Source organism: Sphingopyxis witflariensis (genome assembly GCF_002205635.1).
Lineage (GTDB): Bacteria > Pseudomonadota > Alphaproteobacteria > Sphingomonadales > Sphingomonadaceae > Sphingopyxis > Sphingopyxis witflariensis.
Genome location: NZ_NISJ01000002.1, coordinates 342,031 through 399,317, shown reverse-complemented (window position 1 = coordinate 399,317; position 57,287 = coordinate 342,031). Strand labels below are relative to the sequence as shown.

50 protein-coding genes (2 of these 50 only partly in view) are annotated in these 57,287 nt (G+C 64.0%); 28 read left to right on the top strand and 22 right to left on the bottom strand.

The window, feature by feature from the left end:
• Positions 1–550, top strand: the 3' portion of a protein-coding gene (gene mmsB, locus CDQ91_RS05860) for a 3-hydroxyisobutyrate dehydrogenase (protein WP_088471768.1). Its footprint begins 326 nt before the window's first position; 550 of the gene's 876 nt are visible here — the last part of the coding sequence; its start codon lies off the left edge, out of view; its stop codon occupies positions 548–550.
• 107 nt (positions 551–657) lie between these two features.
• Here mmsB and CDQ91_RS05855 read toward each other — a convergent pair whose 3' ends face one another.
• From CDQ91_RS05855 to CDQ91_RS05810, 10 genes are all read right to left on the bottom strand, one after another.
• Positions 658–876 carry a hypothetical protein gene (locus CDQ91_RS05855; protein WP_237245835.1) on the bottom strand — a complete coding sequence of 73 codons (219 nt, stop codon included), beginning with the start codon at positions 874–876 and terminating at the stop codon, positions 658–660.
• A 153-nt stretch (positions 877–1,029) separates the two neighbouring features.
• Positions 1,030–3,063, bottom strand: coding sequence for a 3-hydroxyacyl-CoA dehydrogenase NAD-binding domain-containing protein (locus CDQ91_RS05850; RefSeq protein ID WP_088471766.1), 2,034 nt, complete (start codon positions 3,061–3,063; stop codon positions 1,030–1,032).
• Between the two features lie 17 nt (positions 3,064–3,080).
• Positions 3,081–4,283, bottom strand: a complete 1,203-nt coding sequence (locus CDQ91_RS05845; RefSeq protein WP_088471765.1) for a serine hydrolase domain-containing protein — start codon at positions 4,281–4,283, stop codon at positions 3,081–3,083.
• 1 nt (position 4,284) lies between these two features.
• On the bottom strand, positions 4,285–5,088 hold the full coding sequence (locus CDQ91_RS05840) for an SDR family NAD(P)-dependent oxidoreductase (RefSeq protein ID WP_088471764.1): 804 nt from the start codon (positions 5,086–5,088) through the stop codon (positions 4,285–4,287).
• On the bottom strand, positions 5,088–5,864 hold the full coding sequence (locus CDQ91_RS05835) for an SDR family NAD(P)-dependent oxidoreductase (protein WP_088471763.1): 777 nt from the start codon (positions 5,862–5,864) through the stop codon (positions 5,088–5,090). The genes CDQ91_RS05840 and CDQ91_RS05835 overlap by 1 nt, the downstream gene beginning before the upstream one ends.
• Positions 5,861–6,928, bottom strand: coding sequence for a phosphotransferase family protein (locus tag CDQ91_RS05830; RefSeq protein WP_088471762.1), 1,068 nt, complete (start codon positions 6,926–6,928; stop codon positions 5,861–5,863). Before CDQ91_RS05830 ends, CDQ91_RS05835 begins: the two co-directional genes overlap by 4 nt.
• The gene (locus CDQ91_RS05825; RefSeq protein WP_088471761.1) at positions 6,925–8,016 is read right to left on the bottom strand and encodes a Zn-dependent alcohol dehydrogenase; all 1,092 of its coding nucleotides are present in this window, start codon (positions 8,014–8,016) and stop codon (positions 6,925–6,927) included. Before CDQ91_RS05825 ends, CDQ91_RS05830 begins: the two co-directional genes overlap by 4 nt.
• Before the next feature lie 47 nt (positions 8,017–8,063).
• Entirely contained in the window at positions 8,064–9,353 is a 1,290-nt protein-coding gene (locus CDQ91_RS05820; protein WP_088471760.1) for an acyl-CoA dehydrogenase family protein, read from the bottom strand.
• A gap of 111 nt (positions 9,354–9,464) precedes the next feature.
• Positions 9,465–10,925, bottom strand: a complete 1,461-nt coding sequence (locus CDQ91_RS05815; RefSeq protein ID WP_088471759.1) for an MFS transporter — start codon at positions 10,923–10,925, stop codon at positions 9,465–9,467.
• A complete protein-coding gene (locus tag CDQ91_RS05810; protein WP_088471758.1) occupies positions 10,922–11,779 on the bottom strand; it encodes an SDR family NAD(P)-dependent oxidoreductase in 858 nt (285 codons plus the stop codon). The genes CDQ91_RS05815 and CDQ91_RS05810 overlap by 4 nt, the downstream gene beginning before the upstream one ends.
• Before the next feature lie 169 nt (positions 11,780–11,948).
• Between CDQ91_RS05810 and CDQ91_RS05805 the strand changes: the two genes are divergently transcribed.
• The 4 genes from CDQ91_RS05805 to CDQ91_RS05790 all read left to right on the top strand — a co-directional run bounded on the left by CDQ91_RS05805 (position 11,949) and on the right by CDQ91_RS05790 (position 15,898).
• Positions 11,949–13,130: an acyl-CoA dehydrogenase family protein gene (locus tag CDQ91_RS05805; RefSeq protein WP_088471757.1), complete on the top strand. Its 1,182-nt coding sequence runs from the start codon at positions 11,949–11,951 to the stop codon at positions 13,128–13,130.
• 3 nt (positions 13,131–13,133) lie between these two features.
• Positions 13,134–14,252 (top strand): acyl-CoA dehydrogenase family protein, encoded by a 1,119-nt coding sequence (locus CDQ91_RS05800; RefSeq protein ID WP_088471756.1) that lies wholly within the window; start codon positions 13,134–13,136, stop codon positions 14,250–14,252.
• A 150-nt stretch (positions 14,253–14,402) separates the two neighbouring features.
• A complete protein-coding gene (locus tag CDQ91_RS05795) occupies positions 14,403–15,206 on the top strand; it encodes an SDR family oxidoreductase (protein ID WP_088471755.1) in 804 nt (267 codons plus the stop codon).
• Positions 15,207–15,382: 176 nt separating this feature from the next.
• The gene (locus CDQ91_RS05790; protein ID WP_088471754.1) at positions 15,383–15,898 is read left to right on the top strand and encodes a hypothetical protein; all 516 of its coding nucleotides are present in this window, start codon (positions 15,383–15,385) and stop codon (positions 15,896–15,898) included.
• Between the two features lie 136 nt (positions 15,899–16,034).
• On the opposite strand, the gene ppc is transcribed toward CDQ91_RS05790, so the two are convergent.
• From ppc to CDQ91_RS05775, 3 genes are all read right to left on the bottom strand, one after another.
• Positions 16,035–18,713: a phosphoenolpyruvate carboxylase gene (gene ppc, locus CDQ91_RS05785; protein ID WP_088471753.1), complete on the bottom strand. Its 2,679-nt coding sequence runs from the start codon at positions 18,711–18,713 to the stop codon at positions 16,035–16,037.
• An 85-nt stretch (positions 18,714–18,798) separates the two neighbouring features.
• Entirely contained in the window at positions 18,799–19,221 is a 423-nt protein-coding gene (locus CDQ91_RS05780) for a YbaY family lipoprotein (protein ID WP_088471752.1), read from the bottom strand.
• A gap of 78 nt (positions 19,222–19,299) precedes the next feature.
• Complete coding sequence (locus CDQ91_RS05775) at positions 19,300–19,866, bottom strand: HNH endonuclease (RefSeq protein WP_088471751.1); 567 nt, start codon at positions 19,864–19,866, stop codon at positions 19,300–19,302.
• Positions 19,867–20,060: 194 nt separating this feature from the next.
• Here CDQ91_RS05775 and gluQRS point away from each other — a divergent pair, with 194 nt between their 5' ends.
• The 8 genes from gluQRS (at position 20,061) to CDQ91_RS05735 (ending at position 27,149) form a co-directional block, all read left to right on the top strand.
• Positions 20,061–20,915 carry a tRNA glutamyl-Q(34) synthetase GluQRS gene (gluQRS, locus tag CDQ91_RS05770; protein WP_088471750.1) on the top strand — a complete coding sequence of 285 codons (855 nt, stop codon included), beginning with the start codon at positions 20,061–20,063 and terminating at the stop codon, positions 20,913–20,915.
• Between the two features lie 9 nt (positions 20,916–20,924).
• A complete protein-coding gene (locus tag CDQ91_RS05765) occupies positions 20,925–21,152 on the top strand; it encodes an HIG1 domain-containing protein (RefSeq protein WP_088471749.1) in 228 nt (75 codons plus the stop codon).
• Positions 21,153–21,165: 13 nt separating this feature from the next.
• The gene (locus tag CDQ91_RS05760) at positions 21,166–21,747 is read left to right on the top strand and encodes a cob(I)yrinic acid a,c-diamide adenosyltransferase (protein ID WP_088471748.1); all 582 of its coding nucleotides are present in this window, start codon (positions 21,166–21,168) and stop codon (positions 21,745–21,747) included.
• A gap of 408 nt (positions 21,748–22,155) precedes the next feature.
• Positions 22,156–23,463, top strand: coding sequence for an ergothioneine biosynthesis protein EgtB (gene egtB, locus CDQ91_RS05755; protein WP_088471747.1), 1,308 nt, complete (start codon positions 22,156–22,158; stop codon positions 23,461–23,463).
• A gap of 2 nt (positions 23,464–23,465) precedes the next feature.
• Positions 23,466–24,452: an L-histidine N(alpha)-methyltransferase gene (egtD, locus tag CDQ91_RS05750; protein WP_088471746.1), complete on the top strand. Its 987-nt coding sequence runs from the start codon at positions 23,466–23,468 to the stop codon at positions 24,450–24,452.
• Between the two features lie 55 nt (positions 24,453–24,507).
• Positions 24,508–25,374 (top strand): 3-hydroxyacyl-CoA dehydrogenase NAD-binding domain-containing protein, encoded by an 867-nt coding sequence (locus CDQ91_RS05745; RefSeq protein WP_088471745.1) that lies wholly within the window; start codon positions 24,508–24,510, stop codon positions 25,372–25,374.
• 112 nt (positions 25,375–25,486) lie between these two features.
• Complete coding sequence (locus CDQ91_RS05740) at positions 25,487–25,975, top strand: hypothetical protein (protein ID WP_088471744.1); 489 nt, start codon at positions 25,487–25,489, stop codon at positions 25,973–25,975.
• Positions 25,976–26,006: 31 nt separating this feature from the next.
• On the top strand, positions 26,007–27,149 hold the full coding sequence (locus CDQ91_RS05735; RefSeq protein ID WP_088471743.1) for an epoxide hydrolase family protein: 1,143 nt from the start codon (positions 26,007–26,009) through the stop codon (positions 27,147–27,149).
• 34 nt (positions 27,150–27,183) lie between these two features.
• Here the strand turns inward: CDQ91_RS05735 and CDQ91_RS05730 are convergent, their stop codons facing one another.
• The 3 genes from CDQ91_RS05730 to CDQ91_RS05720 all read right to left on the bottom strand — a co-directional run bounded on the left by CDQ91_RS05730 (position 27,184) and on the right by CDQ91_RS05720 (position 29,589).
• Positions 27,184–27,504, bottom strand: coding sequence for an MliC family protein (locus CDQ91_RS05730; protein WP_088471742.1), 321 nt, complete (start codon positions 27,502–27,504; stop codon positions 27,184–27,186).
• A 12-nt stretch (positions 27,505–27,516) separates the two neighbouring features.
• Positions 27,517–28,137, bottom strand: a complete 621-nt coding sequence (locus CDQ91_RS05725) for a beta/gamma crystallin-related protein (RefSeq protein ID WP_237245834.1) — start codon at positions 28,135–28,137, stop codon at positions 27,517–27,519.
• 123 nt (positions 28,138–28,260) lie between these two features.
• Positions 28,261–29,589, bottom strand: coding sequence for a NupC/NupG family nucleoside CNT transporter (locus CDQ91_RS05720; protein WP_088471741.1), 1,329 nt, complete (start codon positions 29,587–29,589; stop codon positions 28,261–28,263).
• Between the two features lie 265 nt (positions 29,590–29,854).
• Between CDQ91_RS05720 and CDQ91_RS05715 the strand changes: the two genes are divergently transcribed.
• From CDQ91_RS05715 to CDQ91_RS05685, 7 genes are read left to right on the top strand one after another with little or no spacing between them, the layout of a single operon-like run.
• On the top strand, positions 29,855–31,864 hold the full coding sequence (locus tag CDQ91_RS05715) for an alpha/beta hydrolase family protein (RefSeq protein WP_088471740.1): 2,010 nt from the start codon (positions 29,855–29,857) through the stop codon (positions 31,862–31,864).
• Entirely contained in the window at positions 31,861–32,538 is a 678-nt protein-coding gene (locus CDQ91_RS05710) for a queuosine precursor transporter (RefSeq protein ID WP_088471739.1), read from the top strand. Before CDQ91_RS05715 ends, CDQ91_RS05710 begins: the two co-directional genes overlap by 4 nt.
• On the top strand, positions 32,535–33,443 hold the full coding sequence (gene argB, locus CDQ91_RS05705) for an acetylglutamate kinase (RefSeq protein ID WP_419722545.1): 909 nt from the start codon (positions 32,535–32,537) through the stop codon (positions 33,441–33,443). The genes CDQ91_RS05710 and argB overlap by 4 nt, the downstream gene beginning before the upstream one ends.
• 45 nt (positions 33,444–33,488) lie before the next feature.
• On the top strand, positions 33,489–33,788 hold the full coding sequence (locus CDQ91_RS05700) for a YggT family protein (protein WP_088471930.1): 300 nt from the start codon (positions 33,489–33,491) through the stop codon (positions 33,786–33,788).
• A gap of 4 nt (positions 33,789–33,792) precedes the next feature.
• Positions 33,793–34,704, top strand: coding sequence for a bifunctional methylenetetrahydrofolate dehydrogenase/methenyltetrahydrofolate cyclohydrolase FolD (gene folD / locus CDQ91_RS05695; protein ID WP_088471738.1), 912 nt, complete (start codon positions 33,793–33,795; stop codon positions 34,702–34,704).
• A 2-nt stretch (positions 34,705–34,706) separates the two neighbouring features.
• Complete coding sequence (locus CDQ91_RS05690) at positions 34,707–35,378, top strand: hypothetical protein (RefSeq protein WP_088471929.1); 672 nt, start codon at positions 34,707–34,709, stop codon at positions 35,376–35,378.
• Positions 35,375–36,004: a MarC family protein gene (locus CDQ91_RS05685; RefSeq protein ID WP_088471737.1), complete on the top strand. Its 630-nt coding sequence runs from the start codon at positions 35,375–35,377 to the stop codon at positions 36,002–36,004. Before CDQ91_RS05690 ends, CDQ91_RS05685 begins: the two co-directional genes overlap by 4 nt.
• 56 nt (positions 36,005–36,060) lie before the next feature.
• On the opposite strand, the gene CDQ91_RS05680 is transcribed toward CDQ91_RS05685, so the two are convergent.
• Positions 36,061–36,750: a YiaD family glycine zipper/OmpA-like lipoprotein gene (locus tag CDQ91_RS05680; RefSeq protein WP_088471928.1), complete on the bottom strand. Its 690-nt coding sequence runs from the start codon at positions 36,748–36,750 to the stop codon at positions 36,061–36,063.
• 217 nt (positions 36,751–36,967) lie between these two features.
• On the opposite strand from CDQ91_RS05680, the gene CDQ91_RS05675 reads away from it, so the two are divergent.
• Both CDQ91_RS05675 and CDQ91_RS05670 read left to right on the top strand, forming a co-directional pair.
• Positions 36,968–38,290 carry a hemolysin family protein gene (locus CDQ91_RS05675; protein ID WP_088471736.1) on the top strand — a complete coding sequence of 441 codons (1,323 nt, stop codon included), beginning with the start codon at positions 36,968–36,970 and terminating at the stop codon, positions 38,288–38,290.
• 271 nt (positions 38,291–38,561) lie between these two features.
• Complete coding sequence (locus CDQ91_RS05670; protein WP_144036698.1) at positions 38,562–38,897, top strand: hypothetical protein; 336 nt, start codon at positions 38,562–38,564, stop codon at positions 38,895–38,897.
• A gap of 186 nt (positions 38,898–39,083) precedes the next feature.
• Here the strand turns inward: CDQ91_RS05670 and CDQ91_RS05665 are convergent, their stop codons facing one another.
• Both CDQ91_RS05665 and purD read right to left on the bottom strand, forming a co-directional pair.
• Positions 39,084–39,866: a hypothetical protein gene (locus tag CDQ91_RS05665; protein ID WP_088471734.1), complete on the bottom strand. Its 783-nt coding sequence runs from the start codon at positions 39,864–39,866 to the stop codon at positions 39,084–39,086.
• 63 nt (positions 39,867–39,929) lie between these two features.
• Entirely contained in the window at positions 39,930–41,207 is a 1,278-nt protein-coding gene (gene purD, locus CDQ91_RS05660; protein WP_088471733.1) for a phosphoribosylamine--glycine ligase, read from the bottom strand.
• On the opposite strand from purD, the gene xseA reads away from it, so the two are divergent.
• The 4 genes from xseA to CDQ91_RS05640 all read left to right on the top strand — a co-directional run bounded on the left by xseA (position 41,206) and on the right by CDQ91_RS05640 (position 47,180).
• Complete coding sequence (gene xseA, locus CDQ91_RS05655) at positions 41,206–42,630, top strand: exodeoxyribonuclease VII large subunit (protein WP_088471732.1); 1,425 nt, start codon at positions 41,206–41,208, stop codon at positions 42,628–42,630. The genes purD and xseA overlap by 2 nt on opposite strands.
• Before the next feature lie 75 nt (positions 42,631–42,705).
• Positions 42,706–42,918 carry a DUF2093 domain-containing protein gene (locus CDQ91_RS05650; RefSeq protein WP_088471731.1) on the top strand — a complete coding sequence of 71 codons (213 nt, stop codon included), beginning with the start codon at positions 42,706–42,708 and terminating at the stop codon, positions 42,916–42,918.
• Positions 42,915–43,796 (top strand): M23 family metallopeptidase, encoded by an 882-nt coding sequence (locus CDQ91_RS05645; RefSeq protein WP_088471730.1) that lies wholly within the window; start codon positions 42,915–42,917, stop codon positions 43,794–43,796. The genes CDQ91_RS05650 and CDQ91_RS05645 overlap by 4 nt, the downstream gene beginning before the upstream one ends.
• A 267-nt stretch (positions 43,797–44,063) precedes the next feature.
• Positions 44,064–47,180, top strand: a complete 3,117-nt coding sequence (locus CDQ91_RS05640; protein WP_201791863.1) for a TonB-dependent receptor domain-containing protein — start codon at positions 44,064–44,066, stop codon at positions 47,178–47,180.
• A 381-nt stretch (positions 47,181–47,561) separates the two neighbouring features.
• On the opposite strand, the gene CDQ91_RS05630 is transcribed toward CDQ91_RS05640, so the two are convergent.
• From CDQ91_RS05630 to CDQ91_RS05620, 3 genes are all read right to left on the bottom strand, one after another.
• On the bottom strand, positions 47,562–48,089 hold the full coding sequence (locus CDQ91_RS05630) for a hypothetical protein (protein ID WP_088471727.1): 528 nt from the start codon (positions 48,087–48,089) through the stop codon (positions 47,562–47,564).
• Between the two features lie 112 nt (positions 48,090–48,201).
• Entirely contained in the window at positions 48,202–50,787 is a 2,586-nt protein-coding gene (gene clpB / locus CDQ91_RS05625) for an ATP-dependent chaperone ClpB (RefSeq protein ID WP_088471726.1), read from the bottom strand.
• A gap of 109 nt (positions 50,788–50,896) precedes the next feature.
• Positions 50,897–52,468: a leucyl aminopeptidase gene (locus CDQ91_RS05620; RefSeq protein WP_237245833.1), complete on the bottom strand. Its 1,572-nt coding sequence runs from the start codon at positions 52,466–52,468 to the stop codon at positions 50,897–50,899.
• Positions 52,469–52,622: 154 nt separating this feature from the next.
• On the opposite strand from CDQ91_RS05620, the gene CDQ91_RS05615 reads away from it, so the two are divergent.
• Positions 52,623–54,779 carry an acylase gene (locus tag CDQ91_RS05615; RefSeq protein ID WP_174688469.1) on the top strand — a complete coding sequence of 719 codons (2,157 nt, stop codon included), beginning with the start codon at positions 52,623–52,625 and terminating at the stop codon, positions 54,777–54,779.
• A gap of 94 nt (positions 54,780–54,873) precedes the next feature.
• Positions 54,874–57,287, top strand: the 5' portion of a protein-coding gene (locus CDQ91_RS05610; RefSeq protein ID WP_088471724.1) for a M16 family metallopeptidase. Its footprint extends 466 nt past the window's final position; 2,414 of the gene's 2,880 nt are visible here — the first part of the coding sequence; its start codon is at positions 54,874–54,876; its stop codon lies beyond the right edge, outside the window.

Genomic DNA, 57,287 nt, shown 5'->3' with positions numbered 1-57,287 from the left:
GGGCCTCGTTGCGGTTGATGCGCCGGTCTCGGGCGGTATCGCCGCCGCCAACGCGGGTACGCTGACCTTCATGGTCGGCGGCACCGACGAGGGTTTTGCGCGCGCCGAATCTATCCTTGCTAAAATGGGCAAGGCGGTGATCCATGCTGGCGACGCCGGTGCGGGGCAGGGCGCGAAGATCTGCAACAATATGCTGCTCGGCGCGTCGATGGTTGCGACGTGCGAAACGCTCGCGCTCGCGCAAAAGCTCGGGCTCGATCCGCAGAAATTCTTCGACATCGCCAGCGTGTCGTCGGGGCAGTGCTGGTCGTTGACCAGTTACGCACCGCTCCCCGGCGTCGGCCCGACCACGCCTGCCGACAATGATTATAAGGGCGGTTTCGCTGCGGCGCTGATGCTCAAGGATCTGCGCCTCGCGATGGAAGCCGCCGCGAGCGTCGACGCCGATGTCCCGATGGGGACGAAAGCGCGCGAACTCTACGAGGCGTTCGTCGAGGCGGACAAGGATGGCCGCGACTTTTCGGCGATCATCAAGGCGCTTCAGGGCTGACGAAGCCTATCATTCCGTTCGTGTCGAGCGAAGTCGAGACACCTCTCGGGGTAAAGCCGGGTCGAGGGGCATCTCGACTTCGCTCGATGCGAACGGGTTAAGAAGCGCTAGTAAAAATCCGCGGTCACACCGCCATCGCGTCGCGCGGTTCGGTGCAACTCGGTCGGCGTAGCCGTCCGTACTTCCAGTCGCCCGTCGATCCTCCGCACTTCGGCGGGTGACAGGATGCGGGCCCGCGCGACCCCGGCCGCCGTCGCTTGCGGCGCTGCCACTGGAGCGGCCACCGGCACACCGCCGGTGAGCAGGAGGACGGCGAAGAACGACATGCGCAACATGCTCTGCCGTAACGGCAGGTCTTGCCAGCACTTTAACCCTGAATCGCAAGTTTTCAGCCGGAACATCGACGGAGATGCGACAAAAATAAGGCCGCCTGCCCCGCGCTGGGACAGGCGGCCTCGCCTTTATCACTGTGAAGCGGGTCAGAAGCCGGTCTTGGCCTCGGCCTTTTCCTTGAGCAGCGGCGCGATCTCGAAGCCATGGCCTTCGAGCGCCGCGACGATCTTGTCGGTGCCTTCCAGCCCCGCCCAGAACATCGGGCCGCCGCGATACACCGGCCAGCCATAGCCATAGATCCACACGACATCGATGTCCGACGCGCGCTGCGCCTTGCCTTCGGACAGGATCAGCGCGCCTTCATTGACCATCGGATAGAGGGTGCGCTCGATGATTTCCTGATCGGTGATCTCGCGCTTTTCGACGCCGGACTTCTTGCGGAATTCCTCGATGATCTCGGTGACGCGGGCGCTTTCCGACGGGGTGCGCTTCTCGTCATAGTCATAGAAGCCCGCCTGCTTCTTCTGGCCCCATCGGCCCTCGGCGCACAGCGCGTCGCGGATGCTCTCGATCCGGTTGGGATCGCGGTGCCAGCCGATGTCGACCCCGGCGAGGTCGCTCATCTGGAACGGGCCCATCGGCATGCCGAATTCGACATGAACCTTGTCGACCTGCGCCGGCGTCGCGCCTTCCATCAGCAGGTTCATCGCCTCGAGCTGGCGGGGCTTCAGCATGCGGTTGCCGATAAAGCCGTCGCACACGCCCGCGACCACCGCGACCTTGCCGATCTTCTTGCCGATTGCCATCGCGGTTGCCAGCGCGTCGGGTGCGGTCTTTTCGCCGCGCACGACTTCGAGCAGCTTCATCACATTGGCGGGCGAGAAGAAATGCATCCCCAGCACGTCGCCAGGGCGACTCGTCGCGGTCGCGATTTCGTCGATATCCAGATAGCTGGTGTTCGACGCAAGGATCGCGCCGGGCTTGGCGATTGTGTCGAGCTTGCCGAAGATGTCCTTCTTGACGTCCATATTCTCATAGACGGCTTCGATGATCAGGTCGCAGTCGGCGAGCGCTTCGAGGCCGAGCGTCGGGGTAAGCAGGCCCATCATCTGGTCGACCTGTTCGGGCTTGTAACGGCCCTTGGCGGCCGACGCGTCGTAATTTTTGCGGATCACGCCGACGCCGCGGTCGAGCGCGTCCTGCGCCATCTCGACGATCGTGACCGGGATGCCCTTTTGCAGGAAGTTCATCGAAATCCCGCCGCCCATCGTCCCGGCGCCGATCACGCCGACCTTTTTGATGTCGCGCAGCTTGGTGTCCTTGGGCAGACCGTCAATCTTCGCCGCCTGGCGCTCGGCGAAGAAGATGTGACGCTGCGCGGCCGACTGGCTGCCGAACATCAGCTTCATAAACTGTTCGCGCTCGAACGCGAGACCCTCGTCGAAGGGCAGGCGCGTCGCGGCCTCGACGCAGGCAAGGTTGGCGTAAGGGGCTTCGAACCCGCGCCAGCGCTTGGCGTTCGCGGCCTTGAGCTGCTCGATCACCGCGACCTCGCCGAACACCGGGCGTGTGCGCGTCGGACGCGGGCCGTCGGCGATCTTGGCGCGCGCAAAAGCGATCGCATCGGCGGCAAGGCTGTCCTCGCCCGCGAGTTCGTCGACGAGGCCGAGTTCCTTGGCCTTCGCCGCGGGCAGCGGGTCGCCAGTCGAGGTCATCGTCGCGGCGGCTTCGACGCCAACGACGCGCGGCAGGCGCTGCGTGCCGCCCGCACCCGGAAGCAGGCCGAGCTTGACCTCTGGAACGCCGAGCTTTGCTGAGGGAACCGCAATGCGGTAATGGCAGACGAGTGCGGTTTCCAGACCGCCGCCGAGTGCGGTGCCGTGGATCGCGGCGACAACGGGCTTTGACGCCGCTTCGATGCTGTTGAGCACCGCGTTGAAATCGGGGCCGCGCGGCGGCTTGCCGAATTCGCTGATGTCGGCGCCCGCGATAAAGGTCGCCCCGGCGCAGCGCAGCACGATCGCCTTGACGCTGTCGTCGGACAGCGCGGCGGCGAAATGATCCTCCAGCCCCTGACGGACGTGCCAGCTCAGCGCATTGACCGGCGGGTTGTTGACGATGATGACGGCGACTTCGCCATCTTTCTCCATCGTGACGGAAATCGGGGTATCTTCGGACATGGGAAAGGCTCCTTGGTTCAATCGTCGATCGCGGCGTGGACAAGCGTCTTGACCTCGCGCCGCACGGGATAGGTGGATGAGGGCATCAACTGGGTCATGAAGACCATGCAAATTTGTTCGACCGGATCGACAAAGAAGCCGGTCGAGAACATGCCGCCCCAGTAAAAGTCGCCCGCCGAACCCGGAATGCCCGCGTCGGCGGGGTTGAGCGTGACCGCGAAGCCAAGGCCGAAACCGACCCCGGCATTTTCATCCTCGCTGAACACGCCGACGCTGTGCTTCGTGAGGTCGCCGCCGCCGACGAGATGGTTCGATGTCATCAGGTCGAGCGTTTTGCGGCTGATGATGCGAACCCCGTCAAGCTTTCCGCCGCCGAGCAGCATCAGGCAGAAACGGTGATAGTCGGAAAGGGTCGAGACGAGCCCGCCGCCGCCCGAATGAAAGCTGCGTTCCTTGGCCCAGCGGCTGCGGTCGCCGCCGTCGAACGGCTTCATCTTCTCGGCCGGGTGGAACATATAGCAGTCGGTCAGGCGATGCTGCTGGTCGGCGGGAACCTGAAACCCGGTGTCGATCATGCCCAACGGACCGAAGATGCGGTCCTGCAACACTTGCGCGAAGGGCTTGCCCTCGATTCGCTCGATCACCGCGCCGAGGACGTCGGTCGCCATCGAATAATTCCAGTGCGCGCCGGGATCGAACTGCAACGGAAGCTTGGCGAGCCCCGCGATGAAGCTGTCCATCGTATAATCAGCGTCGAAATCGTCGATCTTCGCCTTGCGATAGGCGGCGTCGACCGGGGTGCGCTCCTGAAAGCCATAGGTCAGCCCCGCCGTGTGGCGCAGCAAATCGACCATGCGGATCGGCTGCGTCGGCGGGCGGGTCAGGAAGGGCACATTGCCGCCGCCCGCGACAAAGACGCCGGTGTCCTTGAACTCGGGGCAAAATTTGGTGAGCGGATCGGACAGCGCGACCTTGCCTTCCTCGACCAGCATCATGAAGGCGACCGAGGTGATCGGCTTGGTCATGCTGGCGATGCGGAAGATCGCATCCTCTTTCAGTGCTTCGCCCGGCCGCGCGTCGCCGATGCACGACAGATGCGCGATCTCGCCGCGCCGCGACACCAACGTCGCCGCGTGCGGCAGGCGGCCGCTGTTCACATATTTGGCGGCGAGAAAGGCCGGGATGCGGTCGAGCCGCGCGGTGTCGAAACCATGTGCCATCTTAGTGCGACGTCTGGCCGAGCAGCTGACGCGTCACCGGATGCGAGCTGGTCAGCCCGCCGTCGACCGCAATCGCCTGTCCGTTGACATAGCTTGCCTGATCGCTGGCGAGGAACAGCGCGACATTGGCGAGCTCCTCGGGCTGCGCCGCGCGCTTCAGCGGGTTGAGCTGGCCCAGCTTGTGGGTGACCTCTTTCGCCTTGGCATAGTCGAAGGTCGGCTTGGTCATGCCGGTTTCGGTGAGGCCGGGGCAGATCGCGTTGACCCGCACGCCGCTGGAGGTCAGCTGCTGCGCGGCGGTCTTGGCGAGGTTGATGACCCCCGCCTTCGACGCCGAATAAGCCCCCGGACCCGCGCCCGAATTGAGCCCTGCGACGCTCGCGGTCAGCACGATCGCGCCGCCGCGGCCCTGATCGACCATCGCTTTGCCGGCATGTTTCACCATCAGCGCGGGTCCGATCAGATTGACGCGCAGCGTCTCGGCCCAGGCGACGGGATCGAAATCGAAAATCCCGCCCATGTCGCCGATGATCCCGGCGTTAGCGAAGGCGATATCGAGCCCGCCATAAGTGTCTTTCGCGGTGGCGACGAGCGAAGCCACATCGGCTTCGACCCCGGCGTCGATTTCCAGCGCGACCGCTTCGCCGCCCGCATCCTTCACCATTTGCGCCGTCTCATGCACCGCGGCGCTCTTGTCGCCGATGACGAGCTTCGCGCCCTCGGCGGCAAAGCGCAGCGCGCTCGCGCGACCGATACCACTGCCCGCGCCGGTGATGATCGCAATTTTGCCGTCCAACGCGCCCATCATGCACCTCCTGAAATCGTGGCACCGCCATCGCAAACGATGGTCTGGCCGGTGGTAAAAGCCCCCGCGCGGCTGGCGAGGAAGACCGCGGCGCCCGCAATCTCATGCGGTTCGCCGATGCGCTTCAACGTCGAAGCGGCGGTCGATCGTTTGAGATTCTCGGGATTTTCCCACAGGGCGCGCGCCATGTCGGTGCGGATCAGCCCCGGCGCAATGCAATTGACGCGCACCCCGCGCGGCCCGAATTCGACCGAGAAATTGCGCGCGACCTGCATGTCGGCGGCCTTGGAAATGCCATAGGCGCCGATGATCGGCGATCCCTTGAGGCCGCCGATCGAGCTGATAATGGTGATCGATCCTTCGCCGCGTTCGAGCATTTCGGGCGCGACCATCGTGATCAGCCAGTGGTTGGACAGGATATTATTGTCCATGATCTTGCGGAACTGATCGTCGCTGATCCCGAGGCCGGGGCCATAATAGGGGTTCGACGCCGCGTTGCAGACGAGCGTGGTGATTTTGCCGAACGCCGCGCGCGTCTCGTCCACCAGATTTTGCAGATCATCCTTCGATGAGATGTTCGCGGCGACTGCGATCGCGGTGCCGTCGCCATGCTTCGCGTTGATTTCGGCCGCGGTCGCGTCGCACGCATCCTGCTTGCGGCTCGAAATCACCACCTTCGCGCCCTGCTCGGCCATCGCCTCGGCGGTGGCCTTGCCAATGCCGCGCGACGATCCGGTGATCAGCGCGACATGGCCGCTCAGGTCGAACAGGCTCATGCGCCGGCCTTCTTCGCAAATTCCCAAGCCTTTTCGGCGAGCGGACGGACGCGTTCGGACATATCCTTGGCGTGCTGCGAAGAGGCGGTGCCTTCGATCACGCGTTTCTTGATGCCCTGGATGATCCCCGCGAGGCGGAAGAAATTATAGGCGAAATACCAGTTCATGTCGGGCACGCCGTCGCGGCCGGTGGCCTTGCAATAACGTTCGACCATTTCGTCGAGTTCGGGAATACCCAGCGCCGCGCGGTCGATATCCATAACCCCCGAGCGGCCACCATTTTCGGTGACCCACGCCATCGCGACATAGGTGAAATCGGCGAGCGGATCGCCCAGCGTCGACAATTCCCAGTCGAGCACCGCGAGGATTTCGGGGCGGCCCTTCGCGTAAATCATATTGTCGATGCGATAATCGCCGTGGACGACGCTGGTGCGCGTCTGTTCGGGCAGGGTCGCAGGCAGCCAGGCGATCAGCTGCTCCATCTCGTCCATCGTCTCGGTCTCGGACAGCCGGTACTGCTTGGTCCAGCGATCGACCTGACGGCCGAAATAATTGCCGGGTTTGCCATAGTCGGACAGGCCCGCCGCCTCGACATCGACATTGTGCAATGCCGCGAGCGTGTCGATCATCGCTTCATAGGTTGCACGGCGATTTTCGGGGGTCGATCCCGGCATCGCGCCGTCCCAGATGGTGTGGCCGTCGACCATCCCCATCACATAGAACCAGCTGCCGATGACACTCTCGTCGGTGCACAGGCCATATTGGCGCGCGACGGGGAAGCCCGCCTTATGCAGCCCCGCCTGCACCTTATATTCGCGGTCGACCGCATGCGCCGACGGAAGCAGCTGGCCATAGGGCTTGCGCCGCAGGACATAATTGCCCGACGGCGCGCTGATCTTGTATGTCGGGTTCGACTGGCCGCCGGCAAATTTGCTCTGGGTCAGCGGGCCTTCAAAGCCTTCGACATTGGCTTCCATCCATGCGGTGAGCTTGGCTTCGTCGAGGATATCGGCGCCCTCGGGCGCGACGGTGCCGCTAAAGGCTGCTTGTGCGTCTAAAGTCATTGATCGAATACGATCACCGAACGGGCGGCGTCGCCTTTCTTCATGCGGTCGAAACCCTGGTTGATCTGATCGAGCGGGATCGTCTCGGCGACGATCGAGTCGAGGTCGAGCAGCCCGCGCAGATAGAAATCGACGAGGCGCGGGATGTCCACCGGGAAACGGTTGCCGCCCATGATCGCGCCCTGCAATTTCTTGCCCGACAGCAGATCCATCGCGGACAGGCCGACCTTTTCGGACAGCGGCATCATGCCCAGGATCGTCGCGGTGCCGCCGCGGCGCAGCGAGGCAACCGCGAGGCTGGCCGAAGCCGGACGCCCGACGGCTTCGATCGCATGATCGACGCCGCCTTTGCTCAGCTCGAGGATCTGCTTTGCGGCATCGCCGTCCATCGCATCGACGACATCGGTCGCGCCCAGCTTCATCGCCAGCGCGCGCTTCTCGGGCATCGGGTCGGCGGCGATGATGCGCCCCGCACCGGCGATTTTCGCGGCGTTGATCGTCGCGAGACCCACGCCGCCGCAACCGACGACCGCGACGGTTTCGCCCGGCGTGACCTTGCACGCGTTGAAGATGGTGCCCGCACCCGTCGTCACCGCACAGCCAATCACCGCAGCGCGGTCGAGCGGCATTTCGGGGTCGATCGCGACGCACGCATGCTCGTGGATCAGCATCACCTCCGAAAAGGCGGACAGGTTCAGCATCTGGTTGATCGGCGATCCGTCGGGGCGCGTGATGCGCGGCGCCGATCCTGCGGGACGGCGCGTGTCGCCGCCCATGCACAGCGACATCCGGCCCGAAACGCAAAATTCGCAGTGGCCGCAAAACGCCGACAGGCAGGTGACGACCGCGTCGCCAACCTTGACCGTGCGCACTTCGCTGCCGACTGCCTCGACGATGCCCGCGGCTTCATGGCCGGGGATCGCGGGCAAGGGGTGCGGATAGGCGCCGTCGATGAAATGCAGGTCCGAATGGCACAGGCCGCAGGCGGCGGTGCGGATGCGCACCTCGTGCGGGCCGGGGTTGCCGACGACCACATCTTCGATCTGGAGCGGCTTGCCGGGTTCGATCAAAATGGCGGCTTTGGTCATTCAAATCTCCGTAACATCCCCCTCCCGCAAGCGGGAGGGGAGAAAGCTTAACGCGATACCCCGATGTCACCCGACGAAAAGCCGGGATCGGCGGCGGCCGAATGTTTGGCGAATTCGATGCGCGCAATCGCGCGTTCATGGACCTCGTCGGGACCGTCGGCGAGGCGCAGCGTGCGCTGGCCGGCGTACATTTTGGCGAGGCCGAAATCTTCGCTGACCCCGCCGCCGCCATGTGCCTGGATCGCATCGTCGATGATCTTCAGCGCCATGTTCGGCGCCTGCACCTTGATCATCGCGATCTCGGCGGCGGCCGCCTTGTTGCCGACCTTGTCCATCATGTCGGCGGCCTTGAGGCAGAGCAGGCGCGTCATTTCGATGTCGATGCGCGCGCGCGCGATACGATGTTCCCAGATGCTGTACTCGGACACCGCCTTGCCGAATGCGACGCGCGATTGCAGCCGCTTCGCCATGCGGGAGATCGCTTCCTCGGCGGTGCCGATCGTGCGCATGCAATGGTGGATACGGCCCGGCCCGAGGCGGCCCTGCGCGATCTCGAAGCCGCGGCCTTCACCGAGCAGCATCGCGTCCTCGGCGTTGACGCGGACGTCCTTCAGCTCGATTTCCATATGGCCGTGCGGGGCATCATCATAGCCGAAGACGGGCAGGTGGCGCAGGATGTTCACACCCGGTGCGTCGAGCGGCATCAGCACCATCGACTGCTGCGCGTGACGCTTCGCGGCGAAATCGGTTTTGCCCATGACGATCGCGACCTTGCAGCGCGGATCGCCCGCGCCCGACGACCACCATTTGGTGCCGTTGATCACATAGTCATCGCCGTCGCGCTCGATGCGCGTTTCAATGTTGGTCGCGTCGGATGAGGCGACCTTGGGCTCGGTCATCAGAAAGGCCGAGCGGATCTCGCCGTTCATCAGCGGGCCGAGATATTTTTCCTTCTGCGCGCGCGTCCCGTAACGGTGGAAGACTTCCATGTTTCCGGTGTCGGGCGCCGAGCAGTTGAAGACTTCGCTCGCAAAGCCGACGCGGCCCATTTCCTCGGCGCATAGCGCATATTCGAGGTTGGTGAGGCCGGGGCCTTCGAACTCGAACGTCTCGTCGACATGATGATGCGCGGCCGACTTGGGCGGCATGAACAGGTTCCAGATGCCTGCGGCCTTCGCCTCGGCCTTCAGGTCTTCGACGACCTGGATTACTTTCCAGCGGTCGCCGGTCGCATCCTGTTCCTTATAGGTCGCCACTGCGGGGCGCACTTTGCGCTCGATGAACTCGCGCACACGGCCCTGCCAGTGCTGCTGCCGTTCGGTAAGGTCGAAATCCATCCGCGCTTCCTTTCCCTTTACGTTCACGTAAACTCTTGGACCGATTCGGCGGCCTTGCCAAGTCCTGCGGTCCGAAAATTACCTCAATGGGTCATGCCGCGACATCGCCCGTCAAGGATGCGCTCCGCTCGCGTCGGGATCGACGCGCGCGGCATCGTCGAGCAGTGCCAGCCGCGCTTCATGGTCGGCGCGGGAGATCGGAAAGCGCCGCATGACGATCAGCCCCGCTATGCCGATCACCAGCACCGCGAACATATAGCCCAGCGCCAGATTGCCCAGCACCGCATCGCTGACCTCACCCGGTTTCGCGGCGGCTGGAAAGGCCGCGAAGGACAGGATCATCCCGGCGACGAAAATGCCAATGCCTGTCGCGCATTTCTGCATGAAGAAATATCCGGCAAAGAACAGCCCTTCGGACCGGCGCCCGGTCTCGCTTTGCGATGCTTCGACGACATCGGCCATCATCGACGACGACAGGATCATCAGGATGATCGAGAAGCTGTTGCCAAGGAAGACCAGCGCGAACATCCACGCGACGCTGGGCTTGCCCGGCAGGCCGGGGAAAAACCCTTGAATCCATGCGAAATAAATCCCGCTGTTAACCAGCAGCGAGATGGCTCCCGCGACAATCGCGCCATCACGCTTGCCGAATTTCGTCGACACGGGGCCGACCAATATGAAGGCGGCGATCATCGACGCAAAGAGCAGGAAGACATAGCCGACCATCTCGGCCTGCCCGAACTGCCAGAAAAAGCTCAGCAGATAATTGTTCATCGCAAAGGTGATGCCCTGATTCACAAAACCGAACAGCGCCGCGAACACCAGCCACAGAAAGGCGCGGTTGGACAGCGTGTCGCGCATGTCGCGCAGGATGTGCGACAGGTTTGCGGTCGGCTTTTTATCAGCGAGGTTCGACACCGCGATCCGCTTGTGCTGCCCCATTGCCGACAGGATCACCGCGCCGAGCATCACCAGCGCGCCGGTCAGCGCATAGGGGAAGTAACCCGCAGGGTCGACAAGCCCCAAGGGGCCGCCGAAAAACACGCCATAGGCAAGGACCAGGATGACCAACCCGCCGCCCCAGCCGAACAGGAAGCGATAGCGCATCACCGCGGTGCGCTCGTCATAATCGGCGGTGAGTTCGGGAACGATCGCGATCGAGGGGACTTCGCACATCGACACCAGCGAGCGGACGATGATCGCGAAGCCGATCAGCCAGGCGACCGTTGCGGCGTCGCTCATTTCGGGCGGGTTCCACAATAGCATCCACGCGATCGCGAGCGGCACCGGCGCGGCATAGAGCCAGGGCAGGCGGCGCCCCCAGCGGCTGCGTGTGCGGTCGGTCAGTTCGCCGATCACCGGATCGACAAAGGCGTCGAAAATCAGCGCCGCCATGATCGCGATGCCGACGATCCCGGCGTCGAGCCCGATCACCTGATTGTAGAACAGCAGCAGGAAGGTCGAAAAACCATTTTCCTTCACGCCATAGGCGATGCTGCCGAGGCCGTGCATCAGCTTCAGCCCGAGGGGCAGTTTTTCGGGGGCGGGAACCGCGACGGCGGCGCTGCTCACGCGGCGGCCTCAGCCTTGGCGGCCTCCTCCATCGCGGTTAGCGCGTCGAATATCCCCGGTGCTTCGGGGTCCCACGCGTGGCGCTGGCCGATCGTCAGCCCGCCATCGACCAGCATATGCGTGCCGGTCATGAACGAGCTCTCGTCGCTCGCCAGATAGGCGACGGCATTGGCGATATCGTCGGGCTGGCCGCCGCGCGCGACCGGCTGCGCGGCTTCGCTCATCCCGGCGATCATCGTCTTGGCCATATCCTTGCTCTCGTCGGGGACTTCGAGAAACGAGGTGAAGATATTGGTGTTGATGAAGCCGGGGCAAATCGCGTTGACCCGAATGCCATATCGCGCGAGGTCGGTCGCCGCGACCTTGGTCAGGTGCAATACGCCGGCTTTCGCAACGGCATAGGCGGTCGGCGAATAGCCCGCGCCCAGCGCCGCGACGCTTGCGGTGTTGACGATCGCGGCGCCCTTCCGGCCTTTCATGTGCGGGCTGGCATAACGGATACCCATCGCAACCGATCGCAGCAGCAGGTCCATCGTGCGGTCCCAGCCTTCGGGGCTGATCTCGTCGATCGGCGCGCGTTCGCCGGGCGCGCCGGCGTTGTTGAAGACGATGTCGATCCCGCCGCCGCGCGCTGCGGCTTCGTTCATCAGCGCCTCAATCTCTGCGGGTTTGCAGACATCGCAGCGGATGAAATCGATCTTGCCGTTGGAGGCGGCGGCGAGCGCCTGCCCGCCGGCTTCGTCGACGTCGCTGGCGAACACATGCGCGCCTTCGCTCGCGAGTTTCAGCACCGTGGCTTTGCCGATGCCTGACGCTGCACCGGTGACGACGGCAATCTTGTTCGCGAATCGCATACCCATTCTCCCGTTTTCTTTTGCCACCTAACTTAAGCGCGCGGCAGGGCGCGTCAACGCTGGTCGATCCGACGCTACGGCGCCGTAACGGCAGGTCCGACCGCTCAAGTTGACGCTTGCGTAAAGCAGCCGACTCCCCCTAGATTTGCAGACAGAAGAGGAACCTGAAATGAGCGAACTCGACGCTTTCCGTACCGAAGTGCGCGACTGGCTGGAGGCGAATTGCCCCGCTGAAATGCGCGAACCTGTCCGCGATGAAAATGATATTTGCTGGGGCGGTCGCAAATGGGTTTTCAAAAATGAGGCCCAGAAAACATGGCTCGAGCGATGCGCCGCCAAGGGTTATACTGTCCCCGACTGGCCCAAAGCCTATGGCGGCGCCGGGCTGACGCCTGAGCAGACCAAGATCTTCAAACAGGAAATGAAGCGCATCCACGCGCGTTCCCCGCTCGACAGCTTCGGCATCTGGATGCTCGGCCCCGCGCTGCTGCAATTCGGCACCGAAGAGCAGAAGGTCGAATATCTCAACCCGATCGCGCGCGGCGAAATCCGCTGGTGCCAGGGTTATAGCGAACCGGGCTCGGGAAGCGATCTCGTCAGCTTGCAGACTTTCGGCGAAGACAAGGGCGATCATTGGGTCGTCAACGGATCGAAGATCTGGACGAGCTATGCCGACAAGGCCGACTGGATTTTCTGCCTCGTCCGCACCGACAAGGCGAATAAATATCAGGGCATCACCTTCATGCTCTTCGACATGGAGAGCAAGGGCGTCACGACCAAGCCGATCCTGCTGATCAGCGGCAACTCGCCCTTCTGCGAAACCTTCTTCGACGACGTCGAAGTGCCCAAGACGCAGTTCATCGGCGAAGTGAATCGCGGCTGGGATGTCGCCAAATATCTGCTCGGCCACGAACGCGAGATGATCTCGGGCGGCGGCGCGGGCGGCGACATGGTCAGCATCGGCGGCGCTTTTGCCAAGGCGATCGGCAAGAATGAAGCGGGCGAACTCGACGACCCGATCCTGCGCGCCGAAATGGCGGCGTTCGACGTCGATGTCTTTGCCTATCGCGCGATGGGCGAGCGGTTCATGGACATGTGGAAGACCGGCCGCGCCCATCCGGCCTCGTCGAACATGATGAAATATGTCGGGACCGAACTCAACAAGCGGCGCCACGAACTGGTCATGTCGGGCGGCGGCAGTGAAGCGCTCGAATGGGACAGCGAAGAGACCAAGGGCGGCGCCCGCCCGCGCGGCTGGCTGCGCACCAAGGCCAATTCGATCGAAGGCGGGACGAGCGAAGTCATGCTCAACGTCATCGCCAAGCGTATCCTCGACCTGCCCGGAGCCTGACCCATGCCTTTGTACCACAATGACGACCAGGCGATGCTCAAGGACAGCGTCGCCCCCTTCGTGGCCGAACAGGCCCCCGTGTCGCACCTGCGCCAGCTGCGCGACAGCGCCGACGCCACCGGCTTCTCGCGCGATCTTTGGGCGCAGTTCACCGAAATGGGTCTGCCCGGCATGCTCGTTCCCGAGGCGCATGGCGGGCTTGGCATGGGGCATATGGAAGCGGGCATCGTGCTCGAGGAAATCGGCCGCAACCTGACCCCGTCGCCCTTCCTCGCGACCAGCGTCGGCGCGGTCGCCGCGCTGGCGAAGGCTGGCGGGACGCAAGCCGACCGCTGGCTCCCTGTAATCGCGAGCGGTGAGGCGATCATCGCGCTCGCGATCGACGAGGGCGCGAAGCACCGCCCCGAGCGCATCGCGACCACCGCAACCCGCGCCGGCAATGGCTTCCGCCTCGACGGTAAGAAAAGCTTCGTTCTCCACGGCCATGTCGCCGACATGAGCATCGTCGCGGCAAAAACCGACGGCGGCATCACTTTGTTCGCGGTGCCGAAGGACGCGAAAGGCCTCACCGCCGACCCGCGCCGCCTCGTGGACAGCAGCTTGGCGAGCCACGTCACCCTCGACGGCGTCGAAGTCGACGCCGATGCGGTGATCGGCGAAGTCGATGCGGGGCAGGGCATCCTCGATGCGCTGCTCGCCGCGACGCGCACCGGTGCCGCGGCCGAGCTCGTCGGGGTTGGTCAGGGCGCGATGGACATGACGGTCAATTACCTCAAGGAACGTAAACAGTTCGGCAAGCTGATCGGCGAGTTCCAAGGGCTCCAGCATCGTGCTGCGCATCTCTATGGCGAGATGGAAGTCGCCCGCGCCACCGTGATGAAGGCGCAGCAATTGCTCGACGAGGGCAATGCGGGCGCGAAGCTGATGGTCTCGGTCGCGAAGGCGAAGGCCGGGCGCGCCGCCAATCTCGCGGTGCGCGAGGGCGTCCAGATGCACGGCGGCATCGGCATGACCGACGAATATGACATCGGCCTCTACATGAAACGCGACCGCGCGCTCGCCGAGTTCATGGGCGACGTCCATTATCATATCGACCAGGTCGCCCGGATGAACGGCTACTAACCCACTTGACCCCTCCCGCAAGCGGGAGGGGCAGCGAGACTTGCGAACTTGTTCGCTAGTCGCAGCGGGGAGGGCATCGCGGCCTCGCGCAGCCCAGACAGGCCCCACCCCAACCCTCCCCTGAAGGGGAGGGAGCAAAAGGATAATTTTATGAACCTCCAGAACATGTTCGGCCTCGACGGCCGCATCGCCCTCGTCACCGGCGGCTCGCGCGGCATCGGCAAGATGATCGTCGAGGGCTATCTCGCTGCGGGCTGTGCACGCGTCTACATCTCGGCGCGCAAGACCGCGCAGATAGAAGAAGCCATCGCCGATTTCGAAACCCGCTATCCGGGCAAGGTCATCGGACTCCCCGTGGACCTCGCGACCGTCGAGGGCTGCCGCGCGCTCGCGAAGGAACTCGAAGCGCGCGAAGAACGCCTCGACATCCTCGTCAACAATGCCGGCGCCGCATGGGGCGAACCGTTCGAGGGCTTCCCCGAGGCGGGCTGGGACAAGGTGATGGACATCAACGTCAAATCGCCCTTCTTCCTCACCCAGTCGCTCCACGGCCTGCTCAAGGCCGGCGGCACCCCCGACCGCCCGTCGAAGGTCATCAACATCGGTTCGATCGACGGCATGCGGCTCAACCCTTGGGAAACCTACAGCTATCACGCATCGAAAGCCGCGATCCTCTACCTCACCAAGCGCATGGCGGCGCGGCTGGTGCAGGACAATATCCTCGTCACCGCCATCGCGCCGGGGGCCTTCCAGTCGGACATGAACAAGGCCGCGCGCGATCATGGCGATGCCGTTGCGCAGAGCATTCCGGTCAAGCGGATCGGTGTGCCAGAGGATATGGCGGGTGCCGCGATCTTCCTCGCGTCAAAGGCGGGCGACTATGTCGTCGGCGACACGATCACCGTCGACGGCGGGCTCGTCCACGGCAATGTCAGCGCCAGCATCGACGCTTAGCGCCGCTCTCTCTTCCATCGTCACCCCGGACTTGATCCGGGGCCCATGACTGCACTCGTTGCCGTGGGTGCCGGATCAAATCCGGCATGACGAAGGCGGAGGATATGGCGAAGCGGGAAATTGACTCACCCGTCTCCAAGGTGTATTATAATAACAACTCACCAAGGAGATTGATCATGCGCCTAGCCCTCCTCATTCCGCCGATCATGCTCCTCGCCGCTTGCGGGCAGGACAAGAAGGCGACCGACGAAACCGAAGTCAGCATCAACGCCGACGGTGACGGCGGCAATGTCCAGATCATTTCGGGCAAGGACGGCGGCAAGCTGAAGGTCAATGGCGACGGCGTGAATATTGACCTCAATATCCCCGATCTCGGCGATATGGAGCTGGGCAGCGATTTCGACATCGACGGCGTGAAGCTCTATCCGGGCAGCAAGATCACCGCGATGGATATCAAGGCCAATGACAAAAATGGCGCAAGCGATGCGGTGGTGAAGTTCGGCTTCACCTCACCCGCCGCGCCCGCGACGGCGGCCGACTGGATGGCGGCCGAGTTTACGAAAAAGGGTGTCAAAATCACCCGCACCGGCGACACGCTCGCGGGCACCGCCGAGGATGGCGACGATTTCCGCATCAGCTTCGCCCCCGACGGGACGAAGGCCAAGGGCGAAGCGCTGATCGTTTCGAAATAGGCGCATCGCCTCACCCAAGCCCGTCATTGCGAGCGGAGCGAAGCAATGTCCGGCCATCGGCCAAGCGTGAGGCCGATGGCTGGAGATTGCCGCGTCGCCTTCGGCTCCTCGCGATGACGAGGGGCCTGGTTCCGGCCTAACCGCTATTCCGCAGCGCCGTCGCGATCGCGTTGATCGTCAGCTGAATCCCCTCGGCGATCCGCGGGTCGGTCTCGCCCGCGCGGTGGCGCTTCATCAACTCGATCTGCAACAGGTTGAGCGGCTCGATATAGGGCAAACGCAGCCGGATCGACGCCTCGAGCGCGGGATTTTTGTCGAGCAGGCGCGACTGGCCGGTGATCGACAGCAACCCGTCATGCGCGCGGTTCCACCCGTCGCGGATGCGCGCGAAAATCGCTTCATGCCCGTCGACATCGCTCGCCAGCTCGGCATAGCGCGCCGCGATCCCCATGTCGGATTTGGCCAGCACCATCTCCATATTGTCGAGCAGCGCGGCAAAGAAGGGCCAACTTTGCGCCATATCGGCGAGCAGTGCCTTGTCGCCAAAGCCCGCAAACGCCTCGCCGGTGCCATACCAGCCGGGCAGCATCGCACGCGCCTGCGACCAGCTGAACACCCATGGGATTGCGCGCAGATCCTCGATCGCGCTGCTCTTGGTGCGGCTCGACGGGCGCGATCCGATCTTCAGCGTCGCAATCTCTGCGATAGGGGTCATCGCGCGGAAGAAATCCTTGAACGTCGGCGTGTCATACACCAGCCCGCGATAGGCGGCGAAGGCGCTGTCCGACAGCATCCCCATCGCCTCGGTAAAGCGCGGCGCGTCGGCCACGCTCAGCGCGTCGGGCTCGAGGCTTGCGAGCAGGCTCGCCGACACCATCGCCTCCAAATTGGTCGCGGCGCTTTCGCTCGTGCCGAATTTGGCGGCGATGACTTCGCCCTGTTCGGTGATCCGGATGCGGCCCTGCACCGTGCATGCGGGCTGGGCGCGTATCGCGGCAAAGGCGCTGCCGCCGCCGCGCCCGACCGCGCCGCCGCGGCCGTGGAACAATTGCATCGACGGTCCCGCCGCCTCGAACACCGGGGTCAGCGCCTGCGACGCCTGATGCAATCCCCAGGTCGAGGTCAGATAACCGCCATCCTTGTTCGAATCCGAATAGCCGATCATCACTTCCTGATGCCCGCGCAGCACAACTTGCGGGCCGACCTCGGGCATCGCGAAATAGCGCGCCATGATATCGGGCGCGCGATCCAGATCGGCGATCGTCTCGAACAAGGGCACGACCATCAGATTGCTTTCGCCCGCCGCCTCGCCGCTGCGCCACAGCCCGGCCTCGCGCGCGAGGACATGGACCTCCAGAAGGTCGGACAGTTCCTGCGCCATGCTGATGATCCACTGGCAGATCGCGTCGGGCCCCAGCCGCTTGCGAACATCGGCTGCGGCGTGGACAATCGCGAGTTCGCCTGCGGTCTCGTCCGACCACGCGTGCCAGGGCGCGGCGAGCGGCCGGTCGCTCTGCAACTCGGCGGTCAGCAGCGCGACCCGCTCCTCTTCGCCGAGTGCGCGGTAATCGTCGCACACGCCTGACACCTGAAGCAGTTCGGCCAGCACGCGCTCGTGCACCGCACTATTCTGCCGCATGTCGAGCGTTGCGAGGTGAAAACCAAATACTTCGACCGCGCGGATCAGCCGTCCGATCGCGCCGATCCCGCCCAGCTGGCCTTCACCGCTCGCCGACAATCCGTTGGCGAGGGTGACGAGGTCGCCGCGAAAATCGGCGGGCGTGTCGTAAATCTGCCCGGTCAGCGCCGACGGACGCGGCGGCTTGGCGCCGACGATCGCGGCATAGGTCGCGCACAGCCGCGCATATATCCCCGACAGCGCGCGGCGATAGGGCTCGTCACGGCGGCTCGGCGCATCGTCGCCGCTTGCTTCGGCCAAGGCTTCGACGGCTTCGGGAACCACGGCGAGGCCCGACGACACCGACAGTTCGGCGCCCAGCGCATGGACCGCGTCGATATAATGGCCCAGCACCGCGGCGGCGTTGCGCCCGGTCGCCTGCTGCAACGTCTCGGCGGTGACGAAGGGATTGCCGTCGCGGTCGCCGCCGATCCAGCTGCCGACGCGCAGGAAGCTCGCGGGGCGCTGCCCCAGCTCATTCTCCCAGCGCGCGTAAAGCTTGGGCACCACGGGCAGGAAGACGTCGCGCAAATAGGTCAGCGCATTGTCGATTTCGTCGGCGACGAACAATTTCTCGGTGCGCAGCGGGCGCGTCTGCCACAGCAGCACGATCTGGCGCCGGATCGCATCCTCGAGGATATCGCCCTCGGGGGTTTCGTCGGCCCCCGTATCGCGCAGCAGCATCAGCTCGGCGATGCGGTTCTTGTGATCGAGCATCGACTTGCGGCGCACCTCGGTCGGGTGCGCGGTCAGCACCGGCGCGATCAGCGCGGCGTCGAGCAGCGCGGCAACCGCGTCGCTGCCGATCCCGTCGGCTTTCAGCTTCGCAAGCGCCGCGGCGACGGTCGCCTCAGGCTCGGCGGCGACCCCCTGCCGGTCCTCGGCGAGGTTGGCGAGCATCGAAAACAGCATGAAGCCGCGGACAAAAGCGATCGTGTCATCAAGGCTCAGCGCGTCGAGCCCCGGGTCGATCGCCTCGGCCCCCGCGATGCCGCGATGCCGGTCGACGCTCGACGAGCGGATATATTCGGTCTGCCGATACAGCTTGTCGCCGCCATAAGCGCGAATGACATCGCCCAATATCCGCCCCAGATAGCGGATGTCGGGATTTTGCGAGATCTGTATCGGAGGGCCCATGACCGCTTTGCTGCACCTGCGAAGGCGCAGCGTCAAGCGGTGGGGCGAGCGCGCATAGCTATGCGCGCTCGCCTGGAAAGTCCGCTTAGCGCACCTTCACCAGATTGATCATACCCATGTCGATCCGCGGCCGGCCGTCAAACTCGACGCCATTATGCGTATCGCTGATGAACATCAGCTTCCCCGACGCGTCGGTGATCCGTGCCGAAACCGAATAGCGGCCGCGCGGGTCGAGCTTGTTCTGGTCGACGGTCAGCGAGAAAGCGAAGGGCACCTGGCGTCCGTCGGCGGTGAAGCTTTGCTGGGCGATCGTGCGCGACGGCGCGTCCATCAGGCTGACGTCGGCGAGCTGGATTTCGACCTGCGCTGTTGGCGGCAAGGCGATGCGTTCGCGATAGGCGATGCTGCCGGTGACCGACACGGCCTGTTCGGACGGGCCCAGCGTCGCGCAGGCGGCGAGCGGCAGGGTGACGAGACTGAGCGCGAGCGCGCGGGCGATACGGACCATGATATTCTCCTGTTCGGGTTGGCGGCCCCACTAGAGCCGCGTCGATGAACCGCGTCTGTCCGTCCTGTTGTACGCCCTTTATCCTTCCAGTTCGACATCCCAGTACAGCCAGTCGATCCAGCTTGTGTGCAAATATCCCGGTGGAAAGGCGCGGCCATTGTCCTGCAGCTGCCACGTCGTCGGGCGCCACGGCTGGCGATAGATTGGCATATGCGCCTGCTGCGGCGTCCGTCCGCCTTTGCGCAGGTTGCACGGGGCACAGGCGGTGGTGACATTCTCCCAGCTCGTCCGTCCGCCCAGTCGGCGCGGGACGACATGGTCAAAGGTCAGATCCTTGCCGGACCCGCAATATTGGCACGAAAAACGGTCGCGCAGGAACAGGTTGAACCGGGTGAAGGCCGGATGCTGCGACGGTTTCACATATTGGCGCAGCGCAATGACGCTGGGGATCGGCATCGTTCGCGTCGGCGAATGAATTTCGCGTTCGTAATTTTCGACGATGGTGACGCGGTCGAGGAAAACCGCCTTGACCGCGGTTTGCCACGGCCACAGGCTGAGCGGGTAATAGCTGAGCGGCGTATAGTCGGCGTTGAGCACCAATGCGGGACAGCTATCGGGATGTCGGGCGAGATCGGGATGGAACATGGCTTTTGGACGCTGCCCCTTTTGCTGCGAGGGATGGCGCGCCACTGCCGTTCCCGAGTGACACTGTCATTACATGACGCATCTGAATCTGACGTCAAGGGGGCAATTGCCGCAAGATATGGAATGATTCAAAAGCGGCGACCACAGCATATGGGGCATCATCGCGCACCGCCGCGGGAAACGCCCGTCTGTCCATGCTGACCCGATTCGCGCCCAGCCCGACGGGCGAACTCCATCTTGGCCATGCCTATAGCGCCGTCCTTGCGCATAGCGCCGCGCGCGCGGCCGGCGGCCGGTTCGTGCTGCGCATCGACGATATCGATGGCAGCCGTTCGAGGGAGGAATATGTCGCGGCGTCGCTCGCCGATCTCGCCTGGCTCGGGATCGACTGGGACGGCGAACCGGTGCGCCAGTCGCAGCGGTTGGCGGACTATGCCGCCGCGCTCGATACGCTGCGCGCTCGCGATCTCGTTTACCCCTGTTTCTGCACCCGCGCCGATATCGCCGCCAGTCTCTCGGCGCCGCACGGCCCGTCGGGCGCGATCTATCCCGGCACCTGCTGCAACCTCGCCGCCGAAGACCGCGCACGGCGCATCGCGGCGGGCGAGGCGCATTGCTGGCGGCTCGCCATGGACCGCGCCGCCGCGCAAGCGGGCGACCTCGCGTGGGAAGAGCAGGGGCAGCGGATGCGCCCCGCCGATCCGCGCGCCCACGGCGATATCGTCCTCGCGCGCAAAGATGCCCCCGCCAGCTATCATCTCGCGAGCACCCTCGACGATGCCAATATGGGGGTGACACACGTCGTGCGCGGCGCCGACCTCATCGCCTCGACCGACGTTCACCGCCTGCTTCAGGAACTGCTCGATCTCCCGACGCCCGTCTATCGCCATCACGGCCTTATCTGCGGTCTCGATGGCAAGCGGCTGGCGAAACGCGACGCCGCGGCGTCGCTCGCCTCGCTCCGCGCGGCGGGCGTCGACGGCCGCGCACTCGCCGCCGATTTGCGTGCCGGACGGCTTCCCACTGGCTATTCGCTGCAAAATCCCTAAAATAGGGCCATGCAAATCCTTCTCATCCTCGCGGTCGTTGGCGCGGCCGGTTTCGTCCTCTTCTCGCTCGCGCGGGGACTCTTCTATTTCTCGCAAGGTCACCGCGCTGCGATGGATGGCACGGTCGAGGAAAATCAGCTGATGCAGAACAAGATGATGATGTCGCGCATCAAGTGGCAGGCGATTACCATCATCCTGCTTGTGCTGATCGGCGTGACGGCAGGCGGCGGCAGCTAAGCCCCCGTACATCATGGTCAAGCTCAACAAAATCTACACGCGCACCGGCGACGCCGGCACGACGGGCCTCGTCGACGGATCGCGGATCGCCAAATCGGCGCCGCTGATGGCGGCGGTCGGCGATGTCGACGAAACCAACAGCGCGATTGGCGTTGCTGCTGCGGTGCTTGACGCGGGCAGCGAGGCGGCGGCAATGCTGTCGCGGATCCAGAACGAACTCTTCGACCTTGGCGCCGACCTTGCGACCCCCGCCGATCCCGCCACCGGATTTGCTCCAGCCGAAATGGCACTGCGCGTCGTGCAAAGCCAGATCGACCGGCTGGAGGCCGAAATCGACGCGATGAACGACAATCTGTCGCCGCTTTCCAGCTTCATCCTGCCCGGCGGGACCGAGGTTGCAGCGCGGCTGCACCTCGCCCGCGCCATCGCGCGGCGAGCCGAGCGGTCGGCAGTTGCGGCGGGCGCTCAGCGTGACCTCAACCCGCTCGCGCTGACCTATCTCAATCGCCTGTCGGACCATCTGTTCGTGCTGACGCGCGCGCTCAACGCCGCCGCAGGCGGCGATATATTGTGGAAACCCGGCGCCACGCGCTGAGGCAGATAATCCTCCCTGTTGTGAAGCAATGGGGAGGGGGACCGCTCGCGTAGCGAGTGGTGGAGGGGCCCGCGACTGCACCAACGGCGCATGCCAATATTCGCGTAGAGGCGCAGAGGGCGCAGAGAAATATGGGCGGTAAAGCCGCCGATATCTCACCCTCATATTCTCCGTGCCTCCGCGTGAACAAAATCCCTGCGCCCTCTGCGCGCATTCTTTTGACATAGCCCTACCACTCTTCGTCACCCCGGACTTGATCCGGGGTCCACGCGGTCATGGATGCCGGATCAAGTCCGGCATGACGAAGTTGAGCATATGTTCCCTTAATGTTCTGGACTTTTCGGTCGCGGCGTGGCCATAATCGGTCGCATCACGAAACCGAATCGCCGCGCGGGGGATTGTCATAATATGGCCAGTCAGACCGATATTTCATGCACCGACCGTTCGACCGACCGGCCGCTGACCCAGCGCTTCGCGACGACGCGTCGCCTGTCGCTCGATCTTGTCGCGCCCTTGTCCGACGCCGACGCCTCGGCCCAGTCGATGCCCGACGCCTCGCCCGCCAAATGGCATCTCGCGCACACGACATGGTTCTTCGAAACCTTCGTCCTGCGCGATCATGTCCCCGGCTACCGCGCCTATGACGATCGCTTCGCCTATCTGTTCAACAGCTATTATGAAGCCGAAGGGCCGCGCCACGCCCGTCCGCAGCGCGGCTTGCTGACACGTCCATCGCTCGACGAGGTGCGGGTCTGGCGCGCGCATGTCGATGCCGCGGTGCAGACCGCGCTGCCCGACCTGTCGCCCGCGGCGCGGACGCTCGTCGAACTGGGGATCCAGCACGAGCAGCAGCATCAGGAATTGCTGCTCACCGACGTCAAGCATCTCTTCGCGCAAAATCCGCTCGGCCCCGCGATGTGGAGCGCCGCCGAACCGGCGTTTCGGAATGAAGTTGCGCAGATTTCCGCGCTTTCGGCGTTACGCCCCGAGCCGAGCCCGCTACGCTGGATACAGGGTAGCGAAGGCGTGGTGTCGGTCGGCCACAACGGCGACGGATTCGCATTTGACTGTGAACTTCCGCAGTTTTCGGCGCTTTTGACCCCGCACGCGCTCGCCAACCGTCCGGTTAGCAACGGTGAGTGGCAGCAGTTTATCGACGACGGCGGTTATCACACGCCCTCGCTCTGGCTCAGCGACGGCTGGGCATGGGCGCAGGCCGGGCATATCGACGCCCCCGCCTATTGGGATGCGGGGCGGCAGTTCACGCTGGCGGGCTGGCAGGATATCGACCCTGCGGCGCCGGTCACCCACATCAGCTTCTTCGAAGCCGACGCGTTCGCCAGCTGGGCGGGCGGGCGCCTGCCGACCGAGATTGAGTGGGAATCCGCCGCCGCTGCGCTGGACCCGGCATCGGGGCAGCAGCTCGGCGCCGCCGGGCCGGTGCATCCGGTCGCGGTGGACGATGACACGGGTCTGCAACAGATGTTCGGCAGCGTGTGGGAATGGACCGGCAGCGCCTATCGCCCCTATCCCGGCTTTCGCGCCGCCCCCGGCGCGGTCGGTGAATATAATGGCAAGTTCATGAGCGGCCAGTTCGTGCTGCGCGGCGGCAGCTGCGCGACCCCGCGCGGCCATGCGCGCGCCAGCTACCGCAACTTCTTCTACCCTCATCAGCGCTGGCAGTTCACCGGCCTGCGCTTGGCCAAGGATCTTTAGCAATGGGCGTCGTGCGCAATCTCAGGCAAGTTTCGGCCGACGATGCCGGAATCGACATCGCCTTTCGTGCCGATGTCCACGCCGGCCTCAGCCAAAATCCCAAGGCGATTCCCGCACGCTGGTTCTACGATGCGACCGGCTCGGCGCTGTTCGAAGATATCACCACGCTCCCCGAATATTATCCGACGCGCAGCGAAACCGACCTCCTCACCCGCCACGCCGCCGACATGGCGGCGGCGATCGGCCCCGGCCGCGCGGTGGTCGAACTCGGATCGGGCAGCTCGACCAAGACGCCCTTGCTGCTCGGCGCGATCGCGCCTGCGGCCTATGTTCCGGTTGATATTTCGGGCGATTTCCTGCGCGACAGTTCGGCGGCGCTCGCAGCGCGCTTTCCCGGCCTGCCCATTTATCCGGTCGAGGCCGACTTCACCCAGCGCGTCGATCTGCCGCGCGAAATCTGTCCGCTGCCCAAGCTCGGTTTTTTCCCGGGATCGACGATCGGCAATATGGTCGCGCGCACTGCGATCGACCTCTTGCGTCATTGGCGCGCGACGCTCGGCGACGGTTCGTTGCTGTTGATCGGGATCGACCGGATCAAGGATATCGCGATCCTCGAACGCGCCTATGACGATCCCGCCGGGGTCACCGCGGCGTTCAACCTCAACCTCCTCGAACGGATCAACCGCGAGCTCGGCGGCGATCTTCCGGTCGAGAATTTCGTCCACCGCGCCGTCTGGAACGACATTTATGCGCGGATCGAGATGCACCTCGTCGCCGCCTGCGACATGGAGTTTACGGTCGATGGTCATCGCTATGCGATGGCGGCGGGTGAGACGATCCACAGCGAGAATAGTCATAAATATGGCCCGCGCGACGCGAATCTCCTCCTCCGCGCGGGCGGCTGGACCCCGATCGCGACATGGGATGATGCCGACCCCGCCTTCGCGCTGATTCTCGCCGAAGCGACCACCTTCCGTTCCGCCCCTTGACGCGCGGTGTCCAAGGCCTAGTCAGCGCCCACGGATATAGTGAAAGGATAGCGGTATGATCGTCGGCGTCATTGGTGCGGGGCAAATGGGTGCGGGGATTGCACAGGTGTCGGCAGGCGCCGGTCATGATGTGCTGCTTTCCGATATCGACCTCGCGCGCGCCGAAGCCGGCAAGGCAGGGATTGCCAAGGCGCTCGGCCGCCTCGTTGCCAAGGAAAAAATGACGCAGGGCGACGCCGACGCATTGCTTGCCCGCATCACCCCGGTCGCCGACCATAGTGCTTTCGCTCCCGCCCACCTCGTCATCGAGGCCGCGACCGAGCGCGAGGAGATCAAGCGCGCGATCTTCGCCAGCGTCGGCCCGCATCTGTCGGCGACCGCGATTCTCGCGACCAACACCAGTTCGATCCCGATCACGCGGCTTGCGCAGGCGTCGCACGACCCGGCGCGCTTCATCGGCGTCCATTTCTTCAATCCCGTGCCGGTGATGGGGCTGATCGAACTGATCCGCGGTCTCGCAACCAGCGATGCGACCTTGCAGACGGTCGAGGCCTATGGCCGCGGTCTCGGCAAGGAGATCGTCCACGCCAATGATGCACCGGGTTTCATCGTCAACCGTGTGCTGATGCCGCTGATCAACGAAGCGGTGTTCGCGCTCGGTGAAGGCGTCGCGACGATGCAGGATATTGACGCCGGCTGCCGCCTCGGGCTCAATCATCCGATGGGCCCGATCACGCTCGCCGACTTTATCGGGCTCGATACCTGCCTCGAGATTATCCGTGTCCTCCACAGCGGAACCGGCGACCCCAAATTCCGCCCCGCGCCGTTGCTCGTCCAATATGTCGAGGCGGGTTGGGTCGGCAAAAAGGCCGGGCGGGGCTTCTACGACTGGACCGGTGAGTCTCCTGTCCCGACAAGATAGGCTTCGCCGTCGCGCCAAGAGGCGGGATGACAAATTTGCGATTTCGGGAGCCGTATCTGCTCTAGCGCGTTGATGCTTAAGGTGCAGGGCGCGCAATGGAGGAATTTGGACTATGGTCAGAAAATCGCTTGTCAGCCTGTCGGTCGCCGCTTTGATCTTGTCGGCACCCTCTTATGCCCAGCAGGGCGCGCCGGAGGATTCGACCATCAAGAAGACCGCCGATTCGGTCACGGCACCCTTTGACGGAAAAGAGGCGCCGCCGAAGCTGCTGGCGATTCAGGACAATCCCTATTCGCTCGACGGCCTGGGGAAATGCGCTGCGATCATCCGCGAAGTGACCGAACTCAACGAAGTACTCGGTCCCGACGTCCACGAGCAGGCCGACAAGAGCCGCGCGAAAAAGCGCGAGGAAACCGCGGGGCGGGTCGCCGGGACGGTTGCGGGCTCAGTCATTCCCTTTGGCGGGCTGATCGGCGAGGTCACCGGCGCCAACGCCGAACGACGGCGCTATGCCTTCGCCGTCTATGCCGGGACGGTGCGCCGCGGCTTCCTGAAAGGCGTCGGCCTCGAACGCGGTTGCAAGGCGCCCGCGCGGCCCTAATCTGGGGCCAATTGCCCCGGGGGAGTGCCGAATGCAGGTCGAAAATATCCGTTCGTTTGAAGTGGCGGTGCCCGATGCGGCGCTGGTCGATCTGAAAGACCGGCTCGGGCGCACGCGCTGGCCCGAGAAGGAAACTGTCACTGATTGGGATCAGGGCCTTCCGCTGGCCTATGCGCAGGAGCTGGCCGCCTATTGGCAGCACGAATATGACTGGCGCCGTATCGAGGCGCGGCTGAACGCGCTGCCCAATTATCTGGCCGAAGTCGACGGGCTCGACATTCATTTCCTCCATGTCCGCTCGGACAACCCCGCCGCGCGTCCGCTGGTGCTGACGCATGGCTGGCCGGGGTCGGTGCTCGAATTTCTTGATGTCATCGCGCCTTTGTCGGCCGACTATCACCTCGTGATTCCGTCGCTTCCCGGCTATGGCTTTTCGGGCAAGCCGACGACCGCCAAATGGAGCGTCGAGCATATCGCCGCCGGCTGGGACGCGCTGATGCGCGCGCTCGGCTATGATCGCTATTTCGCCCAGGGCGGCGACTGGGGCAGCGCCGTCACCTGCGCGATCGGGTTGAACCACGCCGATCATTGCGCGGGGATCCATGTGAATATGGTCGTCGGCGCACCGCCGCCCGATTTGACGAACGACCTCACCGAGGCCGAGAAGGTCTATCTCGCGCGCTTCGGCTGGTATCAGGCGAAGGACAGTGGCTATTCGACCCAGCAAGCAACGCGGCCGCAGACGCTCGGCTATGGCCTGACCGATTCACCGGTCGGGCAGATGGCGTGGATCGCCGAAAAATTCCACGGCTGGACCGATTGCGGTCATGAACCGGGCGGCCAGTCGGTCGGCGGGCATCCCGAAAAGGCGTTGTCGAAGGATGCGATGCTCGACACCGTCAGCCTCTATTGGCTCACCGCGAGCGCGGCTTCGTCGGCGCGGCTCTATTGGCATAGTTTTCGTCAATTCGCTGCGGGCGAAATCCAAGTGCCGACGGGATGCAGCCTGTTCCCGAACGAGATCATGCGGCTGTCGCGGCGCTGGGCCGAGCGCCGCTATCGCAACATCGTCTATTGGAACGAGGTCGAGCGCGGCGGCCATTTCGCCGCCTGGGAACAGCCGGAATTGTTCGCCGCCGAAGTGCACGCCGCCTTGGCTTGCATGACGCTTTGAACGGACCGCCGGTGTCGCCGGCGGTCCGTTCATGTCAAAGCGGCGTCGCTACGACGCGGCAGGTTTCGGGCGCCGAGCGTAGCGCCGTGTTCCATGTCACCTGATTGCCCTGGCGGTGCAGCCGCACGCCCTTTTTGTTTTCATAAATCTGGCCACTGTTGGAGGGTGTCGACGCGAGCGTCATCGTCCGTCCGCCATTGACGCGGACGAGCGCGCCATTGCCCAGATAATTGACGGTCAGCCGGGTGCCGCTGCTGCATTCATAGCTGGTGCCCGTTCGGGCGGGAACCGAGGCGCAGCCCGCGAGGACCAGAGCCGAAACCGCAGCAGCGGGGATGTACATTCTCATGGTCATCCGATTTCCCCCTCAATAGCCCGACCGGACGCACAGCACGTCGGCGAGATAAACCCGGTTCGCGACCGTTTCCATATGTTCACGCGCCGACCCGTTCCAGCCGACCGAACGGCACCAGGTGTCGGCGGTCTGCGCCGCGCAATTGGCGGTTCCAGACCCATTGGCGCACGCGAGAACGCGGCGGTTTCCGGTCGACGGCTGGGTGTGGAATTCGGCGAAATTGCCGCGCGTTACCTGATCATTGGCGGGCGGGTTCGGATCCCAGCCGCCGCCGCCACCCGATCCGGTCGGACGAATCGACTGGATGGTCAGTCCGCGCAGCACATTGTTCAGCACCGGCGTGTCGCGATCGATGGTGCGGCACTGGCCACGATAGCGCGTCCTTTCGCACATTTCCCAACGGCCGCTCTTCACCCGGATCGAATTGACCGGCCAGGCGAGGCCAAGGTTCGGCTTGGCCTCGCCGATGAAGACCGCCGGGCCGCGATAGCTGGCGTCGCGATAGATGGTCGCCTCGGCCGGCCGCGCCATGCGGTCTTCGGGCGGCTGGGCGTGGGAGACGGCAAAAAGCCCGCCTCCTATCGAAAGCGTGGCTGCGGCAAATATTGACCAACGATAGGCGGTTTTCATCATGCCCTCCTGTTCCGGATACGAACCGGAGGAAACTATCATTTTCGGCCTGTTACGCCAAGCGATGTGCTTCTGTGATGAAGGTCGATATCTAAACCGTTGGTTGATGTCAGCTGTGGTGGCCGCTCAAGGTGCCTTTGCGGGAGCTTCGATGGGCGTATCGGCCGAAGCCGCTGCGGCCACCGGGGCGGCCGGAGCGGGCGCTGCAACTGGCGGCGCGATACTGAGCATCAATCCCGCCAGTGCCGCCGACATCAGGTTCGACAGGCTGCCCGCGAGCAGGGCTTTCAGGCCCAGCCGGGCGATCATCGGCCGCTGATTGGGAGCGAGGCTGCCGGTGACCGCCATCTGGATCGCGATCGAGCTGAAATTGGCGAAGCCGCACAGCGCAAAGGTTGCGATCGCGACCGCGGCCAGCGACATATTGTCCTGCATCTTGCCAAGGTCGATGAAGGCGACGAATTCGTTGAGCACGACCTTGGTCCCGAACAATCCGCCGACCGCGGCGCTTTCGTCCCATGGCACGCCCATCAGCCACATCACCGGACGGAAAATCGCGCCGATGATCGCCTGAAACGACAGGCCGTCATAGCCGAACCAGCCGCCGATTCCGGCGAGCAGGCCGTTGGCCAGCGCGACGAGGGCGACGAAGGCGAGCACCATCGCACCGACTGCGACCGCAAGCTTGACGCCGGTCTGTGCGCCCTGCGCGGCTGCCATGATAAGATTAGCGGGCTTCTCCTCGTCATGGCTCGCCTCGGGCATGATGACGGGTTCGATGCCCAGATCCTTGGGATCGTCAGGCATCATGATCTTGGCCATCAAAATACCGCCCGGCGCCGACATGAAGCTGGCGGCGAGCAGATAGGGCAGCAATTGCTCGCCGATCATGCTCGCATAGGCGCCCAATATCGTGCCTGCGACCCCCGCCATGCCCACGGTCATGATCGTGAACAGCTGCGACGGGGTCAGGCCGGCGAGATAGGGGCGGATGACGAGCGGGGCTTCGGACTGGCCGACGAAGATATTCGCCGCGGCGCCAAGGCTTTCGACCTTGGTGATGCCGGTGACCTTCTGGATCGCGCCGCCGACCCATTTGATCACCAGCTGCATGATCCCCAGATAATAGAGGATCGAGATCAGCGAGGCAAAAAAGATGATCACCGGCAGCGCCGCGATCGCGAAGCTGTGGCCGCCCATCTCGGGCGCCGCGAGCGGGCCAAAGATGAAATCGGTCCCCGCCTTGGCATAGCCGAGCAGGTTCGACACCGCGTTCGACATCCCCTGAATGATCGCGCGGCCCCACGGGGTGCCGATCACCAGCAGCGCGAAACCGGCCTGGAGCAGGAAGGCGGGGATGACGATGCGCAGGCGAATCCAGCGGCGGTTCGACGAAAAAAGCACGGCAATCGCGAGCAATGCGACGATGCCAAGCAAACCGATCAGGCGTTCCATATCTTCGTGCGTCCCCCGCGAGCGTAATTTGCCTGTCTAGCGGGCTGGGCGATGGGGGCAAGGGGGCGGTGCTCCGGGGGACGAATTGATGCCAAATGCTTTGCGCTTTTGCTCTCAGCGGAAAGGCGCGGTGCCCATGCTCCGCCCGTGTCACCCCGGCCCCGATCCGGGGTCCGCCCTTTCGGCGAAGAGAATTCGAGTCGCAAACCGGCTTGGCGCGCGCGAATTTTCTTTTTAGATACCGCCCATTACTGGGGGGTGGTGCATGGTTCGTTCGCTTTTGGTGGCCGTTTTACTGGCCGTGTCACCTTCTGTACTTGCCGGTCCCGGCGAAGGGGCGGCCGCGCCTGCGACGGCGCCCGCCACACCGGCTTTCACCCCGTTGCCGACCGAGGCTTTCGCCCGCCTGCCATTTGTTGAAAACGCCAGCCTGTCGCCGGACGGCGCCTATATGGCGGGCCTGTTCGGGTTGAAGGGCGAGCAGCACATCGTGATGGTACCGACCATCGGGGACCGCAACAAGAGCGTCGTTATCGGGGTTCCCGACAAAACCGAAATCGCCTGGATACGCTGGGTGAACGACGACAATATCATCGTCGGATTATATGCGCTGCAGCCTGTCGAGACCGACAACTGGTATGTTTCGCGGATGATCGGGATCAACCGGACGACCGGTAAGATCACGAAATTGCTGTGGGATCTCAATGGTCAGAATGGCGCCGACCTGCTGTGGACGCCGAGCGACGCCAGCAACGAGATTCTCGTCGCCGCGCAAAACAGCATTTACACCGGGGCGGAATTCTGGCCGGCGGTCTATCGCGTCGACGTGACCACCGGGCGCAAGCGGAAGCTGATCGCGGGACGCACGGACGTCATGGATTGGGGCGCCGATCATCTGGGCCGCGTCCGTTACGGCATCGGCTATCGGGACAGCACCACCCAGGCCACGATGCTGTATCGCAGTACCGGTGAAGGCGCGTTCCGTTCGATCGAGCGCGTGTCGCTGCGCAAAGAGCAGGAACTGACGATTCCCTTTCTGTTCATTCCCGGAAACGACAATGGCTATGTGATCAAGGCGGCGCCCGATGGTCGCTCGGTCGTGGCCGAGGTCGACCTGTCCACCGGCAAGGATGTGCGCACCATCCATGCTGCCGACGGGGCCGAGGTCGAACGGGCTATCGTCTCGTTCGACGGGACGAAGCTGCTTGGGGTGAAGACCACCGATCGCGCCCGGCCGATCCACTGGATCGACCCCGTTATGGCCGCGCACCAGGCGAAGCTGAATGCCGCGTCGCCCGCCTCGAAAGTCCGTATCGAAAGCTTTAGCCGCGATCTCGGCAAGTTGCTCGTGCGTTTCAGCACTCCCGAGAATCCGGGGCTGCTGTTCTTCTTCGACGCTGCGTCGGGGGATCTTTCGCAGTTGGCAGCGGCCAACGAGGCGATCGGCAGCAAGCGGCTTTCGCGATCGAAGTTCATCCAGTACCAGGCCCGCGACGGGCTTGAGATCGAAGGCGTGCTGACGATGCCGCGCGGGCGCGCGACGAAAAATCTGCCCTTCATTGTCATGCCGCACGGCGGGCCTTGGGGGCATGATGAACTGACCTATGACTATTGGGCGCAGTTTCTTGCCGAGCGGGGCTACGCCGTGCTCCAGCCCAATTTTCGCGGATCGACGGGCTATGGCGACAAATTCCTCAAGGCCGGGCAGGGCCAGCTTGGCTTTGCGATGCAGGACGATGTCAGCGACGGCGTGCGCTGGGCGGTGGCCGAAGGCATCGCCGATCCGAAGCGCGTATGCATCGTGGGCGCTTCCTATGGCGGCTATGCCGCGATGTGGGGGATCGCCAAGGATCCCGACCAGTATCGCTGCGCCGTCTCGATCAACGGGGTTTCCAATTTGCGTCGCGAGGTCAATGATTTCGGCGGCAACCTCCGCGAGCGCCTCTATCGCGACCAGTGGCAGAAGATGACACCCGATTTCGCGGCAGTGTCGCCGATCAACGCGATCGTCCGAATCAAGACGCCCTTGCTGCTGATTCACGGCAAAAAGGACGTCACGGTCGACCATGGCCAGTCGTCGCGCATGTATTCGGCGATGAAGGAGGCGGGCAAGGCGGTCGAATTTGTATCGATCCCGCTGGCCGACCATTATTTCACCCGCGAAGCCGACCGGCTGATGCTGTTGACGTCGATCGAGACCTTCTGCGGCGTTACAATCCACCGGACTGACCAGCATCTTTCCAGCGTCCGCAAAAGCGACTATCGGGCGGCATGACCGACACCACTTCGACAGCGCTGCCGCGCACGCTTTCGCCCTCACTCTTTCTTTTCACCATCATCTATGGCGGCATGGTCGTGCTCGCCGGGGTGCTGGGGAACAAGCAGGTCGCGCTGGGTGGCTGGCTCGCGGTTGAGGCCGGGATTTTTCCATTTCTGATCCTCGTTGCCCTGTCGAGCAGCGTGTCGGAACTGCACGGTCAGTCGACTGCGAACCGCCTCGTGCTCTGGGGTTTCGTCCCGCTGGTCCTGTCGATCATGCTGACCGCGCTGGTGCTCGCGCTTCCCGCATCGCCGGAAATGCAGCCCGAACGGCTCACCGCCTTCAATACCGTGTTAGGCCAGAGCCCGCGCCTGATGGCGGCGGGGATTGTCGCCTATGGCACCTCGCAATTCCTCAACGTCACCATCTTCAGCAAGCTGCGCGGACGTGAAGGCGCGGGGACCGGGTCGACCTGGCTTGCCGTGCGCGGCGCAATCGCAAGCGCGCTGAGCCAGATCGTCGATACCTTGCTGTTCGTCACCATCGCCTTTTCGGGTGTCTTCCCGATCGCCAATCTGATGGGCGGGCAGATGCTGGCGAAGGTCGCGCTGTCGATCGCGGTGATTCCATTCGTTATTACCGGCCTGGTCGCGCTCGGCCGCCACCTTGATGCAAAGAACGCAGGATGATGACGATGACCGACCCCTCCAAAATGCCCGACCTGCTCGCCAAGGCCGAAACCCTCGTCGAGGCGCTGCCCTATCTGCAGCGCTATGCGGGCGAAACCTTCGTGATCAAATATGGCGGCCATGCAATGGGCGATGCCGAAGCGCAGCGCGATTTCGCCGAGGATGTGGTGCTGCTCAAGGCGGTCGGGATCAACCCGGTCGTCGTCCATGGCGGCGGACCGCAGATCGGCGCGATGCTCAAGCAACTCGGGATCGAATCGACCTTCGTCGGCGGTCTCCGCGTCACCGACGCCGCGACCGCCGAGGTCGCCGAGATGGTGCTGGCGGGCAAGATCAACAAGGAAATCGTCGGCTGGCTCGCCGCGCTCGGTGGCCGCGCCGTCGGCATTTCGGGCAAGGACGCCAATCTCGTCCTCGCTGAAAAGGTCACCCGGACGCAGCCCGACCCCAATTCGGGGATCGAGCGTCATGTCGATCTGGGTTTTGTCGGCGAACCGGTGGCGGTTGATCCGACGATCCTGATCAATCTGACCAAGGATAATTTCATTCCCGTCGTCGCTCCGGTCGCGCTCGGTGCCGATGGCGCGACCTATAATATCAACGCCGATACGATGGCGGGGGCGATCGCGGGCGCGCTGGGCGCCAAGCGTTTCTTCCTGCTCACGGACGTTGCGGGCGTGCTCGACAAATCGGGGGCGCTGCTCACCGACCTCGACCGCCCCGCGATTGATGCGCTGAAGGACGACGGTACGATCACCGGAGGCATGATCCCGAAAGTCGAAACCTGCGTTGCCGCGGTCGACGCCGGGGTCGAGGCCGCGGTCATCCTCGACGGACGCATCCCGCACGCGATGCTGCTCGAAATTTTCACCGCAAGGGGTGCGGGCACGCTCATTCATCGCTAATAGGGTGCCATCGACCTTTTCGGCCGGAGACCTTTCTTGTATTTCATGTTCCTCAATATCTTGGCGATCCTGCTCAATGTCCTGTGGTGGATCATCATCGCCCAGGCGGTGATGTCGTGGCTGATCGCGTTCAACGTGATCAACACGCACAATCAGTTTGTCGGTCAGCTATGGATGGTTCTCGACCGGCTCACCGAGCCGCTTTATCGGCCCTTCCGCCGTATTATGCCGGATTTCGGCGGCCTCGATTTGACGCCGATGCTGGTGTTGATCCTTCTCATCATCATGCAACAAGCAGTTTTGCCCTATCTCTATCAGCTTGGCGTCACCGCCGGGATTGCGTGACGATATGACGGGCGAGGTTACCACCACCGCGCAGGTGATCGACGGCAAGGCTTTTGCCGCCGGGCTGCGGGCACGAATTGCCGATGCGGTTCCGACTTTCGAAGCGGCTATAGGTCGGGCGCCCGGCCTCGCGGTTGTGCTCGTCGGTGATGATCCGGCGAGCGCGGTCTATGTCGGGTCGAAGGGCAAGGCGACGGTTGCCGCCGGCATGGCGAGTTTCGAGCATCGCTTGCCTGCCAGCGCGTCACAGGCAGAGGTCGAAGCGCTGCTCGTCACGCTCAATGCGGACGAAGCGGTCGACGGCATATTGCTGCAACTTCCGCTGCCCGGCCATCTCGACGAACAGGCCGCCGTCGCGACGATCCACCCTGACAAGGATGTCGACGGGCTGACCCCGGTCAGCGCCGGGCGGCTCGCGCTGGGCATCCCGGGGATGGTGCCGTGCACGCCCTATGGCTGCCTGTTGCTGCTCCAGGATCGGCTCGGCGATCTGTCGGGCAAGGATGCGGTCGTCATCGGCCGCTCGATCCTCGTCGGCAAGCCGATGGCGCAATTGCTGCTCGGCGCCAATTGCACCGTCACTATGGCGCACAGCCGGACCAAGGATCTGCCCGATTTGGTCCGCCGCGCCGATATCGTCGTCGCCGCGGTCGGCCGCGCCGAAATGATCAAGGGCGACTGGATCAAGCCCGGCGCAATCGTCATCGATGTCGGCATCAACCGCCTCGCGGCCGCACCGGGTGAGGCGAAAGGCCGACTGGTTGGCGACGTTGACTATGCCAGTGCCGCAGCGGTCGCTGCCGCGGTTACCCCGGTTCCCGGCGGCGTCGGTCCGATGACCATTGCCTGTCTGTTGCGCAACACGCTCGTCGCCGCGCATCGCCGCGCGGGGCTCGCTGATCCGAAAGGTTTTTGATGATGCGCCGCCTGTTGCTGATGTTCGCCGTCACCGCGCCGCTGCTCGCAGCCTGCGCATCGTCCGATGACATCCGCAACCGGCCGCTTTCGGCCAACCCCAGCGCCTTCATCGCGGCCGAGATCGGCTTTGCCCGGCTGGCGCAGGATAAGGGGCAATGGACTGCGTTCCGCGAAACCGCCGCGCCCGAAGCGGTGATGTTCGTGCCGCAGCGCGTCAAGGCGCGCGACTGGCTGAAATCGCAGAAGGACCCCGCCGAGGCGGTGAAATGGCAACCGCACGCGGTTTACGTCAGCTGCGACGGCAACGCCGGGGCGACGACGGGGGCATGGCAAAAGGCCGGGGAGAATGGCTATTTCACCACCGTCTGGCTGCGCGATCCCAAGAAGGGCGATCTGCTCTGGACGCTGGATCATGGCGACACGTTGACTACCCCGCGTGAAGCGCCCGATTTCATCGCATCGAAACAGGCCACCTGCGGATCGCCGGGCGTGGGAGTCGAGGGCGGGACCGAGGGTGAGGACCGGATGATCGGCCTGTCGCCTGACCAGACGCTCAGTTGGACTTCGACCGTTCGTGCCGACAAGTCGCGCCGCGTGACCATCCGCCTGTGGGACGGCGCCCAGATGGCGACTGTCATCGACGATCAGGTCGCGGCGCCCAATCAGCCATGATGGACCTGTTCATTTCGGCCTTCGTCACCCTGTTCGTGGTCATCGACCCGCCGGGATGCGCGCCCATCTATGCCAGCCTGACGACGGGCGCGAGCGCCGCGCAGCGCCGGGCGATGGCGATCCGTGCGACGCTGATCGCCGGCTGCATCCTTGTCTTTTTCGCGATGTTCGGCGAAGCATTGCTCAGCTTCCTGCACATCGATCTCGACAGTTTCCGCATCGCGGGCGGCATCATGCTGTTCATGATCGCGATCGACATGGTGTTCGAAAAGCGTACCGAACGGCGCGAGCAACGCGCCGAGAAATTAATCGCGACCCCCGAAGTCGAGGATGTCTCGGTGTTCCCGATGGCGATGCCGATGCTCGCGGGGCCGGGTTCGATCGCTTCGGTGATGCTGCTGGTGGCGCAGAACAACGGGCTCGACCGCGCGATGGTGATTTTCGGCGCATTGCTGCTCGTGCTGCTGCTGACGCTCGCCGCGTTGCTGAGCGCAGGGCCGTTGATGCGGCTGATCGGCAACAAGGGCGAGGCGGTGATCACCCGCCTCCTCGGGGTGCTGCTCGCGGCGCTCGCGGCGCAGTTCGTGATCGACGGTCTGAAAGCCAGCTTCCCCTCGCTGGGTTAACAACGAAAAAGGGCGCCGCCTGCTGGCAGCGCCCTTCCTCATCCACGGGAATGGAATTACTTGGCGGCGTTGACGTCGGCTTGGGTGATCGGCGCGATGCGGATTTCGACGCGGCGGTTGCACTGATAATCGGCCTCGGTCACCTCGGGCGTGCATTTCAGCTGCGATTCGCCATAGCCCAGCGTCGCCATGCGCGCGCGCTGGATACCGCGCCCGCCCAGATAGTCGGCGACCGACGCGGCGCGGCGTTCGGACAGGCCCTGATTATAGGTGTCGCTGCCCTTCGAATCGGTGTGACCGTAAACGTCGATATAGGTGCTCGGGAATTCGGCGAGCGTCGTTGCGACATTGTCGAGCGCGCTGCGGAACTGGGGCTTCACCATGGCGCTGTTGAGGTCGAAGGTCACGTCGCCGGGCATGTTGAGCACCAGCTGGTCGCCCTGACGTTCGACGTCGATGCCGGTGCCGGCGGTGCGTTCACGCAGCTTCTTTTCCTGCTGGTCCATATAATTGCCGATGCCGGCGCCCGCGACCGCGCCGATACCCGCGCCGAGAATTTCTTCGGTGCGGCTATTGCGGCCGCCGATCAGGTCGCCGAGCAGATAGCCGCCGAGCGCGCCGCCGATGCCGCCGATCGCGGCCTTCGAAATGCGTTTCTGACCCGTTTCCGGATCGGTCACGCAGCCCGTGAGCATGAGCGCGCCGATGCTGGCGAGTGTGGTGAGCTTGATCATTCTGCTATTCATCGTGTCGCTCCCTTTATTTGCGGGGACTTCGCCGGTCATGCGAAGGCCGCGTTCATGCCGATAACATATGGCTGCGTATCTGGTTCCAAAATCTTGCTTAACATTGGCTGAGCCGACCTTCGACGGTGCCATTGTGTATCGCCGTGTCTTTCGCCTATAGGCAGGATATGACCGACGATGACAGGGGCCGGGCGCCCGAGCGCCCGCAACATAAATCATGACCCCCTTTCCCTGGTCCGATGTCGCGATCATCGCGGTCCTGATCCTTTTGAACGGCGTCTTTGCCATGTCCGAGCTCGCGATCGTTTCGGCGCGCGGGCCGCGGCTGCAGGCCGCGGAAAAACGCGGCAGCCGTGGTGCGGCTATCGCACGCCAACTGACCGCCGATCCCGGTCGCTTCCTGTCGACCGTACAGGTCGGGATCACGCTGATCGGCATCCTTGCGGGCGCCTATTCGGGTGCGAGTCTTGGCGGCCCGGTCGGCGAGCGGTTACAGGGGCTGTTCGGCTTTGACGACGAAACCGCGCGCGCGACGGGCTTTGCCGTTGTCATCGCCGTGACCACCTATTTTTCGCTGATCGCCGGCGAACTGGTGCCCAAGCAATTCGCGCTGCGCGCGCCCGAACCGATCGCCATCTTCATGGCGATGCCGATGCTGTGGCTTTCGAAAATCGGCGCGCCGCTTGTATGGCTGCTCGATCGAAGCTCGGCGCTGGTGTTCCGCATCCTTGGGCTCAACCGCGAATCGGAAGACCGGGTGACCGCCGAGGAACTCCACCTGATCGTCGCCGAAGCGTCGAAATCGGGCGTGATCGAGGAAAGCGAGCGCGCGATCATTTCGGGCGTCGTGCGCCTTGCCGATCGCCCGGTGCGCGAGGTGATGACCCCACGTAAGGATGTCGACTGGATCGACATTTCCTCGGACGCCGACGCGGTGCGCGCGAAACTGCTCGAAACCCCGCACACGCGCATCCCGGTGGCGCGCGGTTCGGTCGATGATATCGTCGGCGTCGTGCAGGCCCGCGATATCGCAGGGGCGCTGTTCCGCGGCGAAGCGCTTGATCTCGAAAAGCTGACCCGGTCGGCGAAGGTCATTCACGACCAGATCGATGCGATGGACGCGCTCGAGGCGTTGCGCGTCGCTGAGGTGCCGATGCTGTTCGTCCACGACGAATATGGCCATTTCGAAGGGCTGGTGACCCCGGCCGATCTGCTCGCGGCGATCGCGGGTGAGTTTGCGTCGGATCAGGATATCGGCAGCGAGCCTTTCGTCGTCGAGCGCGAGGACGGCAGCCTGCTGATTGCCGGATCGATGCCCGCCGACCAGATGGCCGAACGGCTGGGGATCGAACTGGCCGATGACCGCGATTATGCGACCGCGGCGGGCCATGTGCTGGCGATTTTGAAGCATCTGCCCAAGGAAGGCGAGGTGTTTCGCGATCGCGGCTGGCGGTTCGAGATTATCGATATGGACGGCCGCAAGATCGACAAGCTGCTCGTCACCGAGATGAGCCGGCCGAAGGATGACGGCGAAAGCTAAGTGGTCCGTCCGATAGCCTGAACGTCGCAAAAGTTGTGCACGCGGGGCGCGGCTAAGGTGCCAAAGATCAGCGGATTGAATGGCACTTTTGCGACTTTAGCCTGAGTAGAGGCCCCCGGGTTTCGGAAACGGATGATGGACGAGGTCAAAGAGCCGCAGCGAGGCTGGCACAGCCGAATAATGTAGGAAAGCAATATATCGGGTCCGGCATATGTCCGCTTTGGGGTGGGAAGCGGCCGTTCACACGCTAGATAGCTTCGAGGGGGAGCGAATGCACATTTCTGAACGAGACGGCACCTTCACGGTGCAGCATGTTACCGGTCCGACGCACAATATGCTTCGCTTAACGGTTGGGCGCGGCAAGTCGCAAGAGTTCGTAGTTACGGTTCTGCCGCCGATTGGCGAGTGCCGTCATCACAACGGCTTAACTGCGCAAGAAGTCGCTCCGGCGATTCTCGCGGGTCTGGCGGATGCCAATGCTGCGCTGAAAACAGACTTCATCGTTACGGCCGCCGAGATCGTTGAAAACGACAGCAGGCGACAAGGCATTTACGAGTACTTGACCCGTAAAATCATCGAGCGAGCAGCGGAGACCCAGCGGCCCTGAATGTCCGCAATCGGTCGTGAGCTGCCATCCCCTCTCCGTCACTCCTGACCCGATCCGGGACAAGCGACAGGCGCAGCCATGGATGCCGGATCAAGTCCGGCATGACGATGGGAGGGCCCCGTCGTTTGCGAGCGCATGTTGCGGGCGATGTCTATCCGCGCGAGTGCAGGCTGACGGAAAACGGGGTCAGAGTTCGCCGCCGAGTGCCCCATATTTCGCTTCGAACCCGGCCTTGTCGCCGCGCGCGAGATAGCTGGCCTGGTCGACCAGATTGTCGCGTGCGATGCGGCCCTGGAACGCGCCGAGTTGCGGGTCGATGGCGGCGATATCGGCGTCGGTCCAGTCGGCGATCTGCTGGAAGCTGGTGACGCCAAGGCCGCCCAGCAGCGTGACCATCTTTGGTCCGACGCCCTTGAGTAGCCGCAGATTGTCTGCGGTGGCCGTTGCTGGTGCGGAGACAGGCTCGGGTGCGGCGGACGGAGCGGCTGGTTCCTCGGGAGTCGGGATCGCCGCTTCGGCCGGAGCCGGCTTGGCGGGGGTTTTCTTTGCAACTTTTGTCGTCGGTTTTGCTGTGCTCTTCTCCGCCGCAGGCTTTGCGGCCGCTTTCGGCTTCGCGGCGGGCTTGGGTTTCGGCGGCGCGGTTTCGGCAACCGGCTCGACGATGGGTGCGGGTTTGGGAGCAGGTGCCGGTTCGGGCGCAGGCGGTGCCTTGGCGGCCGGTTGCGGGACCGGAGGCGGCGCGGCCGGTGCAACGGGTTGCGGTTTGGGCTCGATCGGCTTGAAGCGCGCGGGTTCGGCGGCGATGATTTCGGGCTTTACCGGTTCGAGCGGCTTTGCGGGCTTCGCGGGTGCCGCCGCGGGCGGTGCGATCTCTTCAGGCTTTTTGCGGCGCAGCAGCCATGTGAGGAGCAGGACGGCTACAACCAGCCCGACGACCGCGATGATCCAATTTTCCTGAAGCCACACCATGATATTCTCCGCTCCTGATTTTTGTTCAGCCTATGCGGCTGATCGCGCCGCGTCCAGCGCCACCTATTCCGCTTCGCGCGCGACTTCGCGCCAGCCGATGTCGCGGCGGCAGAAGCCGCCGGCGAAGTCGAGCTTGTCGACCGCGGCATAGGCGCGCGCCTGCGCTTCGGTGACGGTGCGGCCGGTCGCGGTGACGTTGAGCACGCGCCCGCCCGCCGCGACAATCTGATCACCATCGCGCGCGGTTCCGGCGTGGAAGACGCGCACGCCGCCGGTTTCGGCATCGGCGATGCCTTGGATCGCGCCGCCCTTTTCGGGGGTGGCGGGATAGCCGTTCGCCGCCATCACGACGGTCAGCGCATAATCGCTGGCGAAAGCGGGCGGCGTCGCATCGGCGAGCGCGCCGGTCGATGCGGCGTGGAGCAGCGCGGCGAGGTCGCCGTTGAAGCGCATCATCAGCACCTGACATTCGGGGTCGCCGAAGCGGGCATTATATTCGATCAGCTTCGGTCCCGCGTCGGTGAGCATCAGCCCGGCAAAGAGGACGCCGACATAGGGCGTGCCCTCGGCGGCGAGCGTTGCCACGGTCGGGCGGATGATGCGGTCCATAACCGCCGCTTCGAGTTCGGCGGTGAGCACCGGCGCCGGGCTGTACGCGCCCATGCCGCCGGTGTTCGGCCCGGTGTCGCCGTCGCCGACGCGCTTGTGGTCCTGGGCGCTGCCGAACGCCATGACATTGGTGCCGTCGGAGAGCGCAAAGAAACTGGCTTCCTCGCCGGTCATAAATTCCTCGATCACCACTTCCGCGCCCGCGCCGCCAAAAGCGCCATCGAACATGTCGTCGATAGCGGCTGCGGCCTCATCGGCGGTCTCGGCGATGATCACGCCCTTGCCGGCGGCGAGGCCGTCCGCCTTGATCACGACGGGGATCGTAAAGCCTTCGAGCACGGCATGCGCTTCGTCGGCGCTGGTACAGCGGACATAGGCTGCGGTCGGGATGCCAGCGCGCGCGCACAAATCCTTGGTAAAGCCCTTCGACCCTTCGAGCTGCGCCGCGGCAGCACCGGGTCCAAAGACCGCGATACCCCGCGCGCGGAGCCGGTCGGCGAGCCCCGCGACGAGCGGTGCTTCGGGGCCGACGACGACAAAATCGATCGCGTGCGCGGTGCAAAAAGCGATCAGGCCATCGAGGTCATCGGTGCCGATCGCGACGCATTCGGCATAGGCTTCGATCCCCGGACTGCCCGGTGCGGCATAGAGCTTGGCGCAGCTTTCCGATTGTGCCAGTTGCCAGCTAAGCGCATGTTCGCGGCCCCCCGAGCCCACCAGCAGGATATTCATGTCAGTCCCTTTTCCCGATCCGGCGTCCGATAGCGACGCGCCCGCGCGGCTGTTAGCCGAGGGCGCGCCCGGCGACAATGCACCCGCTCTGTCGGTCAGCCAATTGTCGGCGGCGATCAAGCGCACGGTCGAGGATGGTTTTGCCCGCGTGCGGGTGCGCGGCGAATTGTCGGGGACGAAGCGCGCGGCGTCGGGGCATTTTTATGCGGCGCTGAAGGATGATAATGCGCTGATCGACATGGTGATGTGGAAGGGGCAGGCGGCGCGGCTCGCGTTCCGCCCCGAGGACGGGATCGAAGTGATCGCGACCGGCAAACTCACCACTTACCCCGGCCGCTCCAAATATCAGCTCGTCGTCGATAGCCTCGAGGTCGCGGGCGAGGGCGCGCTGATGCTGTTGTTCGAGAAGCTCAAGGCGCGGCTCGGCGCCGAAGGGTTGTTCGACCGCGAGCGCAAATATGAACGCCTGCCCTATCTGCCCACGACGATCGGCGTCGTGACGTCGCCGACCGGCGCGGTGATCCGCGATATCCTCCACCGACTTGCCGACCGCTGTCCGACGCGGGTGATCGTGTGGCCGGTGCTGGTGCAGGGCGACGGTGCGGCGGTGCAGGTGGCCAATGCGATTCGCGGTTTTGACGCCATCAGGCCCGGCGGGCCGGTTCCGCGCCCCGATCTGGTGATCGTCGCGCGCGGCGGCGGGTCGATCGAGGATCTGTGGGCGTTTAACGAGGAAATCGTTGTGCGCGCGATCGCCGATTGCCGCATCCCGACGATCAGCGCGGTGGGGCACGAGACCGACGTGACGCTCGCCGATTATGCTGCCGATGTCCGCGCGCCGACGCCGACCGCCGCCGCCGAAATGGCGGTGCCGGTGCGCGCCGAATTGCAGGCGCAGCTTGCGACATGGGGCGGCCGGATGATCGGCGCCGCGAATCGGCACCAGTCGCTGGGCAGCGAACGACTGACTGCGCTCGCGCGTCACCTGCCCAGGCGTGAGGCGCTTTATGCGCCGCAGCGCCAGCGGCTTGATGACAATGGCGACCGGCTCGACCGCAGCCAGCGCCACCGGCTGACGGTGATCGCCGAACGGCTCGCGAATCGCTCGGGGGCGCTGCGGCCGTCGTTGCTCGCGCGGCGCTGGGATCGCGATCGGGCGCGGATCGAGGGGCTGGCGCGGCTGCTCACCTCTCTCGACCCGCGCGCGCTGTTGTCGCGCGGCTATGCGATGGTCCGCGACGCCGATGGCGCTATCGTCACCACGGCGGGCAAGGCGCGCGCTGCCGGGGCGTTGCAGCTGCAGTTCGCCGATGGCGAGGTGGCGGCCGAAGTGGTAGACGGCGATGGGCCCTCATTGAGGCCCAAAGCTGTTCGCAAACCGCTGCCCGGGGCGCCCAAACGGGGGCAGGGCGAGCTCTTCTGAGGTTGGCGGGGGTGTCCGCGCGCGGCGAAACTGCTATGGAAGCGCGATGACCCGCCATTTTATGGATATACGACCATGTTGATCGCCAGCCGCAACCGCCTCGCCCGTCTTCAATATGGCCCGAACGGATTTCGCGTATTAGAGTCCGGCGATCATGTGCTGTGCGCGGTGACCGGCGCTCCGATCGGGCTCGACGAGCTGCGTTACTGGTCGGTTGCGCGGCAGGAGCCCTATGCGACTGCCGCGATATCGGTGCAGGCCGCGTTGGACACCGCGCGCCGGGCATGATTTTCGCACGGGATTGGCCGCGCCATGCGGCTGTGTCGTTGCTGCTGCTGGCCAGCGCCGCGACATTTGCGTCGCCCGCCATTGCTGATTCCGCTCCCGCCGCCGCACCGATTCGCGGCGACTTCATCCTCCGCGGGACGCCCGAGCAAGGCATCGCGCTGGTCGGGCAGGTTCCCGGCGGCACGCGCACGCTGACGCTCGATGGCAAGGCGATCCCGTTCACCGCTGAGGGCCATTTCCTGATCGCTTTCGATCGCGATGCCGCGGCGAACGCACGGCTTGTCGCGAGGTTAGGCAACGGACGCGCGGTCGAGCGCCTGCTTTCGGTTGCAGCCGGAAGCTGGCGGATCGAGCATGTTAACACACCCTATCGCGGCAGCGCGAAGAACGACGCGGATTTCGAGCGCCGCCGTCCCACCGAGCTGGCGCAGATTGCCGCGGCGCGCGCCGTTGAACATGCATCGGACGGATGGCGGCAGAAGTTCATCTGGCCAGTCACCGGGCGGCGGTCGGGCTTTTTCGGCTCGCAGCGCGTTTATCAGGGCAAGCCGGGCGGATATCATGGGGGCGCCGATATCGCGGTGCCGGCGGGAACCCCCTTTGTCGCGCCCGCCGATGGCGTGGTGGTCCTCGCCGCCGCCGCGCCCTTCACGTTGGAGGGCAATTTGCTCATCGTCGATCATGGTATGGGGCTGAACAGCGCCTTTCTTCATTGCCAGCGGCTCGACGTCAAAGTCGGCGACCGGGTAAGGCAGGGGCAACGGCTGGGGACGGTCGGTCGGACCGGCCGCGCGACCGGCCCGCATATGCACTGGGGCATGAAGTGGCGCGACGCGCGGCTTGACCCCGGAAAGCTGGCGGGGCCGATGGGTGGTTGATCCGCTGCCTCGCGAAGGAAGTGGTAACCGCTGAAACAAAATTTCGTGAAATGGGCGGCTGTGACATATTGTGTTGCGTCGTTTCTCTGTGTTGTTGCAAATACGTCACAATCCCTTTCTAAACGGCAGAAAGCGGGGGGAATTCCCTTTACTCGTGATGAACGACCCGGCATCCGGCGTGCCATCGGGGTAGTTTTGCGAGGCGCATTTGTCGCCGCCGCAGTGCGTGCCCGGGTATCTTATCCACCAGTAGCAAGGGACTGCACTGTGAAGAAATATTCCACTCATATGGTATTGAAGGCGGCGGTTGCGCCGGCGGCGCTTTGCGTTGCCATGCTTTCGACCGCTGCTTTCGCGCAAAGCGCGCCGGCGGAAGACGCGCCGGCGGAAGACGTGATCATCGTGACCGGTTCGCGTATTGCCAGCCCGCAGGCTGAATCGAACGCACCGTTGCAGGTTCTCGGCGCTGTAGAGATCGACCAGTCGGGCGTCTCCAACGTGCAGGATCTGCTGCTCAAGAATCCGGCCTTCGGTACGCCGGCACTCAGCCGCACCAACTCGGCCTTCCTGACCTCGGGCACCGGCGTCGCTACGGTCGACCTTCGCGACCTCGGTTCGGACCGCACCCTGGTGCTGGTCAATGGCCGCCGCGTCGTGTCGAGCCTCAGCGGTAGCTCGACCGTCGACCTCAACGTCATCCCGACCCAGTTCCTCGAGCGTATCGACGTGCTCACCGGCGGCGCATCGTCGCTTTACGGTTCGGACGCGCTCGCAGGCGTCGTCAACTTCGTCTACAAGCGCGATTTTCAGGGTCTTGAAGGCAATGCTCAATATGGCCTGACCGAGCGTGGCGACGATATCCGGTACCAGGCGAACCTCACCATGGGTGCGAACTTCGACGATGGTCGCGGTAACATCATGGTTCACCTCGGGTATTCGAACGAGCGTGGCCTGCTTTCGCGCCAGCGTCGGAATACCTTCCTTGATGATTCGGACGGTGCGGCGCTGAGCGGCGATCTGGCTGATTATGGTACCTCGGTTTCGCCTTTCCTGTCGGGCTTCGCTCCGCAGGGCAGCTTCACTGTAGGACAGCGTTTCAACGGCGATGGTGATCCCATCGGTTCGCTCTACACCTTTACCTATGGCCCGACAGGCCTGTTGCAGCCCTGCTTCAGCTCGAACGGTGCAGGCTGCGTCAGCGCGAAGCCGGCAATCGTCGACAATCCCGCCACCCCGGACGTCAATGAAGCGACTCCGGCTGTTCCCAACATCGGCACAGGCAGCGGGCCGAACGGCTTTAACCGTCAGTATTATCGTACCCTGGCGGTGCCGGTGCAGCGTTACAACTTCGCTGCGGTCGGTCATTATGACGTGACCGACAACATCACGATGTTCTTCGAAGGCACCTATAACAAAACGCGCTCGTCGCGGATCATCGAGCCGTTCGCCCTGGCTTCGGACGGAACGACTGGCGTTTATCCTTCGTCGGGCAAAATGCCGATCGAAAATTACATCATCGCTCCCAATGGAACGACGACGATTGCGGTCAACCCGATCGTCCCGACCGAAATCCTCAATCTGGCGAATGATTCGAATGGCGACGGCCTGCGCGACATCGGCTTCTCGCGTCGCATGACCGAATTTGGTCCGCGTAGTGGGCAGACGACGCGTGACTTTCTGCGCTTCGTCGTTGGTTTCGAAGGGACGCTGGGCGACAAGTTCAACTGGGATCTCAGCTATAACTATGGCCAGGTGACCGAGAACCAGGTGTCGAACGGCCAGGTCAATGTCGTGAATTTCCGCAATGCGCTTGCGGCAATGACCGATGTCAACGACGTCAACGGCAATGGGCTGACCACCGACGTGATCTGCGTCAGTGCTGAAGCGCGTGCTAACGGCTGTGTGCCGGTCAATATCTTTGGCGAAGGCAAGATCGATCAGAAAGCGATCGAATATATTGCCGCTCAGCAGTCGCTGCAGAACAGCATCAAGCAGCAGGTCGTACAGGGCAATATCAGCGGTTCGTTGTTCGAACTGCCCGCAGGCCCGCTCGGCATCGCCGCCGGCTTCGAATATCGCAAGGAAGAGAGCGTAGAGGATAACGACGCTCTGACCAACCAGGGATTGAACGGTGGCAACAAGCTGCCCGATACCCGCGGTCAGTTCGACGTCGTTGAAGCCTATGCCGAAGTCAAAGTACCGATCCTTGCCGACAAGCCCTTCTTTCGTCTGCTCGAAGTGGGTGGCGCTTTCCGTGCTGCCGATTATTCAACGATCGGGACGATCTACAGCTACAACGTTCAGGGGACGTGGCAGCCGGTCGAAGACCTCCGTCTTCGCGCCACTTGGGCTCGCGCGGTTCGTGCACCGAACATCGGTGAACTCTTCTCGGGCCTGTCGCAGACCTTCCCGGCTGGGCTTCAGGATCCGTGCGACGGGATCGGCGCCACCGGTGGCGGCGCTCTTGGCGACAACTGCCGCGCGGCGGCAGGCGTCTCGGCGAACATCGCGGCCAATGGCGGCGCGTTCACCATCACGCAGAGCGATCGTCAGGGGATCAGCGGCTTCGACGGCGGCAATCCGAACCTGAAGGAAGAAAAGTCCGAATCGTGGACCGTCGGTGCGGTTCTCAACCCGCGTTCATTTGACGCGCTGCGTAACCTCACCCTCACTGTCGACTATTATAACATCAAGATCGACAAGGTCATTTCGACGGTGGGTCGCGGTACGATTCTCGATCAGTGCTACAATCAGGGCAATACGGCGCTTTGCGACCTGATCATCCGCCGCCCGGGCGCGACGGCAACCAACAGTGCAGGGTCGATCGAGTTCATCAACGACTTTGCGGTCAATGCCGCAAAGCTTGAAACGCAGGGCGTCGATGTGACCGTCAACTGGTTCACGCCGGTGAACCTCTTCGAGACCGAAGGCCGCGTGAACTTCAATCTCGCTTACACCCATCTGCTTCAGAACGACTATACGCCGCTTGCCGGCGCGACCGTCGATCGCGCGGATGGTGAAATCGGGACCGCGACCGACCGCTTTACCGGTACGCTTGGCTATTCGAACGACAAGTTCAAATGGTCGCTGACCGGTACCTACATCAGCCGGTCGTATGAAGATGACGTTTCCTGGTGCGCTGCCTTCGATGACGGTTCGCCGCGCTGCGTGTCGGTCCCGGCGGAATTCTATCTGGATACTCAGGTGGCCTTCACTCCGGCTGAAAAGTTCGAATTCTACCTTGGCGTCGACAATCTGCTCGACAACAAGGCGCCGAACCTTCTGTCGAACACGACCTTCAACACGACGGGTGCTGACACCGCCGCCGATGTCTATGACATCTTCGGTCGCCGTTATTACGCGGGCGTTCGTTTCCACTTCTGATTGCGAGAAAATCGGATCATAAAGGGGAGGCAGCGATTCATCGCTGCCTCCCCATTTTTTTGGGATATCACGCTATGTACTGTCGCCTTATCTTGCTGACGTCGGCCTTGGTTATGCCGCTGTCGAGTTTCGCCGTTGCGGGCGAAAGCGCATCCGAAGCAGACCCGGACACCGTCCGCTGCCGTTCGGTCAGGGAATTGGGCACGCGGATCCCGAAGCGCGTGTGCAAGACCAACCAGCAATGGGCGCAGGAGCAGGAAGCTGCGCGCCAGGCGATGGAAGATCGTAACCGTTCAAGTCAATGTACGGATCGCTGCTGACACGTCGCTCACGCGCCTCAAATATGCAGGGGATTAGGCCCCTGCGTAATGTTGGCCGCGCCTATTTCAGGCGCTTCACGCCAACCTCGCTGGTTTTCCCTTCCAGCGTCAGGCGATAGCCGCCAAGTCCTCCCGACATGACCTTGACCTTCTGCCCGATGCGCGGAACCGTGTTCAACTGACCATAAGAGGTCGTCTGCCACGTCTGCCCGTTATCGAGTACGAATATGGTCCCATATTGACTGATGTCGAGATTGGTGATGGTCGCGTCGATCCGCAGGTTTTCCTCCTGCGCGATGCGTATTTTCTTGCGCTTTTCTTCAGGCTCGCGCTCGACGGCTTCGCTTCGTTGGGTTGCCGTAAGCCCGAAATCGGCCTTGGCCTTCACCGCAGCTTCCGTGCGGCGCTGATCTTCGGTCTTGCGTGCCTCGGGCAACAGGCCATCGAAGCAGCGCAGGCGCGCGCCGTCGTCGGTAATCAGGCCACATTCCAGCACGTCATTCGCGATGGTTTGAGCTTGGACGACCGCCGGAGCGAACAGGCTTCCCAGCATGAAACCACCCGAGAGCAACGCAATCGATATTTTCATTCGAGAATCCCTTTTCGCATAGCAGCACAACGATCCAATCGCTGCGCTATCGTTCTGCGGCTACGGTATCAGCGCCCCGCCGGCGGTCAAGCCAAGCCTTGGCTAGCCGCCGTCAGCTTTTGTGGGACGTCAGGACCAGCGCTCCATCGCCTTCATCGACTTTCACGATCGATCCGTCCTTGACCTCGCCTCGCAGGATCAGGTCGGCGAGCGGGTCCTGAACATATTTCTGCACCGCGCGCTTGAGCGGCCGAGCGCCATAGACGGGGTCGTAGCCAACCCGGCCAAGCCAGGCGCGCGCCGCATCGGTCAATTCCAGCGTCACCTTGCGACCGTCGAGCAGTTTCTGGACCCGAGCGACCTGGATGTCGACGATGCCGCCCATATGCCGCTGCGCCAGCCGGTTGAAGAGAACGATCTCGTCGAGCCGGTTGAGGAATTCGGGCCGGAAATGCCCGCGCACAACCTCCATCACCGCAGGCTCGGCCTGTTCGATCGGCGCGTCGTCGGGGAGCGCCGCGATCGCCTGGCTGCCGAGGTTCGACGTCAGGATGATCAGCGTGTTGGTGAAATCGACCGTGCGCCCCTGTCCATCGGTGAGGCGCCCGTCGTCGAGTACCTGCAGCAGGATGTTGAACACATCGGGATGCGCTTTCTCCACCTCGTCGAACAGCACGACCTGATAGGGGCGCCGTCGTACCGCTTCGGTGAGCGTTCCGCCCTCTTCATAGCCGACATAGCCCGGAGGCGCGCCGACGAGCCGCGCGACGCTGTGCTTTTCCATAAACTCGGACATGTCGATGCGCACCATCGCATTATCGTCATCGAACAGGAACCGCGCGAGCGCCTTGGTCAACTCGGTCTTGCCGACGCCCGTCGGGCCGAGGAAGAGAAACGATCCCAGCGGGCGGTTCGGGTCCTGCAGGCCCGCGCGGGCGCGTCGGACGGCGGTTGACACGGCGCGGACGGCTTCGTCCTGCCCGATCACGCGCTGCGTGAGCGTGCTTTCCATCGACAGCAATTTCTCGCGCTCGCCCTCCATCATCCGGTCGACGGGAATACCGGTCCACTTGCTGACCACGGCGGCGATATCGTCGGCGGTGACCTCCTCGCGCAGCATCGCATTGCCCGCGATCGCCTGCGCTTCCTCGAGCTGCCGTTCAAGCCCGGGGATGGTGCCGTAGGACAGCTCGCCCGCCTTGGCGAGGTCGCCGGCGCGCTGCGCCTGATCGAGCGCCGAGCGTGCGGCGTCGAGGGCTTCCTTGATCTTCGCCTCGGCGTGGATCTTGTCCTTTTCGGCTTGCCATTTCTGGGTCAGTCCGGCCGATTGCTGTTCGAGATTGGCGAGGTCTGCCTGCAAGGCGGCGAGGCGATCCTTCGACGCATCGTCGGTTTCCTTCGACAGCGCCGATTCCTCAATCTTCATCTGGATGATGCGGCGGTCGAGATTTTCAATCTCCTCGGGCTTCGATTCGACCTCCATGCGGATGCGGCTGGCGGCCTCGTCCATCAGGTCGATCGCCTTGTCGGGCAGGAAGCGGTCGGAGATATAGCGGTGCGACAGCGTCGCCGCGGCGACGATCGCCGCGTCGGTGATCCGCACGCCGTGGTGCAGCTCATATTTTTCCTTGAGTCCGCGCAGGATCGAGATCGAATCCTCGACCGTTGGCTCGCCGACGAACACCGGCTGGAAGCGCCGCTGCAATGCGGGGTCTTTTTCGACATGCTTGCGATATTCGTCGAGCGTCGTTGCGCCGATGCAATGCAGCTCACCGCGGGCGAGCGCCGGCTTGAGCAGGTTCGACGCGTCCATCGCGCCTTCGCCTTTGCCCGCGCCGACGAGCGTGTGCATCTCGTCGATGAACAGGATGATCTCGCCCTCGGCGGCCTTCACATCGTCGAGCACGCCTTTCAGCCGTTCTTCGAACTCGCCGCGATATTTGGCGCCCGCGATCAGCGCGCCCATGTCGAGCGACAGGAGGCGGCGGTCCTTCAAACTGTCGGGGACGTCGCCGTTGGTGATGCGCAGCGCGAGACCCTCGGCGATCGCGGTCTTGCCGACCCCGGGTTCGCCGATCAGTACCGGATTATTCTTGGTCCGGCGCGCGAGGATCTGGATGGTGCGGCGAATTTCCTCGTCGCGGCCGATGACCGGGTCGAGCTTGCCCTCGCGCGCGACTTCGGTGAGGTCGCGGGCGAATTTCTTGAGCGCTTCATAGCGGTCTTCGCTGCTGGCGGTGTCGGCGGTGCGCCCGCCGCGCAGGTCGTTGATCGCGCTATTGAGCGCGTCGGCCTTGACGCCCGCATCGGCGAAGGCCTTGCCCACCGGAGTAGTCGGGGCAAGGACCATCGCGAGCAGCAGCCGCTCGACGGTGACATAGCCGTCGCCCGCCTTGGTCGCGACCTGTTCGGCCTGATCGAGCAGGCGCACGGCATCATTGTCGAGCCCGGGGGTCGCTTGCGCTCCCGATCCCGACACGGCGGGAACCTTGGCGAGCAAAGCGTCGATGCCAGCGACAGCGCGCGGGGCGTCGCCGCCGCTGCGCTGGATGAGGCCGGCGGCCATACCCTCGCTGTCTTCGAGCAAGGCCTTGGCGATATGTTCGGGGGCGATCCGCTGGTGGTTCATGCGGATCGCGATCGTCTGCGCGGCTTGCAGAAAGCCTTTGGCGCGGTCGGTGAATTTTTCGAGGTTCATGGAAAATCCCCTTTCTCGTCAAGCAAGATAGTGTTGCTTTTTGGCAACACAAGGGGCGAGTTTTGCCCCAACTCCGCTTGCTTGATACGAGCGGAGTTGGGGCGCGGTCCTACTCCCCGCTGCGCGCCAACTGGTCGAGCAGGCGCACGCCAAAGCCCGTCATTCCTGCGGGAACCAGCGACGACGCCTTTTCGCTGCGGTTGACTCCGGCGATGTCTAGATGGGCCCACGGCATCGCGTCGTCGACGAAGAAGCCGATGAAATGTGCGCCGAGGCTGGCGCCCGGGCCGTCGCCGCCGCTGTTGCGGACGTCGGCGATGTCGGATTTGACCCGCTCGGCATATTTGGCGTGGAGCGGCATCCGCCACAATTCCTCGCCGCTTGCGGTGCCCGCAGCGAGCAGCTTGCCTGCAAGCGCTTCGTCGCGCGCGAACAGTCCGGCATATTGGTCCGACAGCGCGCCGACGATCGAGCCGGTGAGCGTTGCGATATTGACGATCGCGCGCGGCTTGTACGTCTGTGCCACATATTCATTTGCGTCGGCGAGGACGAGGCGGCCTTCGGCGTCGCTGTTTACCATCTCGATCGTCTTGCCCGACATGGTGCGCACGATGTCGCCGGGGCGCTGGGCATTGCCGTCGGGCATATTCTCGGCGAGCGCGGCGACGGCGACGACATGGACCGGCGCGCGCGATTTGGCGAGCGACAGCGTTGCGCCGACCACCGATGCGGCGCCCGACATATCGCCCTTCATATTGCCCATTCCGGCGCTGGGCTTGATCGAAATACCGCCCGAATCGAAGGTGATGCCTTTGCCGACGAGCGCGAGCGGCGCGGCTGGGGCACCGGCGCCGCGATAGCGGATCAGCATCATGCGTGACCCGCGCGGGCTGCCCTGACCGACGCCGACGATGCTGCCCATGCCCAGCTTGCGCATCATCGCTTCGTCGAGCACTTCGATGGTCACGCCGCCGACTCCGGCGAAGGCGCGGCGCGCCTCGGCGACGAAGCTTTCGGGATAGATGACATTGGCGGGTTCGTTGGCGAGGTCGCGCGACAGGCGCACCCCGTCGGCGAGCGGGCGCCCGCGCGCGGCAAACATGGCTTCGGCGGCGGCGGGGTTGGCGCCGACCAGCGTCACCGCGCCGGTCGCAGGTGCCATTTTATCGACGGTCTTGTAGCGATCGAAGCGATATTGGCCGAGCGCGAAACCATAGGCGACGTCGGCCGCCGCGGCATCGCCATAGGCACCCGCGATGGTCACCGGATGCGCTTCGCTTTTGAGTTCCTGCGCCGCCTTGCCGCCGGCTTCGGCGAGCGCGAGTGCGGTCGGCGCCGTGCCGGTCCCGACGAGCAGGATGCGCGGATGCGCCCCGATACCGCGCAGCGACAGCGTCGTGCCCGCCTTGCCGTCGAAGCTCGCGGCGGCGATCGCGCTGGAGACTGCGGTGCGCTCGGCGGCGTTCAGCGCGACGCCGGGCAGCGGCGGAAGCGTCGCATCGGCCATCAACAGCGCGAGCGCGCCGCCAGCCGGGGCACTCGGGGCAAAGCCGATCGCGCGCTCAGTGCTGTTGGTGATGGTCGCGGGGGCGACTCCCGATCCGACGAAGGTCTGCGCCATAACGGCGGGCGCGGCGCCGAACGACAGGCAAGCGGCAAGGAGCAGGCTTTTGCTACGCATATTTTGATATTCCCCGGTTTTTGAAAACTTCGCCCCTGCATAGCGCCAAGTCGCCGGGCCGCAAATTCGGCTCGACGAACGACAGTTGCTTGCCATCGGACGACATGCCCGCCAGACAGTCGCGCGAACATTGAGGTGCGGAAGAGGACCAGAAATGCTGCGACGGATTTTTCTGGTTTTTGCCTTTCTGCTGGTCGCGACCGGGATCGGGCTTGTCCTGTGGGAACCGATGGCCGCGCCGCCACCGCAAGCCCCCACCTTCAAACCCGCTGACGTCAAAATTGCGCGCGACAAGTTCGGTGTGCCGCATATCTTCGGCAAGACCGACGCCGACGTCGCCTATGGCGTTGCCTATGCCCACGCCGAGGATGATTTTTCGACCTTGCAGGAAGTCCTCGCGATGACGCGTGGCCGCGCCGGGGCGATGCTGGGCGAGGATGGCGCCAAGGTCGATTATGCCGCCGCGCTGCTCGACATTCGCGCGACCACCGCGCGCGACTGGCCGCGTTTGCCTGCCGACGTGCGGGCGCTGTTCACCGCCTATGCTGCGGGGCTCAACCATTATGCCGACAAGCATCCGGGCGAAGTGCGGCTGCGCGGCCTGTTCCCGGCGACCGGCGAGGATGTCGTCGCGGGTTTCGTGCTGCGCTCGCCCTTTTTCTTTGGGCTCGATGGAGTGCTGGGTTCGCTGGTCGAGGGCAAGCCGGGCGGACGCGAGGGCGGACCGCTTCTCGATGTGAAGGGCAAGGTCGTGCCGCGCGCACTGACCCCGGTCGGGCGCGATCCCGACGCCAATGGATCGAACGGTATGGCGGTCGCCCCGGCACGCGCGACTGACGGCGCGACGCGGCTCGTGTCCAACTCGCACCAGCCATGGACCGGCGGGGTCGCCTGGTACGAACTGGTCGTCCATTCGGAAGAGGGCTGGGATTTTGCCGGGGCCAATTTCCCCGGTTCGCCCTATCCCTTCCTCGGGCATAATAAATATCTCGGTTGGACGAACACGGTGAACCGGCCCGACCTGATCGACATTTACAAGCTGACGCTCGACGACAGCGGCGACAATTACCGCTTCGATGGGCAGTGGCGCCCCCTCGAGGAAAAGCGCATCTGGCTGAAGGTCAAATTTGGCCCGTTCGTGCTGCCGGTGCCACGCACCATCTGGCGCTCGGTCCACGGGCCGGTGGTCAAGAATGACAAGGGCGCCTTTGCGATCCGCTATGCCGGGATCGATCAGGCGAATATGGTCACCCAATATTACCGGCTGAACAAGGCGAAGGATTTCGCCGAATGGCGCGCCGCGATGGCGGGGCAGGGCGTGCCCGCGACCAATTTCATCTATGCCGATGCCAAGGGCAATATCGGGCTTTTCTATAATGCGATGTTCCCCGATCGGCAGCCGGGGTTCAACTGGCGCGGGGTGCTGCCCGGCGATACCTCGGCCGACCTGTGGACCAAGACTTTGCCGTTCGACCGCGTCCCGGCGCTGGTCAATCCGCGCTCGGGCTATGTGATGAACGCCAACAACACGCCGTGGGTCGCGGCGGGGCCGGGCGATGAACTCGATGCCGCCGCCTTCTCGCCCCTGCTCGGGATCGAGGATGACATGACCAACCGCGCGACGCGGCTGATCGATCTGTTCGAAGCGTCGGGTCCGATCGACGAGGCGCGGTTGAAGGCGATCAAATATGATACCGCCTATGCAAAGACGGGTTACGCCAAAGCCTGGATGGACCGGCTGCTCGCGCTCGACGTGAAGGATGATCCGGCGCTGGTCGAGGCGCAAAATCTGCTCCGCAAATGGGACTGGAACCTCGACGGCAAGGGGCATGGTGACGCGCTGGCGCTGATGGTGCTGCGCCCCGCCAACGGCAGCCATTATCAGCGGCGGGCACTGCCTGACCCGCGTACGGTGCTGAAAGAGACCGTCGTGCATCTGCAAAAGCATTTTGCCGGACTCGATCCGAAACTCGGGACCGTGCTGCGGCTCCGCCACGGCGAGGGCGTTCACCGGATCGACCTGCCGCTCGACGGCGGCAACGACACGGTACGCGCCTCGACGTTGTGGGATGTCGAACCCGACGGGCGTCTGAAGGTACGTCACGGCGACAGCTTCATCATGTTCATGACGTGGGACAGGGAGGGCCGGGTGCGGTCGGAATCGATCCAGCCGTTCGGTTCCGCGACGACGCGCCCGGAAAGCCCGCATTATAATGATCAGGCGCCCTTGTTCGTGCGGCATCAGCTGAAACCGGTCTTGTTCGACCCGGCGGCGTTGATGGCAACAAAGCCTCGCATCTATCGCCCTTGAATGGCGGATATGGCCGTCCTAAACCACTGACACAGTGCCGTTCGGCACGCCGTTATATGCGGGCGTCCATGCCCGCCATTCCGAGAGGATATCCATGCCCCGTTTCCATCATTTCGCCTTGGCTCTTGCGCTGTCGACGTCGCTCGTCGCTGCCGGTCCTGCGCTCGCCAAGGCGAAGGCGGCGAACCCCGCGCCGATCGCCGACCTCGTGAAAGCGGTCGATATTCCCTATCAGGCCTTCACTCTCGACAACGGGCTGCGCGTGATCGTCCATGAGGATCGCAAGGCGCCGGTCGTCGCGGTGTCGGTATGGTATCGCGTCGGGTCGAAGCATGAGCCCAAGGGCAAGACGGGTTTTGCCCATCTGTTCGAACATTTGATGTTCAACGGGTCCGAAAATGCCCCCGGCGACTTTTTCGAGCCGCTGCAACAGGTCGGCGCGACCGACAGTAACGGCACGACCAATGTCGATCGCACCAATTATTTCGAAACCGTCCCCACCGGCGCGCTCGACCTTGCACTGTTCCTCGAAAGCGACCGCATGGGGCATTTGCTCGGGGCGGTGACGCAGGAAAAGCTCGATAACCAGCGCGGCGTCGTCCAGAATGAAAAGCGTCAGGGCGACAACAACCCCTATGGTCTGCTGCGTTACGAGATTTTCGAGAATCTCTTCCCGACCGGCCACCCCTATCATCACAGCACGATCGGCTCGATGGGCGATCTTAATTCGGCGAGCCTTGGCGATGTGAAGAAGTGGTTCACCGACAATTACGGCCCCAACAATGCGGTGCTGGTGATCGCAGGCGACGTGGACCTCGCGACAGCCAAGGCCAAGGTCGGCGAATGGTTCGGCGACATCCCGCGCGGCCCGGCGATTGCTGCACCGGTCGTCAAAGTGCCGACACTGCCCGCGCCGCTCGCGAAAGAGGTCAGGGATCTTGTCCCGACGACGCGCATCTACCGCATGTGGGCGATCCCTGGGCTCAACGATCCCGAGTCCGTGCCGCTGCAAATGGCGATGACCGTGCTCGGCGGACTGTCGTCGTCACGGCTCGACAATGCGCTGGTGCGCAAGGATCCGGTCGCGGTGAGCGTATCGGCGGGTGCGCAGCCTTTCGAGGATGCCGGCATATTGCTCGTCCAGGCCGATGTGAAACCCGGCGTTGATCCGGCACATGTCGCCAAGCGGCTTGATGAGGAAATCGCATCCTTCCTCGCGAGCGGCCCGACCGCCGACGAATTGCAGCGCGCGGCGGCGAGCTATCTTGGCGGCGTAATTTCGGGGCTTGAGTCGGTCGGCGGCTTTGGCGGCAAGGCCGTCGCGCTCGCCGAGGGCGCGCTCTATTCGAACGATCCGGGCTATTATAAAGTCGAACTCGACCGCATGGCCAAGGCGACGCCCGAGCAGGTGAAGGCGGTCGCGAACAAATGGCTGTCGCGCCCGGCCTTCTCGCTGACCTATACCCCCGGCGAGCGCACCGAGGGCGGTGAAAATCGCGGCGGCGCGGTGACGGCGGGCAAACCGCGCGAGTTTGTCGGGGCCGACCGTTACTGGAACCCCGCGCTAGGCGATGTCGGTCCTGACACCGGCATCGGTACCTCGATCGCCGACCGCTCGCAGATGCCCGCCGTGACCGACCTCAAGGCGCTCGACTTCCCCGCGATCGAACGCGCCAAATTGAAGAACGGCATCGAGGTCGTTTTCGCGCGCCGCGCGACGGTGCCGACGGTCAATGTCGCGGTGAGCTTTGACGCGGGCTATGCCGCCGATCCGCACAATGCGCTGGGCACCCAGTCGCTGATGCTCAGCCTGATGGACGAGGGCACGACCAGCCTCGATTCGATCGCTTTTGCTGAAGCGAAAGAGCGGCTCGGCGCGCAGATCGACGGGTCGGCCAATGCCGACGAGACGGTGTTCAGCCTGTTCGCGCTGAAGCCGAATCTCGCACCGTCGCTGACTTTGCTCGCCGACTATATCCGCAATCCCGCCTTCGATGCGAAGGAACTCGAGCGCGTGCGCGCGCAGCAGCTCAACCGGTTGAACGCCGAACTCAACAATCCGAACGCGATCGCCTCCCGCGTGCTGATGCCGACGCTTTACGGTCCCGACCATCCCTATGGCATTCCGCCCTCGGGGCTGGGCAATGCGAAGGCCGTTACCGCGGCGACGCGCGAGCAGCTCGCCGCCTTTCATGCGACATGGTTCCGGCCCGATACGGCGCGTATCTTTGTCGTCGGGGATACGACGCTGAAGGATGTGACGAAGCAGCTCGATGCCGCCTTTGGCAATTGGAAGACTCCGGCGACGGCGAAGCCGACCAAGCATTTTGAAATCGCGATCCCGCAGCCCAAGCCGCGCATCCTGCTGATCGACCGGCCGAAATCGCCGCAGTCGGTGATCCTCGCGGGCAAAATATTGGATGCAAAGGGCGGCGACGATCTGGATGTGCTGCGTTCGGCCAATGATATTTTCGGCGGCAATTTTCTGTCGCGCTTCAACATGAACCT

Excerpts from the sequence above, each read along its gene's own strand:
- egtB (WP_088471747.1), top strand. The coding sequence starts at position 22,156 with ATGGCCAGTCAGACCGATATTTCATGCACCGACCGTTCGACCGACCGG.
- CDQ91_RS05800 (WP_088471756.1), top strand. The coding sequence starts at position 13,134 with ATGCCTTTGTACCACAATGACGACCAGGCGATGCTCAAGGACAGCGTC.
- CDQ91_RS05805 (WP_088471757.1), top strand. The coding sequence starts at position 11,949 with ATGAGCGAACTCGACGCTTTCCGTACCGAAGTGCGCGACTGGCTGGAG.
- CDQ91_RS05760 (WP_088471748.1), top strand. The coding sequence starts at position 21,166 with ATGGTCAAGCTCAACAAAATCTACACGCGCACCGGCGACGCCGGCACG.
- CDQ91_RS05840 (WP_088471764.1), bottom strand. The coding sequence starts at position 5,088 with ATGGGCGCGTTGGACGGCAAAATTGCGATCATCACCGGCGCGGGCAGT.
- CDQ91_RS05820 (WP_088471760.1), bottom strand. The coding sequence starts at position 9,353 with ATGGATTTCGACCTTACCGAACGGCAGCAGCACTGGCAGGGCCGTGTG.
- CDQ91_RS05850 (WP_088471766.1), bottom strand. The coding sequence starts at position 3,063 with ATGTCCGAAGATACCCCGATTTCCGTCACGATGGAGAAAGATGGCGAA.
- CDQ91_RS05765 (WP_088471749.1), top strand. The coding sequence starts at position 20,925 with ATGCAAATCCTTCTCATCCTCGCGGTCGTTGGCGCGGCCGGTTTCGTC.
- CDQ91_RS05620 (WP_237245833.1), bottom strand. The coding sequence starts at position 52,468 with ATGCGTAGCAAAAGCCTGCTCCTTGCCGCTTGCCTGTCGTTCGGCGCC.
- CDQ91_RS05685 (WP_088471737.1), top strand. The coding sequence starts at position 35,375 with ATGATGGACCTGTTCATTTCGGCCTTCGTCACCCTGTTCGTGGTCATC.
- CDQ91_RS05790 (WP_088471754.1), top strand. The coding sequence starts at position 15,383 with ATGCGCCTAGCCCTCCTCATTCCGCCGATCATGCTCCTCGCCGCTTGC.
- CDQ91_RS05645 (WP_088471730.1), top strand. The coding sequence starts at position 42,915 with ATGATTTTCGCACGGGATTGGCCGCGCCATGCGGCTGTGTCGTTGCTG.
- CDQ91_RS05650 (WP_088471731.1), top strand. The coding sequence starts at position 42,706 with ATGTTGATCGCCAGCCGCAACCGCCTCGCCCGTCTTCAATATGGCCCG.
- clpB (WP_088471726.1), bottom strand. The coding sequence starts at position 50,787 with ATGAACCTCGAAAAATTCACCGACCGCGCCAAAGGCTTTCTGCAAGCC.
- CDQ91_RS05825 (WP_088471761.1), bottom strand. The coding sequence starts at position 8,016 with ATGACCAAAGCCGCCATTTTGATCGAACCCGGCAAGCCGCTCCAGATC.
- ppc (WP_088471753.1), bottom strand. The coding sequence starts at position 18,713 with ATGGGCCCTCCGATACAGATCTCGCAAAATCCCGACATCCGCTATCTG.
- CDQ91_RS05630 (WP_088471727.1), bottom strand. The coding sequence starts at position 48,089 with ATGAAAATATCGATTGCGTTGCTCTCGGGTGGTTTCATGCTGGGAAGC.
- CDQ91_RS05700 (WP_088471930.1), top strand. The coding sequence starts at position 33,489 with ATGTTCCTCAATATCTTGGCGATCCTGCTCAATGTCCTGTGGTGGATC.
- CDQ91_RS05735 (WP_088471743.1), top strand. The coding sequence starts at position 26,007 with ATGCAGGTCGAAAATATCCGTTCGTTTGAAGTGGCGGTGCCCGATGCG.
- gluQRS (WP_088471750.1), top strand. The coding sequence starts at position 20,061 with ATGCTGACCCGATTCGCGCCCAGCCCGACGGGCGAACTCCATCTTGGC.
- purD (WP_088471733.1), bottom strand. The coding sequence starts at position 41,207 with ATGAATATCCTGCTGGTGGGCTCGGGGGGCCGCGAACATGCGCTTAGC.
- CDQ91_RS05615 (WP_174688469.1), top strand. The coding sequence starts at position 52,623 with ATGCTGCGACGGATTTTTCTGGTTTTTGCCTTTCTGCTGGTCGCGACC.
- argB (WP_419722545.1), top strand. The coding sequence starts at position 32,535 with ATGATGACGATGACCGACCCCTCCAAAATGCCCGACCTGCTCGCCAAG.
- CDQ91_RS05675 (WP_088471736.1), top strand. The coding sequence starts at position 36,968 with ATGACCCCCTTTCCCTGGTCCGATGTCGCGATCATCGCGGTCCTGATC.
- CDQ91_RS05855 (WP_237245835.1), bottom strand. The coding sequence starts at position 876 with ATGTCGTTCTTCGCCGTCCTCCTGCTCACCGGCGGTGTGCCGGTGGCC.
- folD (WP_088471738.1), top strand. The coding sequence starts at position 33,793 with ATGACGGGCGAGGTTACCACCACCGCGCAGGTGATCGACGGCAAGGCT.
- CDQ91_RS05680 (WP_088471928.1), bottom strand. The coding sequence starts at position 36,750 with ATGAATAGCAGAATGATCAAGCTCACCACACTCGCCAGCATCGGCGCG.
- CDQ91_RS05745 (WP_088471745.1), top strand. The coding sequence starts at position 24,508 with ATGATCGTCGGCGTCATTGGTGCGGGGCAAATGGGTGCGGGGATTGCA.
- xseA (WP_088471732.1), top strand. The coding sequence starts at position 41,206 with ATGTCAGTCCCTTTTCCCGATCCGGCGTCCGATAGCGACGCGCCCGCG.
- CDQ91_RS05715 (WP_088471740.1), top strand. The coding sequence starts at position 29,855 with ATGGTTCGTTCGCTTTTGGTGGCCGTTTTACTGGCCGTGTCACCTTCT.
- CDQ91_RS05720 (WP_088471741.1), bottom strand. The coding sequence starts at position 29,589 with ATGGAACGCCTGATCGGTTTGCTTGGCATCGTCGCATTGCTCGCGATT.
- CDQ91_RS05845 (WP_088471765.1), bottom strand. The coding sequence starts at position 4,283 with ATGGCACATGGTTTCGACACCGCGCGGCTCGACCGCATCCCGGCCTTT.
- CDQ91_RS05835 (WP_088471763.1), bottom strand. The coding sequence starts at position 5,864 with ATGAGCCTGTTCGACCTGAGCGGCCATGTCGCGCTGATCACCGGATCG.
- CDQ91_RS05775 (WP_088471751.1), bottom strand. The coding sequence starts at position 19,866 with ATGTTCCATCCCGATCTCGCCCGACATCCCGATAGCTGTCCCGCATTG.
- egtD (WP_088471746.1), top strand. The coding sequence starts at position 23,466 with ATGGGCGTCGTGCGCAATCTCAGGCAAGTTTCGGCCGACGATGCCGGA.
- CDQ91_RS05830 (WP_088471762.1), bottom strand. The coding sequence starts at position 6,928 with ATGACTTTAGACGCACAAGCAGCCTTTAGCGGCACCGTCGCGCCCGAG.
- CDQ91_RS05810 (WP_088471758.1), bottom strand. The coding sequence starts at position 11,779 with ATGCGATTCGCGAACAAGATTGCCGTCGTCACCGGTGCAGCGTCAGGC.
- CDQ91_RS05730 (WP_088471742.1), bottom strand. The coding sequence starts at position 27,504 with ATGACCATGAGAATGTACATCCCCGCTGCTGCGGTTTCGGCTCTGGTC.
- CDQ91_RS05710 (WP_088471739.1), top strand. The coding sequence starts at position 31,861 with ATGACCGACACCACTTCGACAGCGCTGCCGCGCACGCTTTCGCCCTCA.
- CDQ91_RS05795 (WP_088471755.1), top strand. The coding sequence starts at position 14,403 with ATGAACCTCCAGAACATGTTCGGCCTCGACGGCCGCATCGCCCTCGTC.
- CDQ91_RS05690 (WP_088471929.1), top strand. The coding sequence starts at position 34,707 with ATGCGCCGCCTGTTGCTGATGTTCGCCGTCACCGCGCCGCTGCTCGCA.
- CDQ91_RS05670 (WP_144036698.1), top strand. The coding sequence starts at position 38,562 with ATGCACATTTCTGAACGAGACGGCACCTTCACGGTGCAGCATGTTACC.
- CDQ91_RS05665 (WP_088471734.1), bottom strand. The coding sequence starts at position 39,866 with ATGGTGTGGCTTCAGGAAAATTGGATCATCGCGGTCGTCGGGCTGGTT.
- CDQ91_RS05725 (WP_237245834.1), bottom strand. The coding sequence starts at position 28,137 with ATGATGAAAACCGCCTATCGTTGGTCAATATTTGCCGCAGCCACGCTT.
- CDQ91_RS05740 (WP_088471744.1), top strand. The coding sequence starts at position 25,487 with ATGGTCAGAAAATCGCTTGTCAGCCTGTCGGTCGCCGCTTTGATCTTG.
- CDQ91_RS05780 (WP_088471752.1), bottom strand. The coding sequence starts at position 19,221 with ATGGTCCGTATCGCCCGCGCGCTCGCGCTCAGTCTCGTCACCCTGCCG.